Source organism: Corynebacterium sp. L4757, assembly GCF_043673995.1.
GTDB lineage: Bacteria > Actinomycetota > Actinomycetes > Mycobacteriales > Mycobacteriaceae > Corynebacterium.
The window spans coordinates 1-57,671 of the sequence record NZ_JBIMEN010000001.1 but is presented as its reverse complement, the minus strand read 5'-3'; the positions used below and the strand labels follow the sequence as shown (position 1 = coordinate 57,671).

Annotated in this window: 52 protein-coding genes (1 of these 52 running past the window's edge); 5 read left to right on the top strand and 47 right to left on the bottom strand. The window is 54.3% G+C overall.

Annotated elements, in window-relative coordinates; all coding sequences use genetic code 11:
- A protein-coding gene (pgl, locus tag ACG98I_RS00260) for a 6-phosphogluconolactonase (protein ID WP_394717532.1) crosses the window boundary here: on the top strand, positions 1-91 show its 3' end. Its footprint begins 674 nt before the window's first position; only the last 91 of its 765 coding nucleotides appear in the window; the start codon falls outside the window, past its left edge; it ends in the stop codon at positions 89-91.
- A gap of 98 nt (positions 92-189) precedes the next feature.
- Here the strand turns inward: pgl and secG are convergent, their stop codons facing one another.
- From secG to pyrR, 29 genes are all read right to left on the bottom strand, one after another.
- The gene (secG, locus tag ACG98I_RS00255) at positions 190-423 is read right to left on the bottom strand and encodes a preprotein translocase subunit SecG (RefSeq protein ID WP_394717531.1); all 234 of its coding nucleotides are present in this window, start codon (positions 421-423) and stop codon (positions 190-192) included.
- A 174-nt stretch (positions 424-597) separates the two neighbouring features.
- Positions 598-1,380, bottom strand: a complete 783-nt coding sequence (gene tpiA, locus ACG98I_RS00250) for a triose-phosphate isomerase (RefSeq protein WP_394717530.1) — start codon at positions 1,378-1,380, stop codon at positions 598-600.
- Between the two features lie 56 nt (positions 1,381-1,436).
- Positions 1,437-2,654 (bottom strand): phosphoglycerate kinase, encoded by a 1,218-nt coding sequence (locus tag ACG98I_RS00245; RefSeq protein ID WP_394717529.1) that lies wholly within the window; start codon positions 2,652-2,654, stop codon positions 1,437-1,439.
- A 150-nt stretch (positions 2,655-2,804) separates the two neighbouring features.
- Complete coding sequence (gene gap, locus ACG98I_RS00240) at positions 2,805-3,812, bottom strand: type I glyceraldehyde-3-phosphate dehydrogenase (RefSeq protein ID WP_394717528.1); 1,008 nt, start codon at positions 3,810-3,812, stop codon at positions 2,805-2,807.
- A gap of 306 nt (positions 3,813-4,118) precedes the next feature.
- Entirely contained in the window at positions 4,119-5,111 is a 993-nt protein-coding gene (whiA, locus tag ACG98I_RS00235) for a DNA-binding protein WhiA (RefSeq protein WP_394717527.1), read from the bottom strand.
- A 140-nt stretch (positions 5,112-5,251) separates the two neighbouring features.
- A complete protein-coding gene (gene yvcK, locus ACG98I_RS00230) occupies positions 5,252-6,253 on the bottom strand; it encodes a uridine diphosphate-N-acetylglucosamine-binding protein YvcK (protein ID WP_394717526.1) in 1,002 nt (333 codons plus the stop codon).
- Between the two features lie 196 nt (positions 6,254-6,449).
- On the bottom strand, positions 6,450-7,331 hold the full coding sequence (gene rapZ / locus ACG98I_RS00225) for an RNase adapter RapZ (RefSeq protein WP_394718036.1): 882 nt from the start codon (positions 7,329-7,331) through the stop codon (positions 6,450-6,452).
- A gap of 86 nt (positions 7,332-7,417) precedes the next feature.
- Positions 7,418-9,469: an excinuclease ABC subunit UvrC gene (gene uvrC / locus ACG98I_RS00220; protein ID WP_394717525.1), complete on the bottom strand. Its 2,052-nt coding sequence runs from the start codon at positions 9,467-9,469 to the stop codon at positions 7,418-7,420.
- Between the two features lie 69 nt (positions 9,470-9,538).
- Entirely contained in the window at positions 9,539-10,090 is a 552-nt protein-coding gene (locus ACG98I_RS00215; RefSeq protein ID WP_394717524.1) for a PH domain-containing protein, read from the bottom strand.
- Positions 10,091-10,105: 15 nt separating this feature from the next.
- Entirely contained in the window at positions 10,106-10,597 is a 492-nt protein-coding gene (ribH, locus tag ACG98I_RS00210; protein WP_394717523.1) for a 6,7-dimethyl-8-ribityllumazine synthase, read from the bottom strand.
- A 75-nt stretch (positions 10,598-10,672) separates the two neighbouring features.
- Complete coding sequence (locus ACG98I_RS00205; RefSeq protein ID WP_394717522.1) at positions 10,673-11,944, bottom strand: bifunctional 3,4-dihydroxy-2-butanone-4-phosphate synthase/GTP cyclohydrolase II; 1,272 nt, start codon at positions 11,942-11,944, stop codon at positions 10,673-10,675.
- An 11-nt stretch (positions 11,945-11,955) separates the two neighbouring features.
- On the bottom strand, positions 11,956-12,570 hold the full coding sequence (locus ACG98I_RS00200) for a riboflavin synthase (RefSeq protein WP_394717521.1): 615 nt from the start codon (positions 12,568-12,570) through the stop codon (positions 11,956-11,958).
- 95 nt (positions 12,571-12,665) lie between these two features.
- On the bottom strand, positions 12,666-13,700 hold the full coding sequence (gene ribD / locus ACG98I_RS00195) for a bifunctional diaminohydroxyphosphoribosylaminopyrimidine deaminase/5-amino-6-(5-phosphoribosylamino)uracil reductase RibD (protein ID WP_394717520.1): 1,035 nt from the start codon (positions 13,698-13,700) through the stop codon (positions 12,666-12,668).
- A 27-nt stretch (positions 13,701-13,727) separates the two neighbouring features.
- Positions 13,728-14,405: a ribulose-phosphate 3-epimerase gene (gene rpe / locus ACG98I_RS00190; RefSeq protein ID WP_394717519.1), complete on the bottom strand. Its 678-nt coding sequence runs from the start codon at positions 14,403-14,405 to the stop codon at positions 13,728-13,730.
- Between the two features lie 10 nt (positions 14,406-14,415).
- Positions 14,416-15,990, bottom strand: a complete 1,575-nt coding sequence (locus ACG98I_RS00185; RefSeq protein ID WP_394717518.1) for an RsmB/NOP family class I SAM-dependent RNA methyltransferase — start codon at positions 15,988-15,990, stop codon at positions 14,416-14,418.
- Positions 15,987-16,952: a methionyl-tRNA formyltransferase gene (gene fmt, locus ACG98I_RS00180; RefSeq protein WP_394717517.1), complete on the bottom strand. Its 966-nt coding sequence runs from the start codon at positions 16,950-16,952 to the stop codon at positions 15,987-15,989. Before fmt ends, ACG98I_RS00185 begins: the two co-directional genes overlap by 4 nt.
- 54 nt (positions 16,953-17,006) lie before the next feature.
- Complete coding sequence (def, locus tag ACG98I_RS00175; RefSeq protein WP_394717516.1) at positions 17,007-17,516, bottom strand: peptide deformylase; 510 nt, start codon at positions 17,514-17,516, stop codon at positions 17,007-17,009.
- A 131-nt stretch (positions 17,517-17,647) separates the two neighbouring features.
- Positions 17,648-19,792: a primosomal protein N' gene (locus tag ACG98I_RS00170; RefSeq protein WP_394717515.1), complete on the bottom strand. Its 2,145-nt coding sequence runs from the start codon at positions 19,790-19,792 to the stop codon at positions 17,648-17,650.
- A gap of 6 nt (positions 19,793-19,798) precedes the next feature.
- Positions 19,799-21,031, bottom strand: a complete 1,233-nt coding sequence (gene metK / locus ACG98I_RS00165; protein ID WP_394717514.1) for a methionine adenosyltransferase — start codon at positions 21,029-21,031, stop codon at positions 19,799-19,801.
- 192 nt (positions 21,032-21,223) lie between these two features.
- Positions 21,224-22,528 carry a bifunctional phosphopantothenoylcysteine decarboxylase/phosphopantothenate--cysteine ligase CoaBC gene (gene coaBC, locus ACG98I_RS00160; RefSeq protein ID WP_394717513.1) on the bottom strand — a complete coding sequence of 435 codons (1,305 nt, stop codon included), beginning with the start codon at positions 22,526-22,528 and terminating at the stop codon, positions 21,224-21,226.
- A 140-nt stretch (positions 22,529-22,668) separates the two neighbouring features.
- Positions 22,669-22,974, bottom strand: a complete 306-nt coding sequence (rpoZ, locus tag ACG98I_RS00155; protein ID WP_394717512.1) for a DNA-directed RNA polymerase subunit omega — start codon at positions 22,972-22,974, stop codon at positions 22,669-22,671.
- A 43-nt stretch (positions 22,975-23,017) separates the two neighbouring features.
- Positions 23,018-23,587, bottom strand: coding sequence for a guanylate kinase (gene gmk, locus ACG98I_RS00150; RefSeq protein WP_394717511.1), 570 nt, complete (start codon positions 23,585-23,587; stop codon positions 23,018-23,020).
- A gap of 6 nt (positions 23,588-23,593) precedes the next feature.
- Positions 23,594-23,914, bottom strand: a complete 321-nt coding sequence (mihF, locus tag ACG98I_RS00145) for an integration host factor, actinobacterial type (RefSeq protein ID WP_025387580.1) — start codon at positions 23,912-23,914, stop codon at positions 23,594-23,596.
- Positions 23,915-24,275: 361 nt separating this feature from the next.
- Positions 24,276-25,175 (bottom strand): orotidine-5'-phosphate decarboxylase, encoded by a 900-nt coding sequence (gene pyrF / locus ACG98I_RS00140; protein ID WP_394717510.1) that lies wholly within the window; start codon positions 25,173-25,175, stop codon positions 24,276-24,278.
- The gene (gene carB / locus ACG98I_RS00135; protein WP_394717509.1) at positions 25,159-28,500 is read right to left on the bottom strand and encodes a carbamoyl-phosphate synthase large subunit; all 3,342 of its coding nucleotides are present in this window, start codon (positions 28,498-28,500) and stop codon (positions 25,159-25,161) included. The genes pyrF and carB overlap by 17 nt, the downstream gene beginning before the upstream one ends.
- Before the next feature lie 31 nt (positions 28,501-28,531).
- A complete protein-coding gene (gene carA, locus ACG98I_RS00130; protein ID WP_394717508.1) occupies positions 28,532-29,686 on the bottom strand; it encodes a glutamine-hydrolyzing carbamoyl-phosphate synthase small subunit in 1,155 nt (384 codons plus the stop codon).
- A 144-nt stretch (positions 29,687-29,830) separates the two neighbouring features.
- Complete coding sequence (locus tag ACG98I_RS00125; protein ID WP_394717507.1) at positions 29,831-31,177, bottom strand: dihydroorotase; 1,347 nt, start codon at positions 31,175-31,177, stop codon at positions 29,831-29,833.
- A gap of 21 nt (positions 31,178-31,198) precedes the next feature.
- Positions 31,199-32,152: an aspartate carbamoyltransferase catalytic subunit gene (locus tag ACG98I_RS00120; protein WP_394717506.1), complete on the bottom strand. Its 954-nt coding sequence runs from the start codon at positions 32,150-32,152 to the stop codon at positions 31,199-31,201.
- A gap of 11 nt (positions 32,153-32,163) precedes the next feature.
- Entirely contained in the window at positions 32,164-32,733 is a 570-nt protein-coding gene (gene pyrR, locus ACG98I_RS00115) for a bifunctional pyr operon transcriptional regulator/uracil phosphoribosyltransferase PyrR (RefSeq protein WP_394718034.1), read from the bottom strand.
- Positions 32,734-33,131: 398 nt separating this feature from the next.
- Here pyrR and ACG98I_RS00110 point away from each other — a divergent pair, with 398 nt between their 5' ends.
- Both ACG98I_RS00110 and ACG98I_RS00105 read left to right on the top strand, forming a co-directional pair.
- A complete protein-coding gene (locus tag ACG98I_RS00110) occupies positions 33,132-34,532 on the top strand; it encodes a TIGR01777 family oxidoreductase (protein WP_394717505.1) in 1,401 nt (466 codons plus the stop codon).
- Positions 34,533-34,687: 155 nt separating this feature from the next.
- Positions 34,688-35,797, top strand: coding sequence for a hypothetical protein (locus ACG98I_RS00105; protein ID WP_394717504.1), 1,110 nt, complete (start codon positions 34,688-34,690; stop codon positions 35,795-35,797).
- 93 nt (positions 35,798-35,890) lie between these two features.
- Here ACG98I_RS00105 and der read toward each other — a convergent pair whose 3' ends face one another.
- From der to fepB, 18 genes are all read right to left on the bottom strand, one after another.
- Positions 35,891-37,528: a ribosome biogenesis GTPase Der gene (der, locus tag ACG98I_RS00100; protein WP_394717503.1), complete on the bottom strand. Its 1,638-nt coding sequence runs from the start codon at positions 37,526-37,528 to the stop codon at positions 35,891-35,893.
- Positions 37,518-38,216 carry a (d)CMP kinase gene (gene cmk / locus ACG98I_RS00095; protein WP_394717502.1) on the bottom strand — a complete coding sequence of 233 codons (699 nt, stop codon included), beginning with the start codon at positions 38,214-38,216 and terminating at the stop codon, positions 37,518-37,520. Before cmk ends, der begins: the two co-directional genes overlap by 11 nt.
- Positions 38,217-39,155, bottom strand: coding sequence for a pseudouridine synthase (locus ACG98I_RS00090; RefSeq protein WP_394717501.1), 939 nt, complete (start codon positions 39,153-39,155; stop codon positions 38,217-38,219).
- Between the two features lie 81 nt (positions 39,156-39,236).
- Entirely contained in the window at positions 39,237-39,815 is a 579-nt protein-coding gene (scpB, locus tag ACG98I_RS00085) for an SMC-Scp complex subunit ScpB (RefSeq protein ID WP_394717500.1), read from the bottom strand.
- A gap of 33 nt (positions 39,816-39,848) precedes the next feature.
- Positions 39,849-40,670, bottom strand: a complete 822-nt coding sequence (locus ACG98I_RS00080; RefSeq protein WP_394718033.1) for a segregation and condensation protein A — start codon at positions 40,668-40,670, stop codon at positions 39,849-39,851.
- 104 nt (positions 40,671-40,774) lie between these two features.
- Positions 40,775-41,647, bottom strand: coding sequence for a ParA family protein (locus ACG98I_RS00075; protein ID WP_394717499.1), 873 nt, complete (start codon positions 41,645-41,647; stop codon positions 40,775-40,777).
- Positions 41,648-41,774: 127 nt separating this feature from the next.
- Positions 41,775-43,025, bottom strand: coding sequence for a hypothetical protein (locus ACG98I_RS00070; protein WP_394717498.1), 1,251 nt, complete (start codon positions 43,023-43,025; stop codon positions 41,775-41,777).
- A 118-nt stretch (positions 43,026-43,143) separates the two neighbouring features.
- Positions 43,144-44,100 (bottom strand): site-specific tyrosine recombinase XerD, encoded by a 957-nt coding sequence (xerD, locus tag ACG98I_RS00065; RefSeq protein WP_394717497.1) that lies wholly within the window; start codon positions 44,098-44,100, stop codon positions 43,144-43,146.
- Positions 44,097-44,735 (bottom strand): NUDIX domain-containing protein, encoded by a 639-nt coding sequence (locus ACG98I_RS00060; protein ID WP_394717496.1) that lies wholly within the window; start codon positions 44,733-44,735, stop codon positions 44,097-44,099. Before ACG98I_RS00060 ends, xerD begins: the two co-directional genes overlap by 4 nt.
- A 4-nt stretch (positions 44,736-44,739) precedes the next feature.
- Positions 44,740-45,705: a copper transporter gene (locus tag ACG98I_RS00055; RefSeq protein ID WP_394717495.1), complete on the bottom strand. Its 966-nt coding sequence runs from the start codon at positions 45,703-45,705 to the stop codon at positions 44,740-44,742.
- A 3-nt stretch (positions 45,706-45,708) separates the two neighbouring features.
- Complete coding sequence (gene steA, locus ACG98I_RS00050; protein ID WP_394717494.1) at positions 45,709-46,890, bottom strand: putative cytokinetic ring protein SteA; 1,182 nt, start codon at positions 46,888-46,890, stop codon at positions 45,709-45,711.
- 51 nt (positions 46,891-46,941) lie between these two features.
- Positions 46,942-48,660, bottom strand: coding sequence for a DNA repair protein RecN (gene recN, locus ACG98I_RS00045; protein ID WP_394717493.1), 1,719 nt, complete (start codon positions 48,658-48,660; stop codon positions 46,942-46,944).
- A 121-nt stretch (positions 48,661-48,781) separates the two neighbouring features.
- Entirely contained in the window at positions 48,782-49,717 is a 936-nt protein-coding gene (locus tag ACG98I_RS00040; RefSeq protein WP_394717492.1) for an NAD kinase, read from the bottom strand.
- Positions 49,714-50,529 (bottom strand): TlyA family RNA methyltransferase, encoded by an 816-nt coding sequence (locus ACG98I_RS00035; protein ID WP_394717491.1) that lies wholly within the window; start codon positions 50,527-50,529, stop codon positions 49,714-49,716. The genes ACG98I_RS00040 and ACG98I_RS00035 overlap by 4 nt, the downstream gene beginning before the upstream one ends.
- A complete protein-coding gene (locus ACG98I_RS00030; protein WP_394717490.1) occupies positions 50,529-50,696 on the bottom strand; it encodes a hypothetical protein in 168 nt (55 codons plus the stop codon). The genes ACG98I_RS00035 and ACG98I_RS00030 overlap by 1 nt, the downstream gene beginning before the upstream one ends.
- On the bottom strand, positions 50,696-51,679 hold the full coding sequence (locus ACG98I_RS00025; protein ID WP_394717489.1) for an HAD-IIA family hydrolase: 984 nt from the start codon (positions 51,677-51,679) through the stop codon (positions 50,696-50,698). The genes ACG98I_RS00030 and ACG98I_RS00025 overlap by 1 nt, the downstream gene beginning before the upstream one ends.
- A 6-nt stretch (positions 51,680-51,685) precedes the next feature.
- On the bottom strand, positions 51,686-52,900 hold the full coding sequence (locus tag ACG98I_RS00020) for a hypothetical protein (RefSeq protein WP_394717488.1): 1,215 nt from the start codon (positions 52,898-52,900) through the stop codon (positions 51,686-51,688).
- A 439-nt stretch (positions 52,901-53,339) separates the two neighbouring features.
- Positions 53,340-54,395, bottom strand: coding sequence for a Fe2+-enterobactin ABC transporter substrate-binding protein (gene fepB, locus ACG98I_RS00015; protein ID WP_394717487.1), 1,056 nt, complete (start codon positions 54,393-54,395; stop codon positions 53,340-53,342).
- Between the two features lie 235 nt (positions 54,396-54,630).
- Between fepB and ACG98I_RS00010 the strand changes: the two genes are divergently transcribed.
- The gene (locus tag ACG98I_RS00010) at positions 54,631-55,626 is read left to right on the top strand and encodes a hypothetical protein (RefSeq protein WP_394717486.1); all 996 of its coding nucleotides are present in this window, start codon (positions 54,631-54,633) and stop codon (positions 55,624-55,626) included.
- Between the two features lie 788 nt (positions 55,627-56,414).
- Positions 56,415-57,649, top strand: a protein-coding gene (locus ACG98I_RS00005) for an IS3 family transposase (RefSeq protein WP_394717485.1) whose coding sequence is annotated in 2 segments (ribosomal slippage) — positions 56,415-56,703 and positions 56,703-57,649 — 1,236 coding nt in all. Because the reading frame shifts where the segments join, the coding sequence is not laid out codon by codon here.
- The last annotated feature ends 22 nt before the right edge of the window (positions 57,650-57,671 follow it).

The window sequence follows — 57,671 nt, the reverse complement described above, 5'->3', positions numbered from 1 at the left end:
GTCCGCAGAAGACTGGCCTGCCGCTGGTGCCAACGGCGCACAAGAAACCGTTCTCTTTTTGGCGGATAACGCAGCTACACAGCTCAACTAAGAAGATCAGTGGCTGAGCGTCTAATCTCGGCGACAGTGAAGCCCGCTAGGATGATTTCCTAGCGGGCTTCACTATGTTTTTAAGCCGTGGTGACTGGCTTAAGAATATGCCTGAATGAGGTTCAGACCGATAATGCAAGCCACCCAAATGATGACCATGACGATCGTGTAACGGTCCAGGTTCTTTTCAACCACAGTAGAACCAGAGAGGTTGGACTGAACGCCGCCGCCAAAGAGGCTGGACAGGCCGCCACCCTTGCCCTTGTGAAGCAAGACGAATACTGACATCAAAATTGCGGAGATGACCAGTACGATCTGCAGTGTCAAAATCATGAACTAACTACCTTGCGTTGTGCTAATAGATTTTCTCGCTCCTACATTCCCCGTCTAAAGTGCACGCACTCGCGCGCGAGGACGAGTAAGAAAATTGGGTGTAAGAACTTTGGCTACTACGCATGCTACACCATGACCCCGGATTGGAATTGATCCAACCCGGGGTTTGGCTAGCTACTGGTTCGCGTTTGCTGCGTTCGCTGCGAGCTTGGCGAACTCCTCACCCTTCAAAGACGCGCCTCCGACCAAGCCGCCATCGACATCTGGCTTGGACACAATCTCAGCGATGGAATCAGTTTTGACGGAACCGCCATAAAGAATGCGGATACCTGCTGCCACGTCATCGCCAGCAAGCTCCTGGACCAAACCACGAATAGCGGCACATACTTCCTGAGCATCATCAGCCGAGGCCACCTTGCCGGTACCGATCGCCCATACTGGTTCATAAGCAATGACGGTCTTCGACAGTGCGTCTGCATCAAGACCAGCCAGGGAGTTGCGAGTCTGTTCCACTACGTAGGAAACGTGCTCGCCAGCCTCACGAATGTCCAGTGGCTCACCGACACAGACGATTGGTGAGATGCCGTTCTTCAGTGCTGCCTGTGCCTTCTCAGCGACGAGCTGATCGGACTCATTGTGGTACTCACGACGCTCAGAGTGGCCAACAACTACGTAGGTACAGCCGAGGGCAGAAAGCATCGCGCCAGAGACTTCACCAGTGTAGGCACCGGACTCGTGCTGAGAAATGTCCTGTGCGCCGTAGGTGATCTTCAGCTTGTCGCCTTCGACCAAGGTTTGCGCAGTACGAATGTCGGTAAATGGCACCATGAAGGAGACATCGACCTTCTCGTAGTATTCCTTTGGCAAGGTGAAAGAGAACTTCTGCAGCTCGCCGATAGTTTGCTTGTGGTTGAGGTTCATCTTCCAGTTGCCAGCAATTAGAGGGGTACGTGCCATGGGACTGGGCACATCCTTTCCTAGGGTGTTTCTTTGAATATTGGGAGATTTAAGGCTTAGGACTCAAGGACTTCGACGCCAGGCAGTTGCTTGCCCTCGAGGAACTCTAAGGATGCGCCGCCACCGGTGGAGATGTGGCTGAAGCCGTCTTCATCCAAACCAAGTGCGCGAACGGATGCAGCGGAGTCACCGCCACCGACAACGGTGAAAGAGCCATTATTCGCGGTGGCATCGATGATTTCCTGTGCAACACCAGCGGTGCCCTTGGAGAATGCTTCCATCTCAAATACACCCATTGGGCCATTCCAGAAGACGGTCTTGGACTCAGCGAGCACCTTGGCAAATGCTTCAACAGACTTAGGTCCGATATCCAGGGACATCCATCCTTCTGGGATGCCGTCGAGTTCAACAACCTTATTCTCTGCATCGGCTGCAAATTCGGTTGCAGCTACCAAGTCGACTGGCAGAACCAGCTTGTCGCCGAAACGCTCCAGCAGGGACTTGCAGTTATCAATCTGGTCTTCCTGCAGCAGAGACTTCTGGATGTTGTAGCCCTGTGCTGCGAGCATGGTGTAGCACATGCCGCCGCCGATAATGACATTGTCAGCCTTCTCAGCCAATGCCTCAATCACACCGAGCTTGTCAGAGACCTTTGCACCGCCGAGAACAACGACGTATGGGTGCGCAGGTTCTTTGGCAACGGTAGACAAAACATCAAGTTCCGCCTGAACCAGCTTGCCGGCGTATGCAGGAAGACGCTTTGCAACGTCATAAACCGATGCCTGGGCACGGTGAACCACGCCAAAACCGTCGGATACGAAAGCGCCGTCATCAGCTGCCAAAGCAGCGAGTTCATCAGCAAAAGCGCCGCGCTCTGCCTCATCCTTAGAAGTTTCACGCGCGTCGAAACGGACATTCTCAATCAGGAGAACGTCGCCTTCGCTCAATCCATTCGCACGCTCATGAGCATCTTCACCAGTAACGTCGCCCGCGAGGGCAACATACTGATCAAGTGCTTCAGAGAGCGCCTCAGCAACAGGTGCCAGCGAGTACTTCTCATTGACTTCGCCCTTTGGTCGGCCCAAGTGCGCAGAAAGAATTACTTTTGCTCCCCCATCGACCAACGCCTTAATGGTTGGCAACGAGGCGTTAATGCGACCTGGGTCAGTGATATTGCCTTCATCATCCAGGGGGACGTTGAAGTCAGAACGTACCAACACGTGGCGTCCATCTACGCCTTCAGCCAGCAAATCATCAAGGGTCTTAAAAGCCATGTCATCTCCTTGTATTGTGCGCTACATCCGCGCACGAAATGGTTGTTATAAAAGCTTCACTTAAAACAATACCGACCCAGCCAGAAAAGGCGGGTCGGTATAGCTGTGATGTTTACTTACACATAATAAATATGCTCGTTAACGTCGATTTTAGAGGTTGCTAGCAACCAGAGCGGTGGTACGAACCAGCTGGGAGGTGTAGCCCCACTCGTTGTCGTACCAGCCCAGAACCTTCACCATGTTGCCACCGGTCACCTTGGTCATACCAGCATCGAAGATGCAGCCATGGGAGTCAGAGATGATGTCGGTGGACACGATCGGATCCTCGGTGTATGCAAGGGTCTCGCCGAATTCGCCGGTAGCGGCTTCCTTGATAGCTGCGTTGATTTCATCAACAGTGACGTCGCGGGAAGCAGTGAAAGTTAGGTCAGTTGCGGAACCGGTGATGGTTGGCACACGCATAGCGTAGCCATCTAGCTTCCCCTCGAGTTCAGGAAGAACCAAAGCGACTGCCTTTGCCGCACCAGTGGAGGTTGGAACCATGTTGACTGCTGCCGCACGTGCACGACGCATATCCTTGTGTGGTGCATCCTGCAGACGCTGGTCGCCGGTGTATGAGTGAATGGTGGTCATCAGACCCTTTTCGATACCAATCTTCTCATGCAGAACCTTCGCCATTGGTGCCAGGCAATTGGTGGTGCAAGATGCAGCAGAGATGACGTTGTGGTTCGCAGGATCATAAGAATCGGAGTTCACGCCGTACACGAAGGTAGCGTCAACATTCTTACCTGGCGCAGAGATGATGACCTTCTTCGCGCCAGCTTCGATGTGAGCCTTTGCTGCTTCGCCATCGGTAAAGAATCCAGTGGACTCAACAACAATATCAACATTGTGGTCAGCCCAGTTCAGGTTCTTTGGATCTGGTTCTTCAGAAACAGCAATGCGCTTACCATCGACGATGATCGCAGTGTCGTCGTACTCGATTTCGCCATTGAAACGACCCAGAACAGAGTCATACTTGAGCAGGTTTGCCAAGGTTGCGTTGTCGGTCAGGTCATTTAGAGCGACAACTTCCAAGTCGGTGTTGCCTTGCGCAATAGCGCGGAAAAGGTTGCGGCCGATACGGCCAAATCCATTGATACCAATGCGAACAGTCACAGTAGTTGTCTCCTAAAGAGTTGGATAAACGGAGTACGACAAATCTCTTTGCCTCGGAAAAACCCTTTGAGTTTCTCTGACGAACCCGATAATACCGAGATTTCCTACTATGCGCAGATTTAAAAAAGCAAACTCACATAAATGGGTGATAATCGGGCATATATCCAAGAATTTGGAAACCATTTCCCTATCAAAAACCAGATATCGGGCAAGGTCATGAACATAATGTCCGAACTCGCCCGATTACTAGTAGTTTACAATATGACATAGATCACATTGAATAAAAGTGAGATAGATTACGGTGATTCACGCGTCATCTTCGTCGCCATAACCCAATTCATTGACCGCTTCGTTGGTGTCTGGAATGCCGAGTTCTTGTGCACGGCGATCCGCCATGGACAGCAGGCGGCGAATACGACCTGCTACTGCATCCTTCGTCATCTGTGGCTCTGCCAAACGTCCGAGCTCTTCCAAAGACGCCTGGCGGTGCTGGAAGCGCAATGTTCCGGCATCTGCCAAATGCTCAGGTACGTCATCCCCCAAGATTTGCATCGCACGCTCAACACGGGCTGCCGCGGTAACTGCAGCACGGGCACTGCGTCGGAGGTTGGCGTCATCAAAGTTGACCAAACGGTTTTCCGACGCTCGGACCTCACGGCGTTTACGCTTATCTTCCCACGTAAGTCGGGTGACCTGAGCACCCATTCGCGTAAGCAATGCGCCAATGGCATCGCCATCTCGAATAACGACGCGGTCTGCGCCTCGGGTTTCCTTGGTTTTAGCAGCAATTCCCAATCGTCGAGCGCAGCCAACCAGCGCGAGCGCTGCTTCTTGACACGGACAGACGACCTCAAGTGAAGAAGAACGGCCAGGTTCAGTTAACGTGCCTGCCGCAAGGAAGGCTCCCCGCCATGCTGCCTCATTATCAGCAATAGAACCAGAGACCACCTGTGGTGGAAGACCCACAACTGGATGGCCAGAACGAGTTATCAAGCCTAGGCGTCGGGTTAGTTCCTTGGCACCGGCACCAATGCGCAATTGAATGCGTGACTTCTTTGTAGACCCCGGAGGGCCGACCACGTGGCTAGACGTCTTAATGTCGTAGAGCTGTTCAATCGCCGTGATGAGGCGATCAGCAATCGCTTGGTCTTCAAGCTCAATCTCATATGCAAGCTGGCCATTGGCATTGTGAAGTTGACCGGCAAAACGAAGAATTGCGGCAACCTCCGCAGCACGAGCGCTGGGTCGAGTAATCGTAGTTGCCGTTAATTCATTTTTGACGTCCTCAGTCAAAGTCACTGTAGAAATCTCCCTGCCTTTTTAAAATAGCTAGCTCAATAAATATCTAACTGAATCATTCAACGATAACGCACCGATGCGTGCTTCATTCAGTTATGTAGGGACTGGCACCCCACCCCAGGTTCAAATTCGGTCAGTATTTAGAAGCCGTCCGAGTCCAGTTGAGAGGCGAGCCAGTCGCTACGCATGCTTGATAGAACTGTAGCTAGTTTAGTCGGATCATGCCGGTTGAGCTCTAATCCATCATCTGTGATCATGCAGACGTCCGCGAATACCACTTCTGCCCCCAGCTGAGCAGCTGTACGCTGCACGTGAGTGCGTTCGCTGCCTGCCAATGGCATATTGCTGTCAATAAGAACGCGATCCACCTGTAGCTTCGGCGCATGCTGAGCCAGCACATGTAGATGGCGTTCGACAGAAAATCCATTGGTCTCCCCTGGCTCCACGGAAAGGTTGAGCACAAGTACGCGCAACGCATTCGAACGCGAAATAGAATCCACAATTTGTGGAACCAGCATGTGCGGCAATACGGATGAGAACCATGAGCCTGGGCCGATAGTGATGACATCAGCGTCATTAATCGCCTGCAGAGCACGAGGGTTAGCCTGCGGACCGCTCGGGCTAATATGTACTCGGCGTACTTCTCCCGGGGTGGTTGCCACTGCAACTTGTCCACGAACAGCGCGAATAACGCGCGGGTCATCTTCTAACCCGGCAACTTCTGCTTCAATGCTCAAAGGCCGGTTAACCACGGGCAGAACACGACCATGAGAATCCGTGAGTTCAGCAACTTTATCTAAAGCTGCCTGCATGTCTCCAAGGACTTCCGCCAAACCAGCGATCAAAAGGTTGCCCACTGCATGCCCTGCTAAAGCGCCGGTGCCACGGAAACGATGCTGCAGGGTCTGTGCCCACAGTTCACCATTGGCATCATTACGACTCAACGCAGCCAGCGCCATACGCAGATCACCCGGCGGAATGATATCGAGCTCTCGCCGCAAACGTCCAGAAGAGCCCCCATCATCAGCCACGGTCACAATCGCTGAGATGGAATCAGGGTCGCACTTACGCGCTGCCAATAGCGTCTGGAACAAACCATGTCCTCCGCCTAAACAGGCGAAGTTAAAGGAAGAAGTACTCAACTCACTCCTTAGGGAGATCGGATGACTAGCCCAAACAAAACATCAGGTAATGATTGGGGCGCTTGCTAACTACTGTGAAATCAAATAGTCATCTCACGATACAACACGACGGCGACTTTTAAACCTCTTGGCTGCCTTCAGAAATGGAACTTTGTTCGATTTCCTGCACATACCTCAAGGTCACAGGATTCTTAGGTTAGTTGCGATTGATATCGCGGTGGAGAACTGTGACATCAAGATCACCGCGCTCATTGAGCCGTCGGACAATCTCCTCAGAGACAGCCACAGAACGGTGATGCCCGCCTGTACAGCCCACCCCTACGGTGATGAAGTTCTTGCCTTCGTGACGGTATCCATCCATCATCGAATCCAACATCACGAGAAAGTTCTCAATGAACGGTTCTGCCGCATCCTGGCTCAGAACATAGTCCGACACCGGTTCATCAGTCCCGCGGAAACCACGTAATTCGGGTACCCAATAGGGGTTCGGAAGAAAACGAACGTCCACAACCAAGTCGGCATCACGCGGCGAACCGTGCTTGAATCCAAAAGATTGGACAGTCACGTGCTGCTCGCTGACACTCATGGAACCAAACGAAGCTTCTATAGCGCGACGCAAATCATGTACAGATAGCGCCGTGGTGTCAATGATGACGTCAGCAGCGCCACGAACTTCCTCCATAGCATCTCGCTCACGGCGAATCCCGATCTTCAAGGTATCGCCTCCTTGGAGCGGATGAGTACGTCGCACCGAATCGAAGCGACGTATCAATACATCATCTCGAGCGTCCAAGAATAAAATGCTGGGTTTAACCCCAATTGCCTCGAGATCCTTAATGGTGTCCTTGACCGAACCGGGGAATACTCGCGAGCGAGTATCGGTCACCACTGCCATGGGTTTAACCTGTGGGTCATTGTCCAACCCGGCCTTAAACACTTTCGAAATCAAAAAAGGAGGAAGGTTGTGAGACACGTAGTATCCCTTATCCTCCAAAACCTTTGATGCCGAGCTAAGACCGGCACCAGACATTCCAGTCAGCAGTATGGGTGGCATCTCAATTGTCGTCATGTCGGCCAGTCTATCGTGGATTGCGCAAAGAGTGCAGGGCATGCTTAAGTTTCTTGGGTAAAAATCTCACAATGGACTATCCGAGGATTCTCCCATCACTCTTTTAATCGGAGAAAGATTGTCTCCGCCATTTTCGGGCCAATGCCCTTCACTTCTTCGATCTCAGACTGCGATGCTTCTTTCAGCTTCTTGACAGATCCGAAGTGTTTCACCAAGTCTGTTCGACGGGTTGGCCCCAACCCTGGGATGGAGTCAAGCACCGAAGAGCGCATACGCTTGGAACGCTGCTGGCGGTGGTAGCTAATAGCAAATCGGTGGGCTTCATCGCGGATCTGCTGAAGTAAATACAATGCCTGTGAATTGCGTGGCAAAATCACAGGTTCATCATCGCCGGGAACCCAAATTTCTTCCAAACGCTTTGCCAAACCCACCAGAGTTACGTCCACGATTCCGAGCTCATCAAAGACTTTCTGGGCAGCAGCTACCTGCGGCGCGCCACCGTCGACGATGAAGAGTTGAGGCGGGTATGCGAATTTGCGCGCAGCATCTGTGGCTTCCTCGATGACGTTTTCATCATCAAAAGTCGACTCCTCGACTTCCTCATCCGGGTTCGCCAACTTGTCTTCATTGTGACGCTTAAATCGCCGGTGAGTTACCTCAGCTATGGATCCGACGTCATCAGAGCGGCCATCGCCTGCGGCTTCTTTGATGCGGTAGCGGCGATAGTCCGACTTACGGGCTAAGCCATCTTCAAAGACCACCAGTGATGCGACCACGTCGGTGCCTTGGATATGGGAAATATCCGTGCACTCAATACGCAGCGGTGCGGTTTCCATCCCCAGTGCTTCTTGAATGTCTTGCAGAGCTGCAGAACGTGCTGTGAGGTCACCAACTCGTTTAAGTTTATGCTGCTTGAGAGCGTCCTTAGCGTTCTTCTCTACCGTTTCCATCAATGCGCGCTTATCACCGCGCTGCGGCACGCGTAAATCGACTTGTGCACCGCGCAGCTCTTCAAGAAGCTCCTGAACTTGCGTGGGCTCCTCTGGCATTGCCTGCACCAAAATTTCGCGGGGCACCACACGCACTTTGCGTTGGGCAATGTGAGATTCCTGATCTACTCCCCTGCGCTCAAGCGCTGCGTCTTCCTCAGCCTCAATCTTTTCACGCTCCACGGCGTCGCCATAGAACTGAATGAGAAAGTTCTGCATGAGCAGCGGCAAGGCTGGGTCTTGCTGGCCTTCCTCGAGCTTTTCCAGTGTTGCCTGATCACCTACGCGTTCGACGACCCATCCGCGCTGGCCGCGAATACGTCCATCACGAACATGGAAAATCTGCACGGCAGCTTCCAGCTCATCCGCGTGGAAAGCAATCAGGTCAGCATCCGTGCCGTCACCAAAGACAACCGCTTGTTGCTCCATGATTTTATTGATGGCATCCAAGTCATCACGCAGGCGCGCTGCACGTTCAAATTCCAACTCATCAGATGCATCCTGCATCTGTTTGGTCAGGTCTTTCACCACGTCAGCGGTGTTGCCATTCATGAAAGAAATCAGTTTATTGACTGTCTCGCGGTGTTCTTCTTCGCTCACGCGGCCAATGCATGGGGCATCACACTTGCCGATGTAGCCCAGAAGACACGGACGCCCGAGTTTCTCGTGCCGGTTATAGACGCCCTTCGAGCACGTTCGCATGGGAAAGACACGTGTGAGTAGGTCCAGGGTTTCGCGAACGGCCCAAGCGTGGGAATATGGTCCGAAATAGCGCACGCCCTTGCGGCGTGGTCCACGGTAGAAGAAAGCCCGCGGGACTCGCTCGCCCACGGATACCGCCAGCATCGGATAGGTCTTATCATCCCGGTACTTAACGTTAAATCGCGGATCGAATTTCTTGATCCACGTGTATTCCAGAGCTAATGCTTCAACTTCACTGGCCACCACGGTCCACTCAACGCTGGCAGCGGTTTGTACCATCTGCCGTGTACGCGGGTGAAGCTGGGTAATGTCCTGGAAATAGTTGGATAGCCGCGCACGAAGGTTTTTGGCTTTGCCGACATAAACGACGCGCTTGTTCTCATCCCGGAATTTATAGACACCCGGGTCAGTCGGGATGGTTCCAGGGGCCGGCCTATAGGTGCTCGGATCAGCCACAGTGGTTATACCACCCTTTCCTTCGCTCGCAGCGATAGCTTAAATGTGTTCTAGATAGTAACTAACGTCCTAGTCCACAGGCATGTACTTGGCTTCGAGCTCGCGGAAATCTCGCGTTGCCTTAATAGCCTTTTCTTTATCGCCCGACTGGATCGCCCACACCGGGACATACTCAAACTCAGGCAGCTCAATGCGCGCCATGCGGGAGCCTTCTGGGAATGCCATTCCGTAAATGACCTGCCATGGGTAAAAGCGTGTACCCACGATATTGCGGATTTCTACTCCGTCTTCATTCGCGCGCAGCCGCGGACGGTTAAAGACGATCCATGCAAGGATGGATAGCACAACACCAACACCAGGGAATGCAAATTTATCAATCACGGTGATGTACGCACCGGTGAACTCTACGTCCAACATCACGCCCATAAAAATATGGAATGGCATGATGATCACGATGCACAGGATCGCAATCTTGCGCAGGAATGAAGAGTTCACCTCCAGCTCCCAAGGTTTGGTGGAGGTCATGGCGAAAGGATCGGCCGTGGTATATGCCAAGATCTCTTCGTCAGTTAATTGCTTCCTCGGTTGGCTATTACCCGCGCCAGCCGCCTGATCAGTCATTGCTTAAGTCATCTCCTACAGTCCGCGCTTTGACGCACGAGCTTTAATATTACGCAGTTGGAGCACAGTATCTAAAGCCGCCTGCATTGCCTCAACACCTTTATCCTCTGCTGCGCCCGGTGCACCAGAACGATCTACTGCTTGTTCATGGGTATTTACAGTCAGTACGCCGTTCGCAATAGGCTTAGAAATATCCAAAGCAATACGGGTAAGACCCTGGGTGACAGAGTCACACACATAATCAAAATGCGGGGTGCCACCGCGGATGACGCAGCCCAGTGCTACCACTGCGTCATAATGCTGAGCTGCTTCTTGTACAGCCACGGGGATCTCCAGTGCACCGACCACACGGAAGCCGTCAACATCGGCGCCGCAGCGCTCCGCTTCAGCAATAGCGCGTTCATGGAGACGATCACAAATATCTGCATTCCACGTTGCGGAAATAACAGCGACGGAAATACCAGATGCATCAATCTGAGCGACTTCCGGAAGACCTACTTTGCTCATGTTCTACCTTCTTTAGACTTTATTACCACTACTGCCCCAACACCTTGCTGTAGTCCAGTTTAGGGCTCATCGCAATCAGTGCGAACCGTGCTCTTGATCCCACGCATCCACCTGCGGAAGCACATGATTCATGCGGTCACGCTTGGTGCGTAGATAAGCAATGTTGTCTTCATTGGGCGCTACTTCGACTGGAGTGTGCTTGTGGGCATCAAACCCGAAGCCTTCCAATCCTGTGCCCTTATGCGGATTATTGGTCAACAGGTCCGCTGAGACAATGCCCAGCTCGCGCAAGATCTGCCCTGCAACGGAGTACTCCCGCGCATCCTCAGGCAATCCTTGTTCCAGGTTGGCATCTACCGTATCCAGGCCTGCATCCTGCAGTCGATATGCATGAAGCTTCGCCAAAAGACCAATGCCCCGGCCTTCTTGTCCGCGCAGGTAAATGATGACACCGCGGCCAGCTTCTTGAATGATGCGCATGGATTCATGCAGCTGCTGTCCACAATCACAGCGACGCGAGGCAAAAACATCACCGGTCAAGCACTCAGAATGCACGCGCACCAGGACATCTTCAGCTCCCTTGAGCTCTTTCAGGTCGCCGGCAACCAGCGCTACGTGTTCTTGACCATCAACCTCATGCTTATAGCCCAGCGCAGTGAATGGACCGAAGTCAGTCGGCAGACGGGTCTCAACCGAGCGCTGAATCTGAGTTTCATGATGACGCCGCCAATCAATCAGCTGCTCAATAGAAATCATCTTCAGATCGTGTTCGTCCGAAAAGCGTCGTAGCTCCTCGGAGCGCGCCATGGTGGTGGGATTTTCTTCAGAAACAATCTCACACAGCACGCCCGCTGGACGCAGACCCGCTAGGCGAGCCAAGTCAACGGCAGCCTCAGTGTGTCCATCACGCTCAAGCACACCGTTTGGGCGCGCCGCCAATGGCACGACGTGGCCGGGGCGGGTGAAGTCATCAACTACCGATGCCGGATCGGCCAGGCGACGCATGGTTTCAGCACGGCTAGTGGCTGAGATACCGGTAGTACCCGTTGCAGCGTCCACTGTCACGGTGTAAGCCGTTCCACGAACGTCTTCATTCTTGCCCATCATCGGTGGCAAGTTCAGTCGCTTACAATCTTCAGGCAGCAAAGGTGCGCAGATATAGCCGGAGGAATATCGCACCATGAAGGCAACCAGCTCAGGGGTAGCCAATTCAGCCGCAAAAATCAGGTCGCCCTCATTCTCACGGTCTTCGTTGTCAACAACAACTACCGCCTTACCGGCGGCGATATCTGCAATCGCGTCCTCAACTGAGTCAAGGCGAACTGCATTATTATCAGGTGCGCTCATAGGTTCTCAGCTTAGTCTTTCTGGTCTGTGGAATTAAGTTTGGGGTTAACCATCTTTTCCACATACTTCGCCAGCACATCAACTTCTAGGTTGACCAGGGAACCTTCAGTCAGTTCACCCAAAATAGTATCCCGCAGCGTGACTGGAATTAAGGAGACCTCGAACCAATCTTCACCGATAGCAGAGACCGTCAATGAGGTTCCGCTAATAGCAATGGAGCCTTTCTCCACCACGTACTTGGACAACTCCGCGGGTAGTTCAAAACGCAGCACTTCCCAGTTCTCCGATGGAGTACGGGAAATCATCTTGGCGGTTCCATCAACGTGCCCCTGCACGATATGACCGCCAAACCTGGTGGTCGGTAGCATCGCACGCTCCAGGTTAACCAGTGAACCATCTGACAGCTCGCCCAACGCTGAGCGGACGAGCGACTCCTGCATCACGTCAGCAATAAAGGTTGATTCTTCCAGTTCAGCCACAGTCAAGCACACACCGTTGACAGAGATGGAGTCACCCAGCTGAGCATCAGAAGTCACAACTGGCGCCTTGATGCTAATTCGCACAGCGTCACCTTGTTCTTGCATGCCGACGACAGTGCCGCGCTCTTCTACGAGACCAGTAAACACTTAAAGCTTTCTCCTTTGAATATCTTTTCAGTTCTAATCAACCACGAGGCCCTGCGCTTTATTTCAGATACACAAACCGTCAGGTGCTGGTGGATCTATCGGCGATTAGCCGGTAGCCCTCGGTAGTTGATGAGCAGGTCATCACCAAGGGCAATGACTTGACCTCGGGCAAAGCGGGCCGCTTCTGTCAGGGTGTTAGCAATTGGGTGGGCAAGAACGGATACGCCACCGCCAAGCAGCATCGGTGCGAGATAGACCTGTACCCAATCGACATAACCTGCGTTCATGAAGGCAGAGGCAATGCCTGAACCGCCTTCGACCAACACGTCGCGGGCGCCGGAGTTATAAAGCTCAGCCATCGCATCATCGATGCTGGTGTATTGTTCAAAACCCAGTGTGTTCAGGTTGGAGGCTACCGCGCCGACATCAGCGATGCTGCGCCTGCCGATGACCACTCGACGCGGCTGATTCTCACGCTGCGTGCCATCAGGATTGCGCGCCGTCAGGGATGGGTTATCGGTTAATGCTGTTCCCGTACCAATGATGATGGCATCACGGTGTTCGCGGTCTTCGTGAACATAATTACGTGCTGCTTCACCAGTAATCCACTGGCTCGTGCCATCGGAAGCTGCGGTGAAACCATCAATGGTCTGCGCGAACTTTAAGGTCACGTGCGGACGACCCATCTGAACTGACTTCAGCCACGGCACAAGCGCATCATGTTGATCCAGTGGTGACTCGAGCTGGTGAACCTCAATGCCGTTGCTGCGCAGATAGTCCGCACCACCAGCAGCCTCCGGATTCGGGTCACTGTGCAGGTAATAGACTTCCTTGATGCCGGCATCAATCAGCGCCTGCGTGCAGGGGCCGGTTCGGCCCGTGTGATTACACGGTTCCAGCGTGACCACGGCCGTGGCGCCTTCGGTCTTGCCCTGGGCATCGGCAAGCGCCTGCACCTCCGCGTGCGCACCACCTGCCGGCTGGGTCGCACCAGTTCCAACAATCTCACCGGACGTAGAAATGATCGCCGCTCCCACCGGCGGATTTGGGCTGGTAGTGCCGCGAATCTTCCAGCCTGCATCCATCGCCTTCAACAGAGCTTGCTCAATAATGTCCGGTGAGTGTTCCATGTGTTATTCCTGCTTCGTCGAAAATTATTAAAGCGTGGCTAGTTGGCGGAGGTTCTCAACTTCCGCGGCCTTATCATCCTTCTTGAAAATCGCGGAACCGGCCACGAAAGCATCACAGCCGGCCTCAGCGCTTTCGCGGATCGTGTCAGCGGAAATACCGCCATCAATCTCAATGAGGGTATCCAGTCCTTGCTCATCGATTGCCTGACGCAGCTTCCGAACCTTATCCAACATGTCCGGCATGAACTTCTGACCTCCAAAGCCTGGTTCAACGCTCATCACCAAAGCAAGATCAAAGTGGGATAACTTATCCAGCCATGGCTCAATCGGCGTATTCGGCTTGATGGAAAAACCTGCGCGAATCCCCAGCCCACGGATCGTGGCAGCCAAGTCCAGCGCGGCCTGCTCATCAGCGACTGCCTCCACGTGGAAGATAATGCAATCCGCACCCGCCTTCGCGTAAGTCTCAACCCACTTCTCTGGCTCTTCAATCATTAAATGCACATCGAGGACCTGGTCAGTGATGCCATTGACGGTCGCAGTGATGTCCGGACCAAAAGATAGGTTAGGCACGAAGTGACCATCCATGATGTCCACGTGGATCCAGTCGGCATTAGCCACTTCCTGGACTTCTTCGCCCAAACGCGAGAAGTCCGCAGCCAGAATGGAAGGTGAAATCAAAGGTGCTGAAAAGGTTGCAGTCATGTGCTCCATCTTAGGCATTCTTGCGTAGGACAGCGAAGAACATAGCGTCCGTGCCGTGACGGTGTGGCCACATTTGCACCGACTTGTGCTCCCCCACATCACCCATGTCTGGGATCAGGTCATGAGCATTATCTTCGCTCACGCCTAGTTCAGCGACTGCTTTATCGACCACACTGCGGGTCTCACGCAAATCTGGTGAACAAGTGGAATAGACCAGCACGCCACCTGGACGAAGCAGCTTGACTGCTGATTCGAGCAACTCGTACTGCAAAGCAGAAAGTTCAGCAATGTCTTGTTCTTGCTTGCGCCAGCGGGCTTCAGGGCGACGACGGAGCGCGCCCAGACCGGAGCATGGGGCGTCAACCAGAATACGGTCATAGCCCGGCTCAAGCCCAGGGTTGCGGCCGTCGGCCACATGCACCTTAACGGGTAGGTCACCCACGGTCTTTTCAATCAGCTGTGCGCGGTGCTCGGAGACCTCAATGGCATCAACTTTCGCGCCCTCAATGCGTGCTAGCGCACCCATGAGTGCCGCCTTTCCACCTGGTCCGGCGCACAGGTCTAGCCAACGTCCTTGATCCCCGCCTACGACGGAAGCCTCAACGACCGCGCGAGCAATCAGCTGCGATCCTTCATCTTGGACAGCGGCAAGGCCCTGCTGCACGGGTTCTAGATCGCCCGGATCCCCAGAATCCATGTAGACGGCATAAGGAGAGTACTTTCCTTCCTCAAATCCAGTCATCAGCGCGAGCTCCTCCGCGCTGATCTCACCAGGACGTGCGACTAAGTGGACGACCGGGCGTTGCGAATCCCCTTCAAGTGCCTCTTCTAGCTCACCCAATCCAACAACACGGGAGAAAGACTGTGCGATCCACGTCGGGTGAGCATGCCTAAATGCCACCGCTTCAATCTCACCAGAAGGGGTGAGCTTATCCAGCCACTCCTGTGGGCTAGTGCGCGTAATAGTACGCATGATGCCGTTGGCAAAGCCTTTGGCCTTTTCATGACCAGCTGCCTCAACGAGACGCACGGTGGTATCCACTGCCGCGTGCGGTTCCACACGGGTATAGATCACCTGATAGGTACCCAGACGCAGAGCGTCAAGAACTTCCGGTGCGAGCGAGTCCAAACTCCGCGAAGAGCACTCATTGATAATGGCATCCAGCACGCCCTCTGTGCGCAGTGCACCGTAGGTCAGCTCAGTCGCGAAAGCCGCATCACGGCCTTCTAATCGGTTAACGCGCAGTGCCTTAGGCAACGTCAAGTTCGCGAAAGCATCATCTTGGTGCACGCGCAGCAAGGTTTCGAAAACTACCGCGCGGGCCAAATCTACGCCAGCTTTACGTGCATCACGGATCAGATTGGCTGTCTGATGAGCGCGGTTGCGGTCATTTCTTTCATACTGACGTCGCGGATGCTGACCGCCTCGACCGCGCTGTCCGGTCTGTCCGCTTTGCCCCCGGCGGTTGTTTCCGCGAGCCCCATTGGCACCCTGTGGTTTCTCCGCTGGCTTCTTCTTGCTGCCCTGTGGGGTTCGATCTGTTGAACCACCGGTCTTCGAACGCGACCTAAATCCACCACTCATGAAAAGTTCACCTCAACATCATTATTCGCGCCTAGACCGCGACCCCAGTCAGCGGCATTCATCATTTTCTTTCCTACTGGCTGCAGCTGGTCCACACGCACTGGTGTGGTAGCAGTTCCAACGTAAACGGCCTTCTTAGTGATGTGAACCTGTCCGGGAGAAAGTTCCGGAATCTCATTGAGCACTTCAGCTTCGGTGTGCAGGGGCGTTATCTTACCAATCTTCATACGATCATCCCCCAACATCGTCCATGCGCCCGGTGCAGGAGTATGCGCGCGCACGTGACGGTCTACCGCGAAATCAGGCTCCGACCACCTGATGCGGGCATCTTCCGTGGTGATCTTGGAGGCGTAGGTAGGCTCCCCCTGTTGTGGTTGCGGCACCATCTCCCCTGATTCCAAACCATCCATGGTGGCGACAAGGAGGTGAGCTCCAGATTGAGAAAGACGCTCCAGAAGCTCGCCTGCAGTGTCTTTAGTCTGGCTAGTCTCAGTGATTGTTCCGAGAACCGGACCGGTATCAAGCCCTTGCTCAATCTGGAATGTCGATGCCCCCGTAATGTCATCACCAGCTCTAATGGAAGCCTGCACAGGCGCGGCACCGCGCCAAGCGGGAAGAAGTGAAAAGTGAAGGTTGACCCAGCCATGGGTTGCGGCATCTAAGAGATCTTCTGGCACTAAATTGCCATAAGCAACAACTGGAATGGCATCCGGCGCAAGTTCTTTAATTCGCTCACGCACAGCTTGACCGTCCTCAGTATCTGCCTTCAATGTCGAAGGGGTCAGCACTTCAATACCATTTTCCAGCGCGACTTCTTTGATGGGGCTGGGATAGAGTGTGCGGCCGCGGCCTTTGCGAGCATCTGGTCGGGTGATAACGGCAACTACCTCATGAGATGAGGCAATGAGTGCTTTGAGCGCAGGAACGGCAGGTTCCGGGGTGCCAGCGAAGATGAGCTTCATGTCAGGGCTCCTTTAGGTTGATGTAGCAATGAATATCTATCGCAAAACTCGGGATTACTTAGAGAACCAGCTTGAAACGCGAATCTCTGCCATGGCCTGCTTGCGGGCATCACCTTCGAGCCGCTGTAAGAAAAGGACCCCATTGAGGTGATCGGTTTCATGCTGCACGCAACGAGCCATCAGGCCCGAAACAACCATGCCTATCGGATTGCCCTTCACGTCTTGGCCAGACACACGCACGGTTTCATAACGGGTGGTGGGAGTAGAAATATCTGGAATGGAGAGGCACCCTTCCATCCCGGTCTGAGTCTTATCACCAATCGCTTCCCACACTGGGTTGATGATGGCACCACGCATTCCGGTCTCGGTGTGGGTGCAGTCATACACAAAGATTCGCTTGAGCAGACCAATTTGGTTGGCAGCCAGACCTACTCCCCCGGCTGCTTCCATTGTGTCCAGCATGTCTGAGGCAAGCTCTTCTAAGGATTCATCGAATTCAGTGATTTCTTTTGCTTCCGTGGTCAACACGGGGTCGCCGTATATTCGAATCTCTCTAATGCTCAAGGTTCTTCGCTCTTTCTGCCCCACGGTACATGGACATGGGGGCTGCTTCGGTGCTTGTTTGGGGATGGGTTGTTGGCAGAGTCGCTTTGCTAACAACCTTAGTGAATATCCAAGACCAATTGCGGATCAGGTTAACCAATATTAATGGGATCGACCTGAATGCGAAGAGGAAGGTCATCCTTTCGCGCACTGCGATTCGCGTTCGCGGTCCGCAAGGCCTTTCCTAATTCTGATCGCGGGCCCAGTGGGGTTCTGATCAACAGGCGTTGTGGTGGGCCAAAACGTTTGGCGTCATATTCGCCTGGCAAGGAAAGATGCTCTGGTAAAGGTACGGGCCCGAGAATTTCTGCATGCTCAGGAAGTTCGGCAATGGCTAAAAACTCATCGAGTGCTGCATCAGCACCGTCGATCGCTGCCATGTGAACAGCCGGTGGGAATCGAACCTCCCGGCGTGCTTCTAACTCTGACTGCGCAAATCCCACCACGTCCCAATTCAGGAAGAAGTCAATGACGGCTACGCCCGGATTTGCAGCAATCACTACTGTTCCGCCTTTGGCAGCTGGGGCAACCATCGTGGCTGCAGCCAACCATTTAGCCATGGCGTCTTCACCCGCACGTAAATCTTGGCGGTTCAGCAGACCACCCGCGCCCAAGATTAAGGCTGCGCCATAATACAGTCGCGCTGGCTTGTCTTCGGTACTGCTGACGCTGGTTTTCTTGGGTTGAGTAATGCGCGGCTCGGCCCCCGGGGTAGCCACCACCAATGCAGGCTCATGCGGGATCTCTTCAATCACCTTGTTGCCACCGGAGACAATGATTCGGGTGTTTGGGAAAATCCGACCGAGTTCCTCAGCAGTCCTTTCTGAGCCCATCACCACTGCACGCATGCGATTCGATCCGCACTCGGTGCACTTAAAGCGAGTCTCCATCTTTCCACACCACGCGCAGCTTGGAGTTGCTGCTTGCTGGTGTGATTGAGGCAAGCTCAATGGCCCATTGCAATGACGGCAACGGGCACGCGTAAAGCACTGTGCGCAGGCGAGCGTAGGGACATAACCCTTGCGCGGGGATTGCACCAGTACCGGCTCACCACGATCTAATGCATGTTTAACCGCCTGATAGGCACGCGTATCAAAACTCGACGTGCCTGCTGCCCCAGCGCGCGCCCTAGGAGTTGCCGCTGAATTTGTACCAGAATCTTGATGCTGTGCCGGTGGATTAGAACGATTCCCGCTAACTTGACGCGAGAGGTTGAGGCCATAAGGCCCAACCGGCACCATCGCGGGCATTCGGGTGCGCAGGGTCGATTCACCAGCAACTAAATCATGTGCCCAACCAGCACCAACCAATAATTGGGTCTCAGCTGTGCGGGAATGACCGACGATAAGCAGTGAGCAATTCTCTTGGGCACTGCGCGTGGTTAGTACTTCACGGCTGTGGACATAAGGGGCGCTGCGCTCCACAAGGTTGTCATCGCCATCATTGAAAATGACCGCTAGCCCCAGGTTTGCAACTGGTGCAAAAGCTGCTGATTTCGTTCCAATGACAATACGTGCTTGGCCAACAAGAACCGAAAGATATCGCCGATATCGTGCTTGCGGTCCCTGAGAAACATTCAAAATAGTTACTTGCTTAGCGGAGACATATTCTCTAAAAGCAGATTCGACGACATCGACATCAGACTGATCCGGCACAATGACTAACACGCCACGTCCGGAACTAGCCACTTTCGTGCCTAATGCTGCGATTGCTTGCGCCCAATCATCACCGGGAGCGACCTGCCAGGCAGCACGGGCGGTATTGCCCGCCAAGACGAAGTCAACGAAGGACTCACCAAATTGATACGCCGACCAGGACGATAAATCAGGTTCGCTAAGCTCTCCGAGTTCTTCGAATGGTGTATCTAAATCCGCTTCCTCAGCCTTAGCGTGACGGGGCGGGATGGCAAAGCGGATGATATCTGAGCGGTTACCGCCATAACGATTTGCCAGTGCATCCACTAGTGCCGACATTTGGGGAGGATAAACCTGAAAAGGCGAAATCACGCGATCAATGAAGGCCAGTTTGCCATCAAAGTCTGATTCCGCAAGGCGCTCTAAGAGCAGGGCATCGACCAGCCTGCCGTTGAACCTAATGCGCACGCGTACGCCTGGTTGCGCCGCTTCTGAGTCATCCTCGGTGATTAGATAATCAAATGCTCGATCAAGGTGGGATACCCCTAATAAAGGCAACACCCGCACAACCGGTTTCACGGAGGCGGGTGTCTTTTTAGGCATAAGTGCTTATTCTACTGAAACTCCAGCAGCAGCACGAAGTGCGTCGACACGATCCAAGGACTCCCAAGGAAAGTCAAGGTCAGTGCGGCCAAAGTGGCCATAAGCGGCAGTCTTACGGTAAATCGGACGCAGCAAATCTAGGTCCTGAATGATTGCGGCCGGACGCAGATCGAAGACCTCATCTACAGCGGCCTGGATAGTTCCATCATCCAGCCCATGCTTAGCGGTACCGAAAGTCTCCACGTAAAGACCAACTGGCTTCGCGCGGCCAATCGCATATGCGACCTGGACTTCTGCACGGTCAGCAAGACCAGCAGCCACGATGGTCTTGGCTACCCAGCGCATGGCGTATGCAGCGGAGCGGTCAACCTTTGAAGGATCCTTACCAGAGAAAGCACCGCCGCCGTGGCGGGCCATGCCGCCGTAGGTATCAACGATGATTTTTCGGCCGGTCAAACCAGCATCGCCCATTGGGCCACCCAGAATGAAAGAACCGGATGGGTTAACCAACAAGGTGGTGTCTTCGTTGTAGAAGTGGCTCAATCCAGCATCATTGATGACCCACTCAACAACGTGCTCCTTCAACTGCTTCGCTAGCTCATCCTGAGTGATCTCAGTGTCATGCTGAGTAGAGATAACCACGGTATCCAAAGCAACTGGGGTGTCACCGTCATAAGCAAAAGTCACCTGAGTCTTGCCGTCTGGACGGAGGTGATTCACAATGCCGTCTTGACGTACTTGAGTGAGACGACGCGACAGGCGGTGCGCCAAAGCAATCGGTAGAGGCATGTATTCATCGGTCTCATTAGTGGCATAACCGAACATCAGCCCCTGGTCACCAGCACCAGCGACATCATATTCGTGCACGTCGCCGCCAGCGCGCGCCTCAGTGGAGGTGGTAACGCCATCGCCGATTTCCTGAGACTGCTCACCAATCGCGATGTTAACGCCACAAGTATTGCCATCGAATCCCATGTCAGAGGACGTGAACCCAATACCGGTCAGGGTGTCGCGTACTAGCGTGGGGATTTCCACGTATGCGGAAGTGCTCACCTCACCCACGACGTGAACCTGCCCGGTGGTCACTAGTGTTTCCACCGCTACGCGTGCGTTAGGGTCTTTTTCTAAAAGCGCATCCAAAATGGAGTCTGAAATGGCATCGCAGATCTTGTCTGGGTGGCCTTCAGTTACGGATTCACTGGTAAAGAGACGCTTTGCTGCCTCAACAGATGAAGTCACAGTTGTTCCTTCTTACATAGAGTTCGTTAAAACGGTGTCAGGATGTCGATCTGGGTCCGAACGGACAGAAACCTCTAGGTTTCTTGCCGGCTAGCTAATGAGCCACGTCGAAGGCAGGTGACGGCACCGCATAAATATACATCGTACCGTTCACCAATCGTAGACCAAGCGGTCTATAGCGGCAAGGCAAGCTTAGCTTTGTTCGCGAATTAAATTCACAACATCTAAGATTGCTGCCGCGACAGCCTGCTTGGAGCCTTTCTTTACCGCTTGTGGTTCCAGCTCTTTAGTAAGAATCCAGCCTTCATTATCCTTTTGCCCGAAGACCTTTCCGGATGAGACATCATTGGCCATGAGTACATCGCAGCCCTTGCGCTCGAACTTCGCCAATGCATAGTCCAATGGGGAGGAATTCTCGTCGCCGGTCTCCGCTGCAAATCCGACGATCGTGGTGGTATTCGGGGTGCCACCTTGTTCACGCGCCTGCACAAGACCTTTGAGGATATCCGGGTTCTCTTTCAAGCGAAGGGTCGACAAGGCTTCGTCGTCACTACCCTTTTTCATCTTCGATTGCGCGATTTCTGCTGGACTATAGTCCGACACGGCCGCGGCCATGATGATGATATCCGCACCTGGCGCGCGTGAATCCATCTCCACCTTAAGCTCTTCGGTGGACACAATGTTGACTATTTGAGCGCCGGGCGGCGTGGGCAACTCATCCGTCGAGCCGGCAACAATGGTGACATTCGCGCCACGCTGCGCTGCTATCTCTGCCAGTGCAAATCCCTGACGGCCGGAAGAACGGTTACCAATGAATCGAACCGGGTCCAGGTTCTCCTGGGTACCGCCAGCAGAAATCAGGACGTTGAGCCCTTCCCAGTCATAAGGAAGCTCATCAACTGCGAGGCGGGTACGAACCAGCTCAGCAATTTGTTCGGGCTCCGGAAGCCTGCCAGGACCCGTGTCCTTACCCGTCAATCGGCCATGCGCTGGTTCCATTACCGTAATCCCCCGCCGGCGCAGAGTAGCCACATTCTCCTGAGTAGCCGGGTTGAACCACATCTCCGTGTGCATGGCGGGAACAACAACTACCGGACACGTCGCCACCAAGATAGTGGCAGTGAGCAGGTCATCCGAACGACCAGCCGTAATGCGCGCGATGACATCAGCAGTCGCTGGTGCGATAACCACAGCATCTGCCTGCTGGCCAATATTGACGTGCTGCACTTCATCAACAGCGTCAAAGACTGTGGTGGATACTGGATTACCGGATAAGGCTTCAAAAGTGGCTGCGCCAACAAAGTTCAATGCAGCTTGGGTCGGTACCACCCGCACATTATCGCCATGCTCTTTGAAATTGCGCACTAGGTGCGCTGCCTTATATGCGGCAATCCCACCGGATACGCCGACCACGATATTGCGCGGCTCCGGTTGCTCGGATGCTGAGGTAGTTAAATCTTGCTGCTCGTCCTGTGCTTGTTGCGCATGTTCACTCATAATGGGCAATCCTACCTTTAAAAGCACGAACCCCCTGGCCGCTCTCCGCACCTTGCTGGTCATGACCAGTAAGGCGCTTCTAGGAGCGAGCCAGGGGGTAGTTAGCGTAAACGAGCTAAACCACGTGCGAGCTTAAGAGATTAGGCCTCAATGCCTTCTTCGTGCTCAAGCAGGCCAGCCTCAATTTCGCGCAAAGCGATAGACAGTGGCTTCTCGCCAGCCTCTGGGGTTACCAGTGGGCCGACGAACTCGAAGACGCCTTCGTCCTGCTCTTGGTAGTAGCTGTTGATCTGACGTGCGCGCTTAGCGGCGAAGATCACGAGAGCGTACTTTGACGAAACCTTCTCCAATAGCTCATCAATTGGTGGAGAGGTAATACCAATCGGCGTATCAAATACCGGTTCTGGTTTGGTCTCAGAATTAGCAGGGGTGGTCACGTTGGTCACATGCACCTTTTCTAGAAGTTGCTTATAAATGTTTGGTTAATGCTTATCCTTGCAGAATAGCAGTGATGGCCGCAACTGCGTCATCCAGGTCATCATTGACAATCACGTGGTCGAACTCAGACTGAGAAGCCAGTTCTTCGCGAGCTGTATCTAGCCGCCGCTCAATCACATCCTGCGGTTCGGTACCGCGGCCTGTGAGGCGCTCAACCAAGATTTCCCATGAAGGCGGAGCTAGAAATACCATTTCCGCTTCGGGCAGAGCCTTCTTCACATTACGTGCGCCTTCCAGATCCACTTCCACCAGCACTGGCCGTGAAGCTTCTAGTGCCTCAACGACTGGCGCGGAAGGAGTTCCGGAACGCTGCAGTCCACCATGAATTTCTGCCCATTCGAGCATTTCTCCGGCATCAATGCGACGTTGGAATTCTTCAGTACTCACAAAGAAGTAGTCCACCCCATCCTGCTCACCAGGACGAGGCGCACGTGTTGTCATGGATACGCTGAAGTAGAGCTTGTCTACATCCTGACGCAGGCGCGATACCACCGTGGATTTACCAACTGCGGAAGGCCCTGCCAATACGACAAGGCGTCCGCGGTGATTTGCGCCATCCATGAGCGATTACTCGGAGAAGCCGAAACGCTCCAGCAGAGCACGACGCTGACGGTCGCCCAAGCCACGCAGGCGACGGGTCTGAGCGATTTCCAGGTCTTCCATGATCTCACGAGCCTTGACCTTGCCGACCTTTGGCAGAGCCTCGAGCAATGCAGAAACCTTGGTCTTACCGATGATCTCGTCGGTCTCTGCCTTCTCCAGGACATCCTTCAAGGTGGTGTCGCCGCGCTTAAGGGAAGCCTTCAGTTCTGCACGAGCCTTACGAGCCTCTGCAGCCTTTGCAAGGGCTTGCTTACGCTGCTCATCAGTCAGTTTTGGAAGGGCCACGGGTTTCCTCCGATTCGTTGGTTGATTAATTGATCCAGTATCAAATTACCGAAACTCGAGAGCTCAACTTTAACAAAAGTCTTTCGTTTCGCTCCGACTTCTGGCAATCCTAGCACTGCAACGTTATCAAGTGCGATAACGCAACAGATTAGAACGGCTATTTAAGCACGTCACCGCACTACGCAGATCAAACTACCAGCTCATGACACTGTGCGGAAATTCAGATCCGAATTTCTTCAAAAATAGCGAATACGCTGGCAGTTTCTCCGTAAATTCCACCATCAGGGTCCATTCGGCTCGAACATGCCTGACGTTGTAGTTGGGAAGAAACTGCCAGCGTAAAATTTTCCTCAGTTAAGGGTTAAACCAGCCCGCCATCGAAGTATTCACGTGCGGTTTCCTGCACTGCGAGACGCAACGAGTTGACGTCAGGACCAGCGTTGAGAACGGCGCGAGAGACATTGGCGAAGCCAAGCTGCTCAGATCCGTGCATAATCTTGGCAACATCCTGTGAAGTTGCGCCCTGGGCTCCCACACCTGGCAGAAGGACCGGCCCATTGAGCTTGTGCAGGTTTGGTGGATTCTTCAATGTTGCGCCCACAACCACACCGATATCGCCTGGAACAGCCTCCAAGGAGTCAGTCTCAGAAGGCACAGGTGATGACGTCTCCTGAGCTTCTGCGTTGTATGCGGCACAGACGTCAACGACATGCTGTGCCACGCTCACAGAGTCGTCCGTGAAGTTCTGGAGCTGAACTGCCTCTGGATTAGAGGTAGCAGCCAGGACGAACACACCGCGGCCGGTTTGTGCAGCCAGGTCAAAGACTGGCTGCAATGCTCCCACGCCTAAGTATGGCGAGACCGTCACTGCATCAGCGCGCAAAGGTGAACTCTCCCCTAGCCAAGCATCTGCATAACCTGCCATCGTCGAACCGATATCGCCGCGTTTGGCGTCTGCGACCGTCAGACAGCCAGCCTCCCGCAGGTTCGCCAACATGTCCTCTAAGACAGCGAATCCACGCGAGCCAAAGCGCTCATAGAACGCTACCTGTGGCTTAATCAGTGCTGCGGTCTCGGCAAAAGCCTCAACGCACGCCTCAGTAAACCGAGTCAAGCCCTCTATATCGTCATTGAGCCCCCACTGATTAAGCAGGTATGGATGCGGGTCAATTCCCACGCACAGACGACCGCGTACCTGGCCTGCAGCGACCAGGCGCTCGCCGAAGCCAATCTGTTCAGATGGATTATTCTGCTGGCGCATGCTTTAGCTCCTGCAGAGCACGGACCTCAAAGTCACCCTTACGGAGTGCTTCCAAGGCCTGTACGCCGGCGGTAACACCCTGCACGGTGGTGATTTGAGGGACATCAACTTCCAAGGCCGCACTGCGGATTTCGTAGCCATCAAAGCGTGCACCGGAGGTTGAATCAGGTGTATTGATGACCAGGTCAATCTCGCGGTCCAAGATAAGGTCCACAACGGAGCGGCCTTCAGCACCATTGCGGATTTCAGAGGACTTCTTCACGGTCTGGCACTCGATACCATTGCGGCGCAGAATCGACGCGGTACCGGTGGTCGCAAAGATGGTGTAGCCCATATCAGCCAAGCGCTGGATTGGGAAGATGAGGTTGCGCTTGTCGCGGTTTGCAACCGAGACAAAGATGGAGCCTTCCTTCGGCATATTCATAAAGCCCGCAATCAGAGCCTTGTAGTAAGCCGCACCGAAGTTATCAGCCAAGCCCATAACTTCACCCGTGGACTTCATCTCAGGGCTCAATACCGTATCCAGCATGGAACCATCAGCTGCACGGAAGCGGTTGAACGGCAAGACAGCTTCCTTGACCGCAATTGGGTGCTCCAGTGGCAAGGAACCGCCGTCATAGTTGGATGGCAGCATTCCTTCGGCCTTGAGCTCCGCGATGGTGGAACCCACCATGACGCGGGAAGCAGCCTTCGCAAGCTGGACACCCGTTGCCTTGGAAACAAATGGCACAGTACGGGATGCGCGTGGATTCGCCTCAATAACGTACAGGGTGTTGTCCTTCAGACCGTATTGAACGTTCATCAAGCCCTTCACGCCAATACCAGCAGCCAACTGCTTGGTAGCGTGGCGAACCTTCTCAATGTCCTCTGGCCCCATGGTCATTGGTGGCAAGGAACAGGAAGAGTCACCGGAGTGAATGCCGGCTTCCTCGATGTGTTCCATGACGCCGCCCAAGTAGACTTCCTCGCCATCACACAGCGCGTCAACGTCAATTTCCAGTGCGCCGTCCAGGAAGCGGTCAACGAGTACCGGGTGGTCATCGGTCAGCTCGGTAGCGCGCTCGATGTAGGACTCCAAGGAAGGCTCATCATAAACAATTTCCATGCCACGACCGCCCAGAACATAAGACGGACGGACCAGGACTGGGTAGCCAATGCCACGCGCAACGTCACGTGCTTCCTCATAAGAGGTTGCGGTGCCGAATTCTGGTGCAGGAAGTTCAGCCTTGGCCAGAACCTTGCCGAATTCGCCGCGGTCCTCAGCGTTGTTAATAGCCTCAGGGCTGGTGCCCACAACTGGGACACCTGCATCGGACAGGCGCTGCGCCAGGCCTAGTGGGGTCTGGCCGCCGAGCTGGACGATGACGCCAGCGACAGTGCCGGACTCAGCCTCAGCCTGGTAGACCTCCATGACGTCTTCAAAGGTTAGTGGTTCGAAGTACAGGCGGTCGGCGGTGTCGTAGTCGGTGGAAACGGTTTCAGGGTTGCAGTTGACCATGACGGTCTCATAGCCCTGCTTGGACAGCTCCAGCGCTGCGTGAACACAGGAGTAGTCGAACTCGATGCCCTGGCCAATACGGTTTGGACCAGAGCCCAAAATGATGACCTTTTCACGCTCATTCTGTGGAGCAATCTCAGATTCTGCGTCTGGGTCGAGCTCATACGCGGAGTAGTGATAAGGAGTCTGGGCTTCAAATTCACCAGCACAGGTATCAACGGTCTTGTAGACCGGACGGATACCCAGGGACCAGCGCAGAGCACGAACGCCGTCTTCACCAGCGAATTCAGTGCGCAGCGCGGCAATCTGCTTATCAGAGAGACCCATGTACTTTGCTTCACGCAGCAAGTCAGCATCCAATACTGGTGCTTCAATCAGCTTGGTGCGGAACTCAACCAGTGCTTGCAGCTCCGCCAGGAACCATGGGTCAATGGAGGATGCTTCATACAGCTGCTCAACGGTTGCGCCAAGACGCAGCGCTAGCTCCACGTCGTACATGCGGCCTTCGGTTGGGCGACGCAGGTCATCAAGGACCGCGTTGAGGTCCTGTGCGCGCTCTTCAGCGAAGTACTCATCCTCACGGGTCCAGAAACCTTCTTGCTTGGTTTCCAAAGAACGCATGACCTTGTTGAGACCAGCAATGTAGTTGCGGCCGATGCCCATGGCTTCGCCAACAGACTTCATGGTCGTAGTCAAGGTGTCATCCGCGCCCACGAATTTTTCAAAAGCAAAGCGTGGAGCCTTGACAATGACATAGTCCAAGGTTGGCTCGAATGCGGCTGGAGTAACGCCAGTGATGTCATTGTTGACTTCATCCAGGGTGTAGCCAATAGCCAGCTTGGCGGCGAGTTTCGCGATTGGAAAGCCAGTTGCCTTCGATGCCAGTGCGGAGGAACGTGACACACGTGGGTTCATCTCAATAACGATGATGCGGCCATCGTCTGGGTTCACTGCGAACTGGATGTTACAGCCACCAGTGTCCACGCCAACTGCGCGGATGATGTCGATACCCAAATCGCGCATTTCCTGGTACTCGCGGTCAGTCAAAGTGAGAGCTGGTGCCACGGTGACTGAGTCGCCAGTGTGCACGCCGAGTGCGTCGACGTTCTCGATGGAGGCAATGACCACAACGTTGTCATCACCATCACGCATGAGCTCGAGCTCGAATTCCTTCCAGCCCAGGATGGATTCCTCAATCAGGACGTTTGCTTCAGGGGATGCAGCCAGGCCGCCACCCGCGATGCGGTCGAGATCTTCGTTGTTATATGCCAGACCGGAGCCCAAGCCGCCCATGGTAAATGATGGACGGACCACAACTGGCAGGCCGAGCTCTGCCACGGTCTCATGGACTTCATCCATGTTGTGGCATACGCGGGAGCGTGCAGACTGGCCACCAATGGACTCAACAATGTCCTTGAATTTCTGACGGTCTTCGCCACGCTCAATTGCTTCAATGTCAGCACCGATGAGCTCGATGTCGTACTTATCCAAAATACCTGCACGGTCCAGCTGGATCGCGGCATTCAGTGCGGTCTGTCCACCCAGGGTTGCGAGGACCGCGTCAATCGGGTTGCCCTCTTTACGCTCCTTGATGAAGATTTCTTCGATGAAAGCAGGCTCGATTGGCTCCACGTAGGTGTGGTCAGCGAACTCTGGGTCCGTCATGATCGTTGCCGGGTTGGAGTTAATCAGGGTGACGCGCAGTCCTTCTTCTTTCAGGACGCGGCATGCTTGGGTACCGGAGTAGTCGAACTCACAGGCCTGGCCAATCACAATTGGGCCGGAACCGATGACCAGGACGTGGTTAATATCGTTGCGCTTTGGCATGGTTTTCTTCTCTTACCTTTCCTGGTCGGGTTTACTTATTATTTGGCGAGTAGTTGGACATCAGGTCAATGAACTGGTCAAACAGTGGATTCGCATCATGTGGACCGGCAGCTGATTCAGGGTGGTACTGCACCGAGTACGCCAGACCATTGGACAAGGCAACGCCCTCAACCGCACCGTCATTAAGACAGGTGTGCGTGACCTTTGCAGAACCGAAGTCAGTGTCGAATTCTTCGCCTGGATTTTCCGTTGGCATAGCCAACGCGAAGCCGTGGTTCTGGGACGTGATGTCAATCTTGCCGCTGACGTGGTTTTTAACCGGAACATTGATGCCGCGGTGACCAAACTTCATCTTGTAGGTCTCAAGACCGAGTGCGCGGCCAAGAATCTGATTACCGAAGCAGATGCCGAAGAAAGGCACCTTAGCTGCCAGCACATCACGAACGATGGACACGGCTTCGTCTGCCGTTGCTGGGTCACCAGGACCGTTGGATACAAAGACGCCGTCTGGGTTGTACTGCTTGATCTCCTCGAATGGAGTTCCTGCTGGAACCACGATGGTCTCAATGCCGCGCTTAGCGAAGTGGTTAGGAGTGGACATCTTGATGCCCATGTCATAAGCAACGACGGTGTATTTCTTCTCCCCCACCACAGGGATGGTGTAGACCTCATCAGTGGAAACTTCACCGGAGAGGTCAGCGCCAGCCATGGATTCCTGGTTCTTAACTTCCTCGACCAGTTCTTCGAGTGGGCGCTTCGCAACATCACCAGAGAAGATGCCTGCTGCGATAGAACCTTCATTGCGTAGGTGGCGGACCAAAGAGCGAGTGTCCACGCCCTCGATGCCGATGATGCCCTGGGACTCCATCTCCTCGGACAGGCTGCGCTGCGCACGCCAGTTGGATACGCGCTTGGTCAGGTTGCGGATAACCAGGCCGGCAACCCAGATGTTGCCGCCATTGGACTCATTATCTTCGTCATTCCAGCCGGTGTTACCGATTTGCGGTGCGGTGGTGACCACAATCTGGCGGTGGTAGGAAGGGTCGGTCATGGTCTCTTGGTAGCCGGTCATAGCGGTGGTAAAGACCGCTTCACCCAAGGTGGTGCCAGTTGCGCCGAATCCGAAGCCGCGGAAGCTGCGGCCATCAGCGAGCACCAGGATGGCAGGTTGTGAAGTGTTCGTCACAGTAGTGTGCCTTTCAATTTGAGTGTAAATAATTCACTGCTTTGCATTATATTACTATTCGCGCTTTTACTTCTACACAGCGCCTTGGCTTATTCTGAGGAATTTTCAATTCCCAGGCTCTGCATAAATTAACCGCGCTGCATATTAGTTATCTTGCGCATTAAGTTCGTATGTCACGTGCCCGCGCAGCAGGGTATGGGTCACGCGCGCGCCGAACTCAATACCTTCATATGGGTTGTTCTCGCTCTTGGATTCCAGCTGGGTCTTATCTGATACCCAGTTGGCTTCTGGGTCAATCAGCGTCAGGTTGGCTGGCTCCCCGACTGCAATTGGCCGACCATGGTCTGGCAGGCGAGTAATTTCCGCTGGACGTTCACTCATCACTCGAGCAATAAAGCGCCAGTCCGCCAGGCCAGGCTCCACGAAGAGCTTGACGATGACCGCCAGTGAGCTTTCCAGCCCCAGCATGCCAGGCTTAGCGTTGTCGAATTCCACGCATTTATCTTCGGACCCATGCGGCGCGTGGTCTGTTGCCACCACATCAATGACTCCATCCAGCAATGCCTGGCGCAGAGCCAAAGTGTCGTGTTCTTCGCGCAGCGGTGGGTTGACTCGGAAGACTCCGTCATAGGTATGCAGCTTGTCATCAGTCAGCAGCAAATGGTGTGGGGTTACTTCAGCGGTCAGCGGAATATCTTGCCCCTTCGCCCACTTGAGCAATTCCACGGTGCCGGTGGTGGATGCGTGGCAAATGTGCACGCGGTTTCCATAATCGCGAGCAAGCAGAGCATCACGCGCAACGATGGATTCTTCAGCCACTCGTGGCCATCCGCGCAGCCCCAGCTCCGCAGCGGTCGCGCCCTCATGCGCGACAGCACCCTCGGTCAAACGTGGTTCTTCAGCGTGCTGCGCTAGCAACACCTCCAAGCCCTTGGCGTATTCCAATGCACGACGCATGAGCTGTGGGTTCGCCACGCACTTGCCGTCATCAGAGAACATGCGCACCTTGGCATCAGAACGAGCCATCATGCCAAATTCCGTTAGGTCTTTGCCTTCAAGGCCCTTGGTGATGGAACCGACTGGGTGTACATCGCACATGCCCAAGGCCTGCGCCTTGGCCCACACAGATTCAGCGATGACCGGCTGGTCCATAACAGGTGAGGTATTCGCCATGGTAAATACTGCGGTGAAACCACCCTTGGCAGCTGCTTTGGAACCGCTTTCAATGGTTTCGGTATCTTCGCGGCCTGGCTCACGCAGGTGAACGTGCATGTCTACCAAGCCTGGTAGTAGCACTTGGCCTGCACCATCAATGGTGCGGTCAATCGCTACATCAACGTCTGCTCCCGCGGAAGAACCGATGGCAGTAATCTCACCATCTTGAATCAGCACATTGACTGGCTCGCCTTCGCCGTATGGGCGAACATTGGTCAGTAGAGTCGTCTTGGTTGACGCAGGCGCCTTGCGGCCGGTCTCTGGATAATTAGTCACTAGTTTATCTCCTGGGTGTTTCTAGATACCGGCATTTTCGCCACTAGCAATGAGCGCAAATAAGACAGCCATGCGCAGGTGCACACCATTGTTGACCTGCTGCAAAATAGCAGTCTGGTCAAGGTCGGCTACGGCATAGTTGATTTCCATACCGCGCAGCATCGGTCCTGGGTGCATGATGATGGCATCCTTCTTCATTTTTGCTGCGCGCTGCTTGGACAGGCCAAAGAGCGTCGCGTATTCGCGGTGCGAAGGGAAGAAACCACCATTCATGCGTTCAGCTTGAACGCGCAGCATCATCACCACGTCGGCGTCTTCAATCTCCGCGTCGAAATCCACCGACGTCTTTACCGGCCAGTTCTCAACGCCGAAAGGCAGCAAAGTTGGTGGAGCAACTAAGGTGACCTCTGCGCCAAGTGTGGTCAGCAAATTGACATTGGAACGAACCACGCGGGAGTGCAGGCAGTCACCGACGATCTTGACCTTCAAACCAGCAAAGTCGCCAGATGAAATTCCAAGGCGCTGGCGCATCGTCACTGCATCGAGCAGGGCCTGCGTCGGGTGCTGATGTGCACCATCGCCGGCATTAATAACTGATGGTCCGTTGCCACCAGGCGCAACCCAGTTAGCTACTTGCTGCGCCGCGCCCGAGGAAGGGTGCCGAATAATAATGGAATCTGCACCCAAGGAAGAAAGAGTCAACGCTGTATCGCGCAATGACTCGCCCTTCTTCACAGAGGAAGAAGATGCAGAAAGGTTAATGACGTCAGCTGACATCCACTTACCGGCGGTCTCGAAGGAAGCACGCGTGCGGGTGGAGTTTTCATAAAAAAGTGTGTAGATGGTGCGGCCGCGCAGAGTAGGAAGCTTCTTTACTTCCCTGCCCTCGAGCGCTTCGCGGAACTTGTCTGCTTCATCCAGCAGACCAATGATCTCATCTTTTTCCAGTTCAGCGATGCTTAACAGATGTTTCACTCAAAGTCTCCTTATTGCGTGGAAGTGATGCCGCGGGTCAAGATAACCGCATCGCGGCCGTCAATATCGCTAATAAGGACATCAATGTCTTCATCCCGTGCGGTTGGAACGTTTTTGCCCACGTAGTCAGCGCGAATCGGGACCTGGCGGTGGCCACGGTCCACTAATACGGCTAGCTGGATGGATTCTGGGCGTCCAATATCGCTCAGAGCGTCAAGTGCTGCGCGGATGGTGCGTCCGGAATATAAAACGTCATCAACCAATACGACAATGGCATTATCGATGCCCTGCTTTGGGATGGAAGTGGGTTGCAGTGCGCGGTGCGGCTTAGTGCGCAAATCATCGCGGTACAACGTGATATCTAAAGATCCACAGGGGATGTTCACACCGGCAAATTCTTCAATCTTCTTTGCCAAACGGTGTGCTAGGGGCACGCCACCTGAAGGGATGCCCAATAAAATTACTCGCGCAGCATCTGGTGAATCCAGCGCTGTCTTTTCAATAATCTGGTGCGCGATGCGAGCCGTTGTACGTTCAACGTCGCTGGCCGTCAGCAATTCTGTCTGCGTTGTATGTGCCATATTGGCATCTACTTCCGCAGAGTTCGCTTCTTGCCCGCCGTTAGGTACAGTGGTTCCACTCATCGTGACCTCCTTCCCCGCCTCACAGTGCGGTCCTTAAAGGATGTGTTCACTAGAAATATGGTGACCGTATTTTCTACAGCTTCCTTAACCCTAGCACTGCGCGAATCAATTCGTCTTATTATCGGCACGCGAATTCCCCATTCGTGGGCACCCGCGCCGCAGTTCGATCTCTAACTGCCACGACGTTGACCTTGGCGCCAATCCCCGAAGGGGTACTTTGAATAAATCTCAGGGTGGACCTAACCCTTGAGTCCTTGAAAATAGCTAAGCTATAAGACAGATAATTGGCGCGGCACGCCTGATGTTAAGAAGGTATAAAAGGAGCGTTTCCTTAGATGAGTTTTTCTGCAACACACGTTGTTCCAGCACCCCGGGAACAAGTGTGGGAATGGCACACGCGTCAGGGCGCGTTATCACGGCTAACCCCGCCGTTTGTGCCGATGACTCCGCTGCAGCAGGCAGATAAGCTTTCCGATGGCACGACGGTGCTCGCATTCCCAGCGGGCCTTCGCTGGACGGCGCGCCATGACCTATCACGGTTTCGCAATGGCTATTCCTTCTCTGACGTCTGTATCAATGCACCGATGCGAGTGTTCGCCAATTGGCGCCATGACCATCATTTTGAAAACCACGCCAATGGCACGTTAGTCACTGACACCGTGGACACTCGCGTCCCGAAGGCACTTTTGGATTCGATGTTTGCCTACCGCCAACATCAGCTGATTCAGGACATCGGTCTACTCAATCGTCTCAAGACCTTTGGGTATGTGGATGGACTTGATGACTACTCCTCTATTTACGGCTTCGATCGTCCACTAGTGATTGCCATGACGGGCTCCCGCGGCTCAGTCGGACGGGCGGTGACCGCACAGCTCACGATCGCCGGTCACCAGGTCATTCAGCTTGTGCGCGGCAAGACTAAACCAGGTCAGCGCCATTGGAATCCCATCGCGCCCGCCTCCGATTTGCTGGATGGCGTTGACGTGCTGGTCCACTTGGCTGGCGAACCCATCTTTGGCCGATTCAACGAGTCCCACAAGAAAGACATCCGCGATTCACGCGTGACTCCAACCAAACGTCTGGCTGAATTGGTGGGCAAGTCGAACTCAGTCACCACCATGGTCTCGGCTTCAGCGATTGGCTACTACGGCAATGATCGTGGCGAGGAGATACTCACCGAAAAATCTGAACCAGGCGATGGCTTCTTGGCGGAGGTCTGCATCGAGTGGGAGGCCGCTACCCAACCCGCTATCGATGCTGGCAAGCGCGTAGTCAATATGCGCACGGGTGTGGTCGTCTCCGGTAACTCCGGAGTTTTGCCTCTTTTCAAGGCGCTCTTTTCCACGGGCCTGGGTGGCTCTTTTGGCAATGGCGACTTTTGGCTGTCCTGGATTAGCGCGGATGATCTCACCGATATGTATACTCACGCAATCCTCGATGACGCGCTCAGTGGGCCCATTAATGCCGTTGGCCCTCATCCGATCCTCAACCGTGAGATGGCTCAAACCATTGGCGCTGAGATGAACCGCCCCTCTGCTATCCCACTGCCTACATTCGGGCCAGCATTGCTGCTCGGCAAAGAAGGTGCTCGTGAACTCGCCCTGGCCGATCAGCGTGTCATCCCCGAGGTACTCAATCACCACGGTCATCACTTCCGGTACCCCACGATTGAGAAATCCCTGGCGCACGAACTTGGCCGCGAACACTTGTGGGAGCCCGAGTCAAAAACCCTATAGCAACCGGTATTAGCTACTAGGTTCCTAGCTCAAGTACCTTCCCTTGGCAACGCATCCGGAGATCATTCCCCGCTTTGGTAACTCAAGCGCCATGTTGTGGATACTAATGTCGTAAACTACAGAAGCCCCCTATTCCTTTCCCTGAAGGACTTATTATGACCATTGTCCGAAAGCTTGTCCCCCTTGCTGTCATCGCTTCACTTATGCTTGCTGGTTGTACAGATGAAGCAAATAGTGAAACCCGTCCAAGGCAGACGATAACGACCACAATCACCACGTCAGCAGTTGCTTCAGAAGCCTCGGAAGACTCAGAGGACTCAGAATCTTCTGAGAATGGAGAACCTGCTGGATATGACGCAGCATTGGATGCATACCGTGACGTCGTCGCGAATGCGGCCGCTTACCCGGTGAATCCCTCAGCGCAATATGAACCCCGCGGAGGCTATGGATACGCACTGGTAGAGGCCACATACGATGATGTCCCTGAACTTCTCGTGCGCGTGAATGGGATGGAATATTCCCCTGTCCTTATATTCTCATATGATGACGCCGCTGATGAGGTCATCCAAACTGAAGAAGTACTTATCGATGGTGCTGCCGGTGCTGGTGGTGGACGTTCCCGTGTGTGGGCATCGAAAGATGGAAGCGGGATATACCAAGTTGATTACCACTCGATCCAGCCTGAGCAATACAGCAGTAAATTCGAGGTCTATGGGGAATCTCTAGGAAAAGTTGAAGATCGCGCCAAGTTCTTCCGAGGCCAGCTCCTGCCGGACCTGCAACCACTCGTCTGGTACGACTCAGACGATGAAGTAGGCTTCGACATCATTCAAGGTGTAGGCGGAGCAGCTCCTGGGGCCGACGACCTTACAGGCAACGCCTCTAATACACCACCAGGGGATGAATCCACCGAAGAAAGTACTTACCAATTCACAGGTAAGGTAGTTATTAAAACTAACGCGGAACTGCCTGAACACGGAGGGCCCGCAAATGGTGAACCAATGGATGAGGAACACATCATCATGGTATTAGATTCACCACAGGAAGTAACTGCGCAGACCGTTGGACCACAGTCGAGGACAGCGTTGATGACGCAAGTCGTGCTTCACGTGAGCAATAGCCAAGTGGGAATTGAAAATAGCAAATGGTTGCCTTATGTCGGCGAAAGAATCACGATTGCTTCCAATGCAGATGATCTCCGTTATCCAACTGATACGACAATGCCGCTGGGCATGCTACGCGTCGACGGCACAGTATCGGATTAACAAGCCCAACAATGCAAAACACGGCTACCACGCACTGATTCTAGTGGTTGTAGCCGCGTTGTTCTTCCGAATGATAGTTGGCGGATAGACCAACTATCGCTTAGCGTTGCGGCCGCGGCGCTCGCGAATGCGAACAGCAATACGAACCGGGGTGCCGTGGAAGCCGAAGCTCTCACGGAACTTACGCTCCAGGTAGCGGCGATAGCCGGTGTCCAAGAAGCCGGTGGTAAACAGCACGATGGTTGGTGGCTGAGTTGATGCCTGCGTAGCGAAAAGCACACGTGGCAGGCGGTTATTCTTCATCGGAGGTGGGTTCGCAGCAATCGCATCACGCATCCAGTTATTCAACTGGCCGGTGGTCACGCGCTTATCCCAGTTCTCCAGCGCCTCAATCATCGCAGGTTCCAGACGCTGCAACGCGCGTCCAGTCTCCGCAGAAATATTGATGCGGGTTACCCACGGCAGGTGCGAGAGCTGCTGGTCAATTTCACGATCCAGGTAGTAGCGGCGGTCATCATCCATCAGGTCCCACTTGTTGAAAGCTATGACCAAAGCCTTACCGGCTTCCAGGATCATGTTCAGCACGCGCTGGTCCTGCTCGGAGATCTCTTCCGAGGCATCGATCAGCATGACGCAGACCTCCGCCGCGTCAATGACGCCGCGAGTACGCAGGGATGCGTAGTACTCATGGCCCTGCGCATTCTTCACCTTCTTGCGCAGACCAGCGGTGTCCACAAAGCGCCACATCTTCTTATCCAGCTGGACCAAAGAGTCCACCGGATCCACAGTGGTGCCCGCAACATTATCCACCACGGAGCGTTCCTGACCGGTGAACTTATTCAGCAGCGAAGACTTGCCCACGTTCGGCTTGCCCACCAATGCCACACGGCGCGGACCTTCAGTGATGGATGGCTGACGTGGTTCCTCAGGAAACAGACGCAGTACCTCATCCAGCACGTCTGCGCCGCCGCGGCCGTGCTGAGCAGACACTGGCCATGGATCGCCGAGACCCAATGCGTAGAACTCAGCCATGTCCGCGTACATATTGTCCGAGTCGAACTTATTGGCCACGAGGATGACAGGAACATCGGAACGCTGCAGGTTACGCGCCATAACTGAGTCGGTCTCAGTGATACCGACCTTGGTGTCAACCACGAAGACAATGACATCAGCGGTTTCCATCGCGGTTTCCGCCTGGCGTGCAATTGCACCATGGATGCCCTTAGCATTCGGGTCCCAGCCACCGGTGTCTTGAACAAAGAAGCGCTGGCCATTCCAGTCACCGATATAAGAGATACGGTCACGAGTAACGCCCGGGTGGTCTTCGACCACTGCTTCACGACGACCCAAGAAGCGGTTTACCAACGAGGACTTGCCCACGTTTGGTCGACCGACGATAGCTACCGTGCACAGAGCTTCCTCGGTGTGTGATGCGCCGACGCCGAAGGCGCGCTCAATCTGCGCCCATTCTTCTTCGCTGAGATCCTCGCCGGCAACGCCTGGTGCGAGAACGCCATCTTCTTCATAGGCGACTTCTACATACTCGTTCTCGCCATAGTCAGCGTCGCCGAACTCTGAATCATCAAAATCGTAGTCGAATTCCTCTTCATTAAAATCATCAGATGCCCAGCTATTGTGGGACTCGACGATTTCTCCTTCGAACTTGCCAGCCGGGTAGTGAAACTCAGTCTCTGGTTCTTCGCCGTGGGGATCAATATTTTTATCGTTCACCAGCAGACTCCTTAACAATTGAAATAAGGGTTGAGAGCACGTCTTCCGGGCTCATGTTAGAAGTATCCACCACAACGGCATCCTCAGCAGGACGCAGCGGCGAAGCCGCACGCGAAGAATCCGCTGCATCACGGCGCTCCACGTCAGCAAGAACCGTGTCGAAGTCAGCTGGGATACCAGCAGCAATATTTTGGTCATAGCGACGCTGCGCACGTACCTGCGCAGACGCGGTCATATATGCCTTCGCCGGGGCTTCGACAAGCACAACCGTGCCAATATCGCGTCCTTCAACGATGGCGCGATGGGAGTCATCGGCAAGCTTGCGCTGCAGCTCCACCAGATTAGTGCGCACCTCTGGGATAGCCGACACAGCGGAGACATTGCGGGTGACGTCGTCCTCACGGATTTCCTTAGAAACATCCTCACCAGCGAAAATCACGGCGGTGGAATCTGGGTCATTAGACACAGTCAAAGGAAGGTCAGCGGTCACAGCAATCACCGCGTCCGTATCTGCCGGATCCACACCCGCGCGCAAGACAGCTAGCGTGGCCACGCGGTACATCGCACCAGTGTCGATGTACTTGGCATCCAGTTGCTTAGCCAGCGCACGACAGGTGGTGGACTTTCCGGTGCCCGAGGGGCCATCGACGGCAAGAATCAGACCATTATTAGGTAGGTTTGAAATCATTTACATCCCCACTGCCTTGTACAAGCTAGTCAACTCAGCAGAATTGATCGCACGGATACCGCCCGGCTTCATATCGCCCAACTGGACAGTGTGCAGCTTGGTGCGCACCAGGCGCTGAACTGGGTAGCCGGCGGTCTTGAGCATGCGGCGCACAATGTGCTTGCGGCCTTCGTGCAACTCGATGCGTACCAAGGACATGCCCTGATTCTTGTCCACGACCTGGACGAAGTCAGCCTTGGCCATGCCGTCTTCAAGCTCAATGCCTTCTTTGAGAGTGCGGACCAAAGCCTTATCGGCTTCACCCAACACGGTGGCCAAATAGGTCTTAGACACCTCATACTTCGGGTGCATCAACCGGTTAGCCAACTCACCATCATTGGTGAGCAACAGCAGGCCCTCGGTGTCAGCATCCAAGCGTCCGACGTGGAAGAGGCGCTGACCGGCCGAGGTCTTCTCTGCGACCATATCGCCCACGCAGGGACGACCCATGTCATCTTGCATGGTGGACTGAACGCCACGTGGCTTATTGAGCACGAAGTATTCATGCTGTTCATTGACGTTGACACGCACGCCATCAACGCGGAGGATGTCCACGTTTGGGTTCACGCGTACGCCTTGACGTTTAATGACCTCGCCATTGACTTCAACGCGGCCTGCTTCAATGAGCACTTCCGCGTGGCGGCGGGATGCAACGCCGGCTTTCGCAAGCACCTTCTGCAGGCGCTCACCTTGGGTATTCGGATTCTTGGAGGATTGGTTGTCCTCATACAGCCAGTCTGCGCCGAGATCCTTAGCGATGGATTCAGCGGTGGCCTTCTTCTCGCGCAAATCGCGCTTGCTGACATTTTGACGACGGGCCGGCTTAGCGTTGGAAATCAGCATTTCGCTGTCACGCTTTTTCTTTTCCGGTGTGCCGTCTCGGCGAGCGGGTGGGGTCACGTCTGTCGTGTCCTTTTCTCTTAAGTTGTGTAAGTAGTGCTCGGAGAATTCTACTCCGTCCCCTCACCTTACAGCAAAAGTCTAATATTCCTCATCAATCATATCGACGTCTGGCAAAAGAGGCGCGAGATCTGGCAAACGTTCCAAAGAATCAATGCCCAAAAGCTCTAAAAACAACGTGGTGGTTTCATAGCGAATACCGGGGCCTTCGAATTCTTCACCATCGACTTCCCGCACTAAACCCCGCAAAGTCAGCGTGCGCATCACACCATCGACGTTGACACCACGCACTGCTGCGACCTGTGCGCGTGTACAAGGCTGGCGGTAGGCCACCACGGCGAGTGTCTCCAACGCCGCGCGGGATAACCTGGTTTGGGTACCATCCAGCAGAAATTGTTCGACGGCATCAGCATTATCGCGGCGCGTAAAATACCGCCAGCCATCTTCACTATTGCGAAGCTCGATGCCAGAGCCACGCATATCTAGCTCAGTCCGAATTTCCTCGAGGACTTCCTCGGCGTCTTTAACATCTACTTCCAGCGCCCGCGCGATGGTGGCCGCAGGTGCTGGTGTGTCAATTACCAGCAGGATGGATTCGATCTGTGAGCGCAGCTGACTAATAAACGGCATCTCATCGGGGCTTACCTCGGAAATATTCATGAGTCACTCACCTACTTTTCTTCCATCATTGCTTTAATCCCAATTGGCCGCTGCCACCACAGCTGGATCCACATCAAGACCTGTCCAGGAAACATTGAGCGGGCCTAGTTGTTCTTCCTGGTCAGTTTCCACTGCTTTAGCCTTATACAGCTCCAATAGCGCAAGAAAGCGGCCGACGACCTGCATGGAAAGGGTGCAGTCGCGGGTCAGCGCGCCGAAACTCAACCACTGATCTGCGCCCAGCAATTTGAGCGTATCCATGATTTTGCCGGCTTGCTCCGGCACTGAGACGGCCACCTGGTGAATATGTCCAATGCCAACTTCTACCGGTGGCTTCGGGCGGAAAACACCCGCTGCCAATTCAGCGAACGATGCCGGGGTATGACCGAGCTTGACCGGTGGAAGCAGCTGGGCGAATTGCTCCTCCACGCCCACAGCGCGTGGATATGCTCTGCGCGCTTCGCGCTGCCACTGCGCAAACTGATCAGCCACTTGCTTATACGCGCGATACTGCAGAAGTCGCGCAAAGAGCAGGTCGCGCGATTCCAGCAGCTCCAGATCGTCCAGGTCATCTACTTCACCACGCGGCAAAAGGCGGGCGGCTTTGAGGTCCAGCAACGTCGCAGCAACCACGAGGAACTCAGTGATCTCATCCAGATCGGCAGTTTGGCCAAGGCTACGCACGTAAGCCACGAACTCATCAGTCACTTCAGACAGTGCAACGTCCGTGACATCGAGCTTCTTACTTTGAATCAACTGCAGCAGCAGATCAAAAGGACCCTCAAAGTTAGCGAGCGCAATACGGAACCCCGTGATTTCGGGCTGAACCGCTTGCTCGAGATCAGCCGCCGGCATTGGTTGCGTTGCTGGTTCGGATGAAACGGCTGACTCAGGTTGCAGCGCTGGTTCATCTCTCTCGGAAGAACCAGCAGGGGTAAATTGGTCCATCGGCACCGTTTCTAACCCTTGGTGCGCTCAATGACCTCGGCAGCCAGATCGCGGTACTGCTCAGTAGCTTGTGAAGATGGCGCCCAGGTGGTGATGGGTTCGCCGGCAACTGAGGTTTCAGGAAAACGCACTGTACGTGTAATGACGGTGTCAAAGACCTTGTCATCAAAGTATTCGACTACACGCGACATGACTTCGCGAGCGTGCTTGGTGCGGCGGTCAAACATGGTGACCAAGATTCCTACAACTTCCAAGTCGAAGTTGATGCGCTCAGCGACCTTTTCCACCGTGTCAGTCAGCAGCGCTAGACCACGCAGGGAGAAGAACTCACATTCCATCGGAATAATGACGCCGTGCGAGCAGGCCAATGCATTGACGGTCAACAGGCCCAAGGAAGGCTGGCAATCAATGATGATGAAGTCATAGTCCTTCATCACCGGCCGCAATGCGCGCGCCAGGGTGTGCTCACGTCCGACCTCATTCACCATTTGGATTTCTGCAGCAGAAAGGTCAATGTTGGCAGGGACCAGGTCCAAGCCGGACACCCCGGTGTGAACGATTGCCGAGTGGATGGAGACCTGGCTATCTAACATCACGTCATAGATGGTGTCATCAATTTCATCATGACCCAGGCCTAAACCAGCCGACAGCGCGCCCTGTGGGTCCAAGTCCACGAGCAGCACTTTGCGGCCGTATTCGGCCAGGCAGGCACCCATGTTGATGGTGGAGGTGGTTTTACCTACGCCGCCTTTTTGATTACACATGGAAATGATGGTCGCCGGGCCATGTTTGTCCAGCTCCGGCGGCTGAGGAATAGTACGCAACGGCCTGCCGGTTAATCCAACATCCGGTTCGTTTGCGTCAAAGAGTCCCTCGTCGCTCACGTTTTACTCCCTACTTCCCTACCATCAATGCCAAATCACATAAATGTAATTCACTACTATGTGCAAGCCTACTCGTCTATCTTACAGGCCACACCTTCAGGCCAGTGTCAAGCAAATCGCCTTGACTTTAGTTTTGGTAATACTCGTTGGGCTCTTCAGTAGTCTCCGCATCCTGCCCGGATTTGCCGCGGCGGCGTATCGCACGAATAATCAGCGCAATAATAATCAGCAGAATAACGATACCCAGCCCGATTGCGCCGTTGACTAGGAGATTGGAGCCTTCATCCTCATTTGCTGCAGTGCTATCGCCATCACTGGCAACCTCTTCCCCGGCCCGCTGATAATTCGGATCTGTCAGCGATACAATGACTTCCACGCCTGAGCCGTCATTACGAACGAGCTGCATGTAGAAGGGATTATCTGGTGCTTGGCCTTCCGGATAGGTCAAGGTCAAGGTACGGGCAGCTGCATCAATATCGCGCTGGACGTCTTGGATAATGTTGCCATCAGCATCGACATAGCGCAGCGTAAACTGCTCTTGGTCGAGATTGCCAAAGCGCTGGTAGAAATCAAGTGCTTGGCGCAGACCGAGCTGCGCGGTAATGGTATTGCCCTCAATCGTGGACTCGAGCTCAATCCGCTCAGCCGATGACTCATCTAGCTGTTCTGCTGGTTGACGCTCAGGCTTTTCGCCCTCTACCACCGGCAGGCTCGCATTTTCTTCACGGGATACATCACCGGTGCCGGTATTCGCATCGCCCGACTCACCGGTTCCTCCCTCACCGGAGCCACCAGTTCCGGTTGAAGCTGAGCCATTTCCGCCAGCGGCACCGTCGCTACCGCCACTACCGCCATCACCGTTTCCAGATCCTTCGCTAGAGCCTGAGCCCTCGCCGGATCCGGAGCCGCCTGTGGAGCCTTCACCGCTTCCACCTGTGCCGCCAGCGTTTCCACCACCGCTACCGTCCGAACCGGTTCCGCCAGCACCTGCTGAGCCGCCTTCGGCAACCAGAGTGATCGTGGCGGATTGGCCATTAGCCGTGACGGGGACAGAAATCTGTCCGCCTTCAGGTGGAGCGGTAACCGTCGCCGTGGAGCCAGAGGTAGACACAGACCAGCCGCCACCTGAATAGGAAGCATTCGCTGCCATAGGCAAGCTCACCGTCGTGGTTTGACCCGCGGGGACAGAGATTGGTGCGGAAATCATTGCGCGGACATCGTCCGCTGAAACACCAGCTGGCAGAGCCTGCGCAGATGGTGCCAAGGCAATGGAAGTAGCGGTAGCGCTAAGGCCAAGGACGCACGCAGCGGCAATCGAGGTGGTTAGCTTTCGTGCCGGAGACAGTGATGCCACAGCATGAGTGCCTGAAAAATTCACGGATTAAGTCATCCTTTCAGAAGGGGTGACGGTGGTGTTAGTTAAAGATTGCGCGCAAAAACTTTCGCGCAGGGGCATTTAACGTACGGTACTGGAATAAGGCTGAAGATTTCCAGATTTAAGCACGAGGGTGAGCAATTCGCCAGACTTCTCGCAGGGAATCGGCAGTTACATGGGTGTAGATTTGCGTCGTCGTCACCGAAGAATGACCAAGAAGTTCCTGCACAGTACGCACATCGGCACCACCTTGGAGCAAATGGGTGGCAAATGAGTGTCTCAGGGTATGTGGAGAAACTTTCTTCTCTATTCCGGAGCGTTCAACAGCACGCTGAATCACCGCCCACGCGCTTTGTCGGGACAGTGCTTTGCCCAAAGTGTTAAGGAAAAGTGCATGGGACTTGCCCCGTGAGAGGTAAGGCCGTGCCCGAACCAAATAATCTTCGACTGCCTTGAGCGCGTGCGAGCCCACTGGGACAATACGCTGCTTGGAACCTTTACCAGTCAGGGTCAAAATATCTGGGCTGTCAGCAAAGTCATCAACGTTTAGATCAAGTACTTCGGAGATACGCGCACCCGTGCCATAAAGCACTTCTAAGAGCGCTTTGTCCCGAATATCGATCGCCGTGGCAGTCTCACCCTGCGGCACAGAATCAATAAGGCGCGTGATTTCTTCAATGCTCAATGTATCCGGTAATTGCTTGGCCGGACTTGGTGGCGCGACATCGGCAGCGACGTCCACATCGACGTGGCCTTCAGATAGCGCAAACTTGTGCAGACCCCGCGCGACAATGAGCGCACGCGAGGTGGACGCGCTGGATAGTGGCTTAGAGTTCTCAATCCCGCGTCGCAAGTCCACTACATAAGATTCGACGTGATGCGCGGTGACGTCCTTCAGCCGCGTGATATTGCTGGCCGCAAGCCAGGCGGTGTAACGGTTGAGATCGCGGCGATAATTGCTCAGCGTATTATCCGAAGCACCTTTTTCCACCGCCAGGTGGTCCAGCCATTCTTGGGCTAATTGGATAAGCTCCGGTGCCGGCTCTTTCGGTTCCGCGATAACGGATGAGGATGTCATTGCTTCTTTAGATCCGGGCCTTTGCGGCGAGCAGCGATTGAGGTTGGTCGCAATTCAAATGATTCATCCACGCTGCGTGGCTCAGCTTTTCCGCTGATAACCTGCGCGGCGGCTAAGATGCCCGAGACGGCAATCGAATTACTGATTTCTCCAGCAAAGATCTTTGCCACGGCATCATCGATGCCAACCCAAGCAAAGTCCATGTCGGCTTCTTCATCGCCGATGGCCTCTGGGCGCTCGACCTCAGACAGAATTTGAGCCAAGTAGACGCGTGCGGTTTCCTCACAAAAGCCCGGTGACGTCACCAGGTCAGTGAGAACAGACCAGCTGGAGGCTGCCAAACCGGCTTCTTCCATCAACTCCCGCTTGGCACCGGATAGTTCATCCTCGCCGGCAACATCGAGCAGACCTGCGGGTAGTTCCCACAGCCTTCGCCCAACGCTGTGGCGGTATTGGTTGACCATCGCTATCTGATTGGACTCATTGAGCGCTACGACTGCGACGGCGCCCAGGTGTTCAACGACTTCGCGGTAGGCCACGTGGTCATCGGGCATGACCACTTCATCACGGCGTACAGCAATGATTGGTGCGTCCAGCAGAAGCTCTGAGGAAAGAGTCTTGAATTCATGTGCCATGTGCTTACTCCCCCTCAGGTAGTGGTGGCGCTGCGGCTTCTGCCGTGCCACTGGCGCCATAAGCGCCCGAGCCGCCATTGAGTTGCTCCAGGACAGCAAGGGTTACCGCCAGCTGGCCGAAGTCACGGTCGACAGAGTCCACCGTCGATACGGCCTCCGGGTCGGCATCTTCGCCGGTGCCCGATGCCTCGCGCAGCTTGCCGATGACCCCGTCTTCTCCCGCAGCACGCAACCTTCCGGCGACAACGCCGTGGGTACTTGCCTCGTTGAGTGAGTTAGCAAAGGCGATAAGGTTATCGGTGTAGTATTCATCGCCGCCATTGCCCATGACCACAACGACGGATTGCGCGGGCAAGATGGTGCCGTCCTCATAGTCGATGAAACCTGCTTCACGAAGTGCCTGCAATAGCGCGCCGCGATCTTCCGAAGAGGCTAAAGGCTCAGCTTTTGCAGGATCCCGCAGCAGTGCAGCTGCCAAGCCCTGTCCTGCATGACGACCAGCGGAGAGATCTTGCTCATCCAATTGCGCACCAGCTGGCAGAACATTAGCCACAATGGAGTTGATGCGGTCCGCGCCGTCTGGATGTAAGAATTCATTCGTCAACGTGATCGTGCCTGAATCCACTGCGCCGGCAGCATTCAACATGTCACGGACACCAGCCACATCACCGTCATTGGCATCACCCGTAGCAATGATGGCCACATCACGGCCGTCTAAAACACCCTCGATGGCGCTTTCAGCCAAGCCGGGGATGAGCGAGTTCGCGGAATTTGCCTGGGCTTGAATTTCGCCATTTTCCGCCAGTAAAGCACGGTGTTCTTCACGAATCGGGTCATCGGCAGCAACGGCTGCACCGCCACCGTCCATGTTGGGGGCAATAACTAAAGTGCCCGCAGCAACACCGAGCGCAACACCGAAACCGAGACCAGCGATGACCAAGGCAGATTTAGAAATATTTTTGGAGCTCATGATTTAAAACCATCCTTGGACACTGAGCGCGATGTTATTCCAGGTATCAATGAGGTTATCCACGAACCCGGCATCCCCTCCGAAACCGACAATCAAGATGATTGCTGCGAGCGCCACCAGCACGCCCAGAACTGCCCAGAGCCACGCCAAAGAGCCACCAGACTTGATGGTGTAAAGGTTGATAATCGCCGAAGAATCTACGAGTCGGTTACCTGCCTTCAGGCGAGTCAACATCGCAGCAGGTGTGGCGTGCGGAGAGGCTGCAAAAATATCATCCAAATCAACGGAGTCGCCCACTTGAACGATCATTTCTGCCTGGTGGAAATCAGCCAGTAACAACGCCAAATCTGTTGCGCTATCGGTTGCAGCCGGGAAGGTCATCGCGCCAATGCCAAGGTCCTGAATACGCTCTAGGCCCTCAGCCGTGCCATCAGGATCGGCAGGCAAAATAACACGCGCGCCGCTGCGTAGCGTGTCCGTGGAAATATTCTGTGGATTGCCCACAATGAGATCCGGAGTATACCCCAGCTCAATTAGCGCATCAGCACCAGCGTCCACACCCACCAGAACCGGTTCATACTCACGAATGAAATTACGCAGCCCCTTGATTTGGGCACGGTGATCATCAGTCGGTGAAACCATCACGACTTTCTGATCCCGCATCTCTGAGCCGGCATCAGGGATCCCCAGGCCATCGATAAGCAAAGGCCCCTCTGAGTGGATGAACTCGATGGAGTTGCCGAAATACGCCTCCATGTGGTCGACCAAGCTGCGGCGCGCTTCAGAAAAGTGCTTCTCGGCCTTCGCGCGCTCTACCTTGGCGCCTTCACCAATGAGCTTTTCACCAGCATAGATCGATCCCTCATCCGTGATGCGGGCCTTCTTGCCGTCCTTGAAGTTGGCAATGAACTCCTCACCAACACTTTCCAGCATGGCGATTTCAGCATCCAGGAGCATGTGCGGGCCATAATTAGGGATGCTTCCGGTAGAAAATTCGGCAACATTGACAACGGCTGTGGGCTGGATATCGATGAGCGCCTGGGCTTCCTGGCGTGAAATATTAGCGGCATTAATGACGGCAATATCGCCGGCACGGAATTTCTTCATTCCATTACCGCCAGGTGTGCAATCACGCAACGCTCCATGCAGACCAGGCAATTCGGTGGTACGGGAAAACAGGCTCATGGACACATATTGTTCCTTGTCGCAGGCCTAAATTGTGGAAGGCGCGCGGGTTTAAGCCCTGAAACCTTCAACTTCAACTTGAGCCTTCGAAAGAAGCTCTTTCGCATGGGCACGTCCCGTGGCGGTGTCATCCAAACCTGCCAGCATACGGGCAAGCTCCTCCACTCGCTGCTCATGAGTCAGCGTCATCACCCCTGATGTCACCGAGGAATCAGTAACATCTTTAGCAACGTGCAAGTGCGTATCGGCATATGCAGCGACCTGCGGGAGGTGGGTAACCACCAACACCTGATTCGCCTGCGCCAAGCGCGCAAGGCGGCGTCCGATCTCTACGGCCGCGCGACCGCCCACGCCGGCGTCAACCTCATCGAATACCAACGTGGTGCCCGCGGAGCCTTGGGACAAAATGACCTCCAAGGCAAGCATCACGCGTGAAAGCTCACCGCCTGATGCCGCGATGGACAACGGCTTCGGCTCGGCTGCATCATTAGCCGCCAGCAGAAGCTCAACTTCATCAGCGCCAGTCTTGGAGTACTTGGCTTGGCGAACGTCTACTTCAAGGCAGGCCTTCGGCATGGACAGCCCGTGAATCTCTTCTGTGACGGCTGCGGCTAGTTCTTTTGCGGCCTTCACACGCGCGGCCGTCAGCTTTTCAGCATGCGCAACCATCGTGGTTTGTGCTTCAGCAACTTCACCCTGCAGCTTCTCAAGCGCCTCGGTGGAAATATCCATCGAAGCTAGCTTGGTTTCGGCTTCTTCCTTCCATGCCAAGACTCCATCAATATCGCCAGCGTATTTCCGCGTGAGTCCGCGCAATTCCTGCTGGCGTTGCAGCGACTTCTCCAGCAGCTCCGGGTCTGCGGGAAGATCAGACAAGAATTGTCCGAGCTCTCCGGCGATATCAGTCAGCTGCGTGCTCAACTCCCCGAGCTGCTGCGCGAGCTGAGCAAGTTGCTTGTCCTCGACACTGTTGACGGCTGCGTGCGCTTCACCAACCAGCATGGATGCAGCCTTTTCTTCACCGAAATCTCCTTCGACACCATCAATGGCCACCAGCGCGGTCTGGGCAGACTCACGTAAACCATCCACGTCTTGCAGGCGCTTAATTAAAGTAATCAGCTCTTCATCTTCACCAGGTTGCGGATCAATCTCTGCAATCTCATTCACGGCGAATTGCAGGCGATCGACTTCCTGCGCCATCTCTCGCCGTGACTCGGTACGACGTTTCAGGTCTTTGGCTAATCCACGCCAGTGGATGAAGCTTTCACGGTAGGTCTCAAGTAAAGGTCCAATTTCCGCCGAAGACCTATCGATCGCCGCCAATTGCTGATCTGGCGCGAGCAAGCGCAGCTGATCATTTTGACCATGCACGGTCAGCAGCGCGCGCGAAAATTCATTGAGCGTGGCGGCGGGAACGCTGCGACCACCCAAGTGTGCCTTGGAACGACCAGTGGACATGACGGTCCTTGAGGCAATGAATTCACCATTCTCATCTGGTGTTCCGCCTGCGGTGTCCACGATGTTCGCGACGGCTTCTGCATCTTCGCGGGTTAGTTCTCCAGTAGTAAAGGTTCCTTCTACCACTGCCCTTTTAGCACCGGCGCGCACGCGGGAGGCCTCAGCTCGACCGCCGGCAAGCAGACGAAGACCGGTGACCACCATGGTCTTACCAGCACCAGTTTCACCAGTCAGGACCGTGAGGCCGGAAGATAATTCTGCTGTCGCTGAGGAGATAACACCCAGATCAGTAATGGTGATATCAGCTAACACGGCGATTCACTCCTCCACGACTATTAGAACACATCAACGAAAATCTACCACAAGGTTCTTCTCCTAGACGGTAAGAACTTCCGTTAGAACTTTCACGGTGAGACTCAACTAAGTCGAAATTCTAGTTGGTGAACTCCCGACGATGTGGCCCACGCCAGCCCTGAATAGGCAGGTGAAGCTTGGTAACCAGCCGGTCCGTGAACGGTTCTTCATCCAGGCGAACCCAACGCACCGATGTCTTACCCCGGGTTACTTCAATACGTGAGCCCGGCGGCATGTTGATTTCGCGGAAACCATCCAAAATAACGATGGCCGGTGACGTCATTGACGCTGATTCCACCGCGACGGAAGAATGCGGTGAGACCACCAAAGGCTTGGTAAAGAGCGCATGAGCGTTATTCGGTACGACCAATAGCGCATCAAGTTGCGGCCACAGCACTGGCCCACCAGCGGAAAAGGCATAAGCTGTGGAACCGGTCGGAGTGGATACCAGCACGCCATCACAACCAAAAGCCATCACTGGGCGTTCATCTACTTCTAAGATGGCATCCAAGACGCCGGAACGGTCTTGGTTTTCAACACTGGCCTCATTCAGTGCCCAACCTTCACCAATGATGGTTCCGTGGTCATCAATAACTTTGCAATCAATGGTCATGCGTTCTTCGACACGATAGTCTCGGTCGATCACGCGTTGGATGGCACTTTCGAGTGATTCTCGCTCGCCCTCGGCCAAGAATCCGACATGGCCTAGGTTAACGCCGAGCACTGGAACGCCAACTTGGCGAGCTAAGTCAGCTGCGCGCAAGAACGTACCGTCACCGCCAAGAACCAGAACCAGCTCGCAGCCTTCAGCGGCGTGGGGATCATGGGCCATGTATGGAAATTCAGCCAACTTCGATGGGGCCTCAATTGGGTCACGGGCAACCACGCGCAGCTCAATGCCTGCTGCAACCAGCAGCTCGGCGGCACGCTCAGCATCACGAAGATTGCTTGCGCGGCCAGTATGGGGAACCAGAAGGATTCGCCGTACTTCCTGGCCTTCTGCGCGGTGACTCACTGAGGACCATCCTTTACTGCGGTTTCAATCATGGATAGAAGCTCTGCTTCTTCCGGATGAGTGGCACCGCCATCGTTGACCAGCTTCAAGAAATATTCTACGTTCCCACTTGGCCCAGGAAGCGGTGAGGCCACCACACCTTGGCAACTCAAACCTAAGGTATGCGCAAAAGATGCCACATCATTCGTGACCTCAATACGGAGTTCTGGTGAACGCACGACCCCTGAGGTGCCAACCCGGTCTTTTCCGACTTCGAATTGCGGCTTGACCATAGGAAGCATCACGGCACCAGGAGCCATTACTTGAGCCATCGCAGGCAGCGTAAGTTTCAGCGAAATGAAAGAAAGATCTCCCACCATCGCATCGCATTCGCCATCGGTATGCTCCAACGTGAGATGGCGAATATTAGTCCGGTCTAAGACCTTGACACGGTCATCGTTTTGTAGTCGCCACAGCAACTGTCCATAGCCAACGTCGACTGCGAGCACTTCCGCTGCGCCACGGCGCAAACAGACATCAGTAAAACCACCGGTCGAGGCACCGGCGTCGAGAACCTTTTTATCCTTCAGGTCAATGGAAAAGGCGTCGAGAGCACCCAAGAGTTTATGTGCGCCGCGTGATGCCCAATTCTCATCCTCGCCGCCCTCGATGCGAATAGATACTTCTGGCTCCACAACGCTGGCTGGTTTGGCGGCTTTGAACCCACCAACGAAGACACGACCGTCTTTGATAAGTTCCACTGCATGCTCACGTGAGCGCGCAATTTTGCGCCGTACCAATTCAGCGTCGAGTCGTCTGCGTTGTGGTGCCATTAGTTCTCCTGCAATGCTGCGCGTAGCAGCTCATGTGCCTGGTCAAGTTGCTGAGCTTCTGCGACAAGATCTCCGCCCGGCTGGCTGAGAATCTCCTCGATAGAGCTGTCTAATTCCTCTGGAGTAACCGCCAGCTGGCGTGGGTCGCGTGGAATGGGAGCGCTCATTAGCTCCAGTCCTTTAGTGCTGCTTCGGCTACATCAGAATTAGGACGCACGTAGCGCGGTGGCTTCGGCATTGCCCACACCACCTGCAGCACAGTGCGCAGAGCCTGAATAGCGGTTGCCCCGGGATCGCCGTTTTCTACCAGTACGTCGAAACCATCTACACGAGCGGTGAATCCGCCCTGCGGTCCTGGCTGCACTGTCTCTACGTCCAAAGCCAAATCAGCAAGCCCATTTCCGATGAAATTGGGACGGAAATCAGGTGCTGCCTCAATCAGTGCTAATTCACGTGAAACGCCAGTGAGAACATGGAAAGTATTCATCGCAGCTGCGTTACCGCCAGCAATATCGGTATCCAAACGGTCACCAACAGCCAATGGGCGCTTTGCGCCGATGATGTGTGCAGCCTGGGTAAACATTTCTGGCTCTGGCTTACCAGCTGACAACGGTGCCACGCCTGTGGCTGTTTCAACTGCCTTCACCAACGAGCCATTACCGACTGCTAGACCGCGTTCCATAGGCAACGAGGTATCCAGGTTGGACGCGATGTATTTCGCGCCCTGGCGAATAGCCAGCGTGCCTTCGGTGAGCTGCGCCCAATCCACGGTTGGGTCAAATCCCTGAAGAACAAGCTCCGGTCGATCATCTGCTGATGAGACAACCTCAAAGCCCGCTGCGCGTGCGATATCACGGAATGATTCCGCGCCGATGACGAGAGTCTTCACGCCTTTTTGAACATGCTGTGCTGCTAAAGTAACTGCTGCCTGTGCGGAGGTCAGAACTTTCTCAGCAGTGGTGTTGAGCCCAATGCCGACCAATTTCTTAGCCACCTCCTCTGGTGCACGGGAAGCATTATTGGTGACGTAAATGCTTTCCACGCCGCAGGAGTTGATGAAATCAACGGCGCCTGGGATTGCGCGTCCGCCCTCCCATACGGTGCCGTCTAGGTCTAGCAGCAGGCCATCATGCTGTTCAATTAGGCTCATCGGGTTTTAAAACTCCTTCACGCGCTCTTCAGCGTCCGTCCATTTGTCAACGTCCAGCTTAGCCGCGTGTTCAAACCAGTCTTTGGCTTCTTCCTTGCGGCCTGCCTCACCCAATGCATTTGCGTAAGCATATGCCAGGCGCAGTGCCGGAATCCCCTTCGCGTCCTTGGATGGATTAGCGCGTTGCAGGGTCACTACTGCGGAATCGGCTTGCCCCAAATCGAGGCGTGCACCGGCAACCACAATCGCCAGTTCTACTGCGGATTCAGCATCAAGCTGGCGCGCTTCATCGCTGCGACCGAGCTCAATAGCCTTTTCTGGACGTCCCAATCCGCGCTCGCAGTCAGCCATGACAGCCAGCATGCCTGGACCACCGGAAATACGGCGTGCGGCGCGAAGCTCTGCCAAGGCTTCCTTCCACTCGCCAGCATGGTACGCAGCAATGCCATTGACCTCACGTGCAACAGAAACACGACCAGCGCGGTCCTTCGCGGAGCGTGCATGACGTAGCGCCAGCTGCGGATCATCTTCCATCCATTCAGCGGCCATGATCATATGCTTTGCTGTTGCCTCTGCATTTTCCTTGGACAGCACACGAAGGTCCTGCAGCACCATCGGATCCAAGTCATTAACATCAATGTCATCTGGAAGATCCGGATCAGCCATGCGACGGTTAATTCGTTCCTCACGGAAACCGGTGCGCTGCGGCGCTAAGCTCGACTTCTCACGCTCTTGCTCCGCCTGACCACCACGGTTTTCACGACGTGGCCCACGATCACTACGGTCATCGCGGCTGTTGCGGTCATGGCGATCATTACGACCACCGCGCGCGCCACCACGGTCATCCCGTCGATCATCTCGGCGACCGTCCCTACGGTCGTCACGTCGATCATCGCGACGTGGCTTCCATTCACCACGACCTTCGCCTCCTCGGCGATCATCGCGACGGTCACCACGATTATCGTCAGACCAATTTCGACGTCGGTCTCCACGATCCCCGCGATCATCACGGCGATTGTCCCAGCGGTCTCCACGTTCACCGCGCTGGCGGCGGTCTCCGCTTCCTTGGCGGTCATTGTTCCATTCGCGGCGACCACCTCGGTTATCATCTCGGCGGTCGTTTCGACCTCCGCGTCGATCGTCTCGACGGTTAGAACCGTTTGAGTCGGAGCGACGACCTCGCGATTCTTCACGGCGGCCTTCGTTATAACGCTCAGACATTCACATTCTCTTTCATTGCTTCTTGTGGCAGATTATCTCCAGCTATTCTACCCACGAAACCTCTGAAAACAGATTCCAAGCCCGTCAAATGGGAGATACTGTCTTGCAAGCCACATGACTACTCAAGCCATGTGAGAAACTACATACTAGTGAGCTAGTCCCCTAGTCATCCAGTATCACTTCCTACTGTGCGGCGAACGCCTAATGAGGGAAAACGAAATTAGCCCTTACCCGGGGAGTTTGTAACTGCCGGGTAAGGGAATTTCGACCTTTCGGTCATTTTATTTTGATCAATTGCAGCCCCATTAGAGGATGTCGATCATTAATGGCGCTCCACTACTAAAAGCTTACTTTCGTGCGTGCACTGGCAATATCGTTGTAGCAATAGTTGTCAGCACGGCATACTCACAAGTACCAGCCTTCTAAGAGCTAAGAGAAACTATTTTGCAAACTGCTCGACGATGGAGTCAACCAGGATGTTTGCGGAGTAATAGTCAAGACGGAAGGTGGATGCAGGAGTGTGGTACACACGACCCTCTTGAACCGCTGGGGATGTATTGAAAGCCGGCTCATTCTGGATCTTTTCTTGATTTTCTTTATCGCTGGATACTGAAATCCAGTTTTCTCCAGGAAGGCCAGCCTGAATATTCTCCATAGACAGGCTAATGATGTCGCCGCGGTCAGCCCCCATGGAAAGGTCACCCTTTACTTCCTCGGGGACCTCAGTCAGGTCAAATCCAAGGCGAGATAGGATTTGGTTCTGTGGAGCTTCAGGAGTCAAAGCCGCCGCACCGGAATCATCGCCAAAAACAATGAAGGATGAGGTCTTACCGTCTGGAAGCTCGATTTGCTCACTTGCCTCTTCGATTCGCTCATCGAAGTCGGCAATAACTTCGGCTGCTTCTTCCTCGTGGCCGGTTGCCTCACCAATCTTGGTGGTGACGTCTTGCCAAGGTGAGTCAGAGTAGTCAACGACCAACACCGGGGCAATCTGTTCGAGCCTATCAATTTGGTCAAAAGCAGAGTCGCCGGAGTTCTTAGAAACAACAATCAGGTCAGGGGCATAACCCAAGGCCTTTGCGGCGTCTGGCGATGTATTGTCCCACAGCTTCTCGACACCAGCTTCCTTAGCTTCGTCGGACCACTGGATAAAGAAGCCATTCTCATCACTGAGATCTTCGACGTTCTCACCGGTAGCACCACTGGCTACAACCGGCGCACCTACAGCAAGCAGAGAACCGGTCAAAGTTACCGAAGTGGAGACAATTCGTTCAGGCTGAGACTCCAAGGTAAGTTCACCGTTGTCAGTCTCAATCGTACGAGGCCATTCACCGCTATCGGTATCGGAAGCACCTGCATCAGCAGCTACATCCTCCTCATTCGATGTAGCATCGGAGTCTCCTGAACTACATGCAGTGAGGCCACCAATGAGCGCACCTGCCAACAGTGCCGAAGCGGCTGCCTTAGCCAACTTTCGACCGCGAACCAATGTCATGTTCTACCTTTCGAGCGTAAATACGTTGAGCAACAAGACAAGGGACTGTCCTGTCGTTAAGGCCAACGCAGACAACTAAAGACCATAGGTCCTGTTGCTTGTCATGCGCCCAGCCTTTGCATGGCGGCGACCCGTGAGCAAAAGCTCACTTGGAATCCGCAACACGAAAAGTATAGTAAGGCTAACCTTAACTAAACAATGAATTTTGGAAACACGGCAGAAAGAGTATGACGACATGTTTAAATCCGACAACTTTTCCATATTGGATATACCGAACCTGCCAAAGAGAGTACGAGTACCTGAGAATTATTCGATAAGAGATCTTGAGCAGCTACGTAGATTTCCGACTTTTCAACCATCTAAATCCGAAGGCCACGTCATACTAACGGTTGCTTATCCGAACCAAACCACGGCGCTAACACCCGTACTCTTTATCGAAACACTCACTCATATCCATAGGAAGAATCTCGACCACTACATTCTTGAGCAGTACTTACCCACTGATGATGGCACAGTCTGGCATGTCGGCGCGATTGAAATACCTATCGGTCTGACTTCGCCCGTGGGAATAATCAAAATACCTAAGAATGCATTTGACAGCGAACAACAACCGGGAGCAGACCGCGAGTCCTACCGAAACCTACTCAATAACGTTGAGCCAGCTTGGACTAGCGGTGAGGTTCTCCAAGTAGGGACACGGCAACTAAATCCATTGCAGAATGCAGCCCCTACAATTGAAGGTACTAATAAAGCGGGAGCTCAATCGATTACGGCTCCAGCGAACAACATCCATGGACAGTTCGCCAATGCCGTTAAGGATGGAGTGGATGTATGGCTTCATCTCCCAGAGACTGATGAAGTTGAGAACTTACTTATCGTTACAGATGGGCACATATATATTAAGGGAGTCCAACTACTGGACGAATATGACCCAGGAAATACCGCCGTGATCTTTGTGTCTCCTTGCAAAGAAGAACAACGAGCAGATTTGCTGGCGGACGTTGAGAGCTTGTCTTCAACCCTAAAGGAACACATACTCCCATGGGCGGCCCACGAAGCTCAGAAGAGAAATACTACATGGCAGATATCGCCTCAAACGTCCACAATCACTGGAGGCTCCTTAGGGGGCTCTGCTGCCGCAGGACTAGTACTAAAGCACCCTGAGCTAGCCTTGAACGCTGTCATCCAATCAGCAGCGTCTGGTGGCCGGACAGAGAATATGCCCTGCTAAATGAATGGGTAGAGCAGAGCAAAAGTCCTGATAGCCATAAACGCGTTATCTTCCACGAATACGGGAAATACGATGTTCATTTGTTTCACGAAAACCAGGCGTACGGAGAACTCCTCAAGATAATCCCGAACATAACTTGCTCCACCCGTGTCTACAACGGCGGACACGACTACCTGAGCTGGAGACAAGGGATTGCCGAAGGACACCGATGGATAGTGAACCAACGCAAACAGTTCTAGAGTATTTGATTCGAGAAATCAAGCGCATTGCATTCTCGAGCCCCCGCACGGATGAGACTCATCAATTGTGGCTTCATTTGTGGGCAACAGGGGCAGAGTGAGCCGCCTGTAGGTTCACTTATGTCTCGTACGCGCCCTCTTCAATAGCCCCTAATAGTTACGGGGCTAAGGAAACAGATCTGGGGATAGTTTCTAGCTCTGTCCCTGTTAAGAGCACATAAATAGTGGAATTATAATGTTCGCGGTGTTATAAATGGCTCATTTGCGGTCAATACCGCTAGATTCCGTGCCAGATGGTACGGGCGCTTGAAGCAGGTACAGACGCCCAGTAACTCCTGTATAAGGGCCGTATTTCAGGTGCTGTGCATTCCGATACACCAAGGCTCTACCGACTGAAAGACCGTATCCCCTCAAACTGTGCCGAGAGCAATCGCGATTAGTTCTCGTGCAGTTCTTCAAGTTAGCAGCGCAGAGGCAGAACTTTCTTGGCTCGGCACCTTGAAGTGTCCCAGGTTTTGTTCCGTTTGAGTAGATGGGAAGATCTGGAACATGCCAAGGAAATTTGACCAGGATGCCAAGGACCGTGTGGTCCGTCTCGTGGAAGACCGCATCTTGGCGGAAAACATGTCGATGCAATCCGCGTGCCAGGCAGTAGCCCCAAAGCTGGGGGTTTCATGGCACACAGCTCGTCAATGGACCCAGCAGGCCCGCCGTGCAGGAAACATCCCAGAACCCGTGCCCGAAGATTTGGCTGCCGAAAACGCGAGGCTACGCCGTGAAAATCAAGAGCTCCGCGACACCAATGAACTTCTGAAGGCTGCCTCAGCTTTTTTCGCGTCGGAACTCGACCCAAAACGTCGGAAATGATCCGGTTCATCGATGAATACCGGAGTAGTTTCTCCGTCGAGTTCATCTGTAAGACGTTGAAAAATAACCGGGCTGGTGGGTTTATCACCTCGCGTGGGTATCGCCAATCCAAGGCCCGTGGATTAAGTGCTCGTCGCCTTCGCGATGCTGCGCTGGTTGATCGCATTAGTGCTGTTCATCGGGATAATTACGGTGTTTACGGTGTGCGGAAAATGTGGCATGCGCTTCGCCGTGAAGGAATTGATATCGGTCGTGAACAAACCGCCCGGCTGATGCGCTTGGCCGGTGTTTCTGGCAAAGGCAAAGGCGGATCACCTATCACAACCCGAAAAGCTAACACGCCTGATCTGCGCCCAGACTTAGTCGAGCGTGAATTCAAAGCCCAGGGTCCGAATAAACTGTGGGTGGCCGACATTACGTATGTGCGCACGAAGAAAGGCTTTGTGTATGCCGCGTTTGTCACCGACGTTTACTCCCGACGGATTGTTGGGTGGGCGTTATCAGACTCGATGCGGACCGAAGCACTGCCACTGCAAGCTCTCAACCAGGCGATCGTGTGTGCTGAGGAAACAACAGGTCTCATTCACCATTCGGATCACGGGTCGCAGTATGTCAGCGTGGTCTACAACGAGCGACTTGCCCAGCACGGGATTGCCGCTTCCACCGGAAGTGTCGGCGACTCTTACGACAATGCTCTGGCCGAAAACGTTAACGGCTCCTACAAGAACGAGCTGATCCATACCCGCAGGTGGGATGACGTGATCGAGGTAGAAATCGCGACGTTCGAGTGGGTGTCATGGTGGAACGAGACTAGGCTCCACCAAAGCTTGGGATACCGAACTCCGGTCGAGGTGGAAACCGAATTTTGGAAGCAGACCCCGCCACAGGAAATAATGGAAATCAAGGCAAACGCCTAGGAACAAAACTCGGGGCACTTCA

Excerpts from the sequence above, each read along its gene's own strand:
- secG (WP_394717531.1), bottom strand. The coding sequence starts at position 423 with ATGATTTTGACACTGCAGATCGTACTGGTCATCTCCGCAATTTTGATG.
- tpiA (WP_394717530.1), bottom strand. The coding sequence starts at position 1,380 with ATGGCACGTACCCCTCTAATTGCTGGCAACTGGAAGATGAACCTCAAC.
- ACG98I_RS00245 (WP_394717529.1), bottom strand. The coding sequence starts at position 2,654 with ATGGCTTTTAAGACCCTTGATGATTTGCTGGCTGAAGGCGTAGATGGA.
- ACG98I_RS00215 (WP_394717524.1), bottom strand. The coding sequence starts at position 10,090 with ATGACTGATCAGGCGGCTGGCGCGGGTAATAGCCAACCGAGGAAGCAA.
- ribH (WP_394717523.1), bottom strand. The coding sequence starts at position 10,597 with ATGAGCAAAGTAGGTCTTCCGGAAGTCGCTCAGATTGATGCATCTGGT.
- ACG98I_RS00205 (WP_394717522.1), bottom strand. The coding sequence starts at position 11,944 with ATGAGCGCACCTGATAATAATGCAGTTCGCCTTGACTCAGTTGAGGAC.
- ribD (WP_394717520.1), bottom strand. The coding sequence starts at position 13,700 with ATGGAACACTCACCGGACATTATTGAGCAAGCTCTGTTGAAGGCGATG.
- rpe (WP_394717519.1), bottom strand. The coding sequence starts at position 14,405 with ATGACTGCAACCTTTTCAGCACCTTTGATTTCACCTTCCATTCTGGCT.
- ACG98I_RS00185 (WP_394717518.1), bottom strand. The coding sequence starts at position 15,990 with ATGAGTGGTGGATTTAGGTCGCGTTCGAAGACCGGTGGTTCAACAGAT.
- fmt (WP_394717517.1), bottom strand. The coding sequence starts at position 16,952 with ATGAAGCTCATCTTCGCTGGCACCCCGGAACCTGCCGTTCCTGCGCTC.
- ACG98I_RS00170 (WP_394717515.1), bottom strand. The coding sequence starts at position 19,792 with ATGCCTAAAAAGACACCCGCCTCCGTGAAACCGGTTGTGCGGGTGTTG.
- coaBC (WP_394717513.1), bottom strand. The coding sequence starts at position 22,528 with ATGAGTGAACATGCGCAACAAGCACAGGACGAGCAGCAAGATTTAACT.
- gmk (WP_394717511.1), bottom strand. The coding sequence starts at position 23,587 with ATGGATGGCGCAAATCACCGCGGACGCCTTGTCGTATTGGCAGGGCCT.
- pyrF (WP_394717510.1), bottom strand. The coding sequence starts at position 25,175 with ATGCGCCAGCAGAATAATCCATCTGAACAGATTGGCTTCGGCGAGCGC.
- carB (WP_394717509.1), bottom strand. The coding sequence starts at position 28,500 with ATGCCAAAGCGCAACGATATTAACCACGTCCTGGTCATCGGTTCCGGC.
- pyrR (WP_394718034.1), bottom strand. The coding sequence starts at position 32,733 with ATGGCACATACAACGCAGACAGAATTGCTGACGGCCAGCGACGTTGAA.
- ACG98I_RS00110 (WP_394717505.1), top strand. The coding sequence starts at position 33,132 with ATGAGTTTTTCTGCAACACACGTTGTTCCAGCACCCCGGGAACAAGTG.
- ACG98I_RS00105 (WP_394717504.1), top strand. The coding sequence starts at position 34,688 with ATGACCATTGTCCGAAAGCTTGTCCCCCTTGCTGTCATCGCTTCACTT.
- cmk (WP_394717502.1), bottom strand. The coding sequence starts at position 38,216 with ATGATTTCAAACCTACCTAATAATGGTCTGATTCTTGCCGTCGATGGC.
- scpB (WP_394717500.1), bottom strand. The coding sequence starts at position 39,815 with ATGAATATTTCCGAGGTAAGCCCCGATGAGATGCCGTTTATTAGTCAG.
- ACG98I_RS00080 (WP_394718033.1), bottom strand. The coding sequence starts at position 40,670 with ATGCCGGCGGCTGATCTCGAGCAAGCGGTTCAGCCCGAAATCACGGGG.
- xerD (WP_394717497.1), bottom strand. The coding sequence starts at position 44,100 with ATGACATCCTCATCCGTTATCGCGGAACCGAAAGAGCCGGCACCGGAG.
- ACG98I_RS00060 (WP_394717496.1), bottom strand. The coding sequence starts at position 44,735 with ATGGCACATGAATTCAAGACTCTTTCCTCAGAGCTTCTGCTGGACGCA.
- ACG98I_RS00055 (WP_394717495.1), bottom strand. The coding sequence starts at position 45,705 with ATGAGCTCCAAAAATATTTCTAAATCTGCCTTGGTCATCGCTGGTCTC.
- steA (WP_394717494.1), bottom strand. The coding sequence starts at position 46,890 with ATGAGCCTGTTTTCCCGTACCACCGAATTGCCTGGTCTGCATGGAGCG.
- ACG98I_RS00035 (WP_394717491.1), bottom strand. The coding sequence starts at position 50,529 with ATGGCACCACAACGCAGACGACTCGACGCTGAATTGGTACGGCGCAAA.
- ACG98I_RS00030 (WP_394717490.1), bottom strand. The coding sequence starts at position 50,696 with ATGAGCGCTCCCATTCCACGCGACCCACGCCAGCTGGCGGTTACTCCA.
- ACG98I_RS00025 (WP_394717489.1), bottom strand. The coding sequence starts at position 51,679 with ATGAGCCTAATTGAACAGCATGATGGCCTGCTGCTAGACCTAGACGGC.
- ACG98I_RS00020 (WP_394717488.1), bottom strand. The coding sequence starts at position 52,900 with ATGTCTGAGCGTTATAACGAAGGCCGCCGTGAAGAATCGCGAGGTCGT.
- fepB (WP_394717487.1), bottom strand. The coding sequence starts at position 54,395 with ATGACATTGGTTCGCGGTCGAAAGTTGGCTAAGGCAGCCGCTTCGGCA.
- ACG98I_RS00010 (WP_394717486.1), top strand. The coding sequence starts at position 54,631 with ATGTTTAAATCCGACAACTTTTCCATATTGGATATACCGAACCTGCCA.